The organism is Streptomyces sp. NPDC001903 (assembly GCF_042891345.1).
In the GTDB taxonomy this organism is placed as follows: Bacteria; Actinomycetota; Actinomycetes; order Streptomycetales; family Streptomycetaceae; genus Streptomyces.
Map to the genome: position 1 here is coordinate 111,130 of NZ_JBIASZ010000006.1, position 54,236 is coordinate 165,365.

Sequence of the window (54,236 nt, forward strand, 5' to 3'; positions counted from 1 at the left end):
CGGCCACCGCGCACAGCGCCAGGAAGCGCCGTATCCCGCTCAGCGCGGCGACGAACCCCAGCACCAGCAGTGGGACGCTGTTCGACGCCACGTGGTCGAAGCCGAAGTGCAGGAACGGCGCCAGCGGGATCCCGGTCAGCCCGTCCGCGGTGCGCGGAACGATCCCGTACGCGTCCAGGGCGTGCCCCGTGGCCAGATCCACCACCTCGATCAGCCACAGCAGACCCACCCAGCCCAGCATCAGCTTCCCGGCCGCCTTGGCCCGGTCGGCCCGGCTCCAGTCGTCGATCCGTGCGTCCCCCGGTATTCCGGCCATGTCCTGATCCCCCCGCTTTCGGCGCTCGGGACACCTTACTCAGCGTCGTCCGCCGGTGGCCGGATAGTCTCGGAGCTATGACTGACGGCAAGCGCACCCCGTGGGTGGTCGGGGTTTCCGGGGCGTCCGGGACGCCGTACGCGGCGGCGGTGATCCGGGGGCTGCTGGCGGCGGGGGAGAGCGTGGACCTCGTGGTCAGCCGCGCCTCGCGGCTGACCCTGCTCGACGAGACCGGGATCGCGTTCCGCGACGCCCACTGGCGGGACGATCTCGCCGCCTGGCTGGAGCGCGGGGCGGACGGCAAGCCCGCGGCCTTCGCACGTCCGGAACTGGCCGACGTCCGCTACTGGGGCGCCGGCGATCTGGCCGCCGGGCCGAGCTCGGGCTCGTACCCCGCGAAGGGGATGCTGATCGTGCCGGCGTCCACGGCCTGTGTGGCGGGGGTGGCGCTCGGGCTCTCGAAGGACCTGCTCCAGCGCGTCGCGAGCGTGACGCTCAAGGAGCGGCGCCGACTGGTGGTCGCGGTGCGGGAGACCCCGCTGAACGGGCAGACGCTCAAGGCCCTGGTGGCGCTGGACGAGGCGGGCGCAGTGGTGCTGCCCGCCTCTCCGGCGTTCTACGCGGGTGCGACGCACATCCAGGACCTGGTGGATTTCGTCGCGGGGCGGGTGCTGGATGCGGCAGGGGTGCCGCACCGGCTGTACCGCCGGTGGGAGGGGGAGCTCGGTGGAGCGTCCCGCCCCCGGGAGGCAAGCGGTGACTAGCGCTTCTTCGCGGTGTTCGGCTTGCGGGTCCGGTCGACGCGGTGGGCCGCGGCGGGCTGGTCGGTGCGGGATCGGTTGGCCAGCTCCTGGAGCTGTCGCATGTGCGCGTAGGCCATCTCGATCGTGTACACGGTGAACCACTCCTGATGTCGTCAGATCAGCGAGATCATCGCCGATCTGTTGAAAGATTCACAGGGTGTTGACCCTGTGCGCCTTTGATTCTATACGTAAACTTGCGGGATCGCCGAATAATGGAAGGCTCCAGGTATATGGACGCGGTGGATAGGCAGCTCATCCAGGCACTTCGTGAGAACGGACGTGCCTCGTACGCGGAGCTGGGCCGGCTCGTAGGCCTCTCCGGCCCCAGCGTCACCGACCGGATCAACCGGCTCGAGTCGGCCGGCGTGATCACCGGCTACCGCGCGACCGTCAACGCGGCCTCGCTCGGCCTCGGCGTCACGGCGCTCATCGGCATCTCCCTCTCCGACGCCGCGGACCACGAGGACGTGGCCCGCCGCCTGCGGGACCTGGCGGAGATCGAGGACTGCTGGTTCATCGCCGGCGACGACTCGTACATGCTCAAGGTCCGGGCGGGCGACGTGGACGGGCTGGAGCGGATCATCCGCAAGCTGTCCAGCACCAAGGGCGTCTCCCGCACCCGTACCACCATCGTGCTCTCCACGAAGTGGGAGAACCGGGTCGGGGACCTGCCCGAAGAGCGCTAAGAGTACGGTGGGTGGCGGTTGCAGGCAGGACAGGACCCGTAGAGGAGACGACCGGAATGGACGCTGGGCTCAAGCGTGAGCTGGAGGACAAGGTTCGCTCCGGCGAGCGGCTGACCCGTGAGGACGGCATCGCCCTCTACGAGTCCGACGACCTGGCCTGGCTGGGCGGACTCGCCCACGAGGTGCGGACGCGCAAGAACGGCGACGTCGTCCACTTCAACGTCAACCGCCACCTCAACATGACGAACGTGTGCACCGCCTCGTGCGCCTACTGCTCGTTCCAGCGCAAGCCGGGCGAGAAGGACGCGTACACGATGCGCATCGAGGAGGCCGTCCGCCTGGCCAAGGCCATGGAGAACGACAACCTCACCGAGCTGCACATCGTCAACGGCCTGCACCCGAGCCTGCCGTGGCGGTACTACCCGCGCTCGCTCTCCGCGCTGAAGGAGGCGCTGCCGAACGTCTCGCTGAAGGCGTTCACGGCGACCGAGATCCACCACTTCGAGACGATCTCCGGCATGTCGGCCTCCGACATCCTGGACGAGCTGATCGAGGCCGGTCTGGAGTCGCTCACGGGCGGCGGCGCGGAGATCTTCGACTGGGAGGTCCGCCAGCACATCGTCGACCACAGGACCCACTGGGAGGACTGGTCGCGCATCCACCGGCTGGCGCACTCCAAGGGCCTCAAGACCCCGTCGACCATGCTCTACGGGCACATCGAGGAGCCGCGCCACCGCGTGGACCACGTACTGCGGCTGCGCGAGCTCCAGGACGAGACCGGCGGCTTCCAGGTCTTCATCCCGCTGCGCTACCAGCACGACTTCGTGGACATGCAGGACGGCAAGGTCCGCAACAAGCTCCAGGCCCGTACGACGATGGCGACGGGCGCGGAGGCCCTCAAGACCTTCGCCGTCTCCCGTCTCCTCTTCGACAACGTGCCGCACGTCAAGGTCTTCTGGGTCATGCACGGCGTGCAGACCGCCCAGCTGGCGCTCCAGCACGGCGCGGACGACATGGACGGCTCGGTCGTCGAGTACAAGATCACGCACGACGCGGACAACTACGGCACGCCGAACAAGCTCGGCCGTGACGATCTGCTGGAGCTGATCCGCGAGGCCGGCTTCCGCCCGGTCGAGCGCAACACGCGCTACGAGATCATCCGCGAGTACCCCGGCCCGGACGCGGCCCTGCGCGAGACCCCGCAGGCGATGCGCGTCTGACGCCGCCGACTCGGTGAAAGGCCCTGGTCCCACGAGGACCGGGGCCTTTTTCGTTGCCCACCAGGGCTGGTAATAGATATTCTCCGCTCATGACCCTTACCTTCACCTTCGAGCCGACGGTCGACCGGGCGCTGCGCGACGGCCTCGTACAGCTGTGGACCGACGTCTCCAACGCGGGTGGGGCGGTCGGCTTCGTCCCGCCGGTCACCGCGGACGACATCCGTCCCGAGCTGGTCAAGCACCTCGTGGCCATGGCCGAGGAGCGCAACCGGCTCGTCGTCGGGCAGGACGCGCAGGGGCGGGTGCGGGCGGCCGCGTTCCTCGCGCACAACGGCCACGCGCTGCAGCGGCACTGGGCCTGGGTCTACACCGTCATGGTCAGCCCCGAGCTCCAGGGGCGCGGCGCGGGGCGGGCGCTGATGGAGGCCGTCGCCGACGCGGCGCGCTCCCTGGGCGGCCTCGACGCGCTGCGGCTCGGCTGCCGCGGGGGCCACGGGCTGGAGCACTTCTACGCGGCCTGCGGCTACAAGGAGGTCGGCCGCGTCCCGGGCGCCATCCGGGTGGCCCCGGGCGACGACCGCGACGACATCACGATGCTCCTGCCGCTGCACTGACCCCGGCGGGTTTGTCCGGAGTCGCGTCGTGCTTCACTGGACGGGCACGCAGTCGACCGAGTGCGCCGTACCGACGAGAGAGAAGGGGTCACCGTGTCCCTCAAGCCGAGCGCGACGATCCGCTACACCGCGATGCGGCTTGGCATCTTCGTCGGATGCCTCGTCCTGGTCGCCGTCCTGGTCAATGTGGGCTGGGTGCCCGCCGGCCTCGGCGACGCCAACCCCGCCTGGGTGGTGCTGCTCGCCCTCGTGATCTCCGCGCCGCTCTCCTTCGTACTGCTGCGCAAGCAGCGCGACGAGATGTCCGCGCAGATCTCCGGACGCGTCGCGGGCGCCAAGGAGAAGCTCGCCGCGAACCGCTCCCAGGAGGACGCGGCCGACGACGCCGCCCGCGCCTGAGTTAGCTTCCTCACACACCGAACCGCCCCAGCGCACGGGAGTCTCCCGTGTGCTGGGGCGGTTCGGCGTTTCCGGGGGGTGGTGCTCCCTCTGACTCAAAGTGCACCTTTGAGATCCTCAAAGGGAAAGTGTTAGCGTGTTAAACATGTTGACCACAGTTGCGCACGAAATGACCGCGAGCGTCCCGCTCGTGGCGCGCCTGCACGTCGACCTCTGCCGCCGCGTGTCCGCGGCCTGTTGTGGCTGTCGCTGAGCCCACGCCGTTCTTCATCTCTTCCCCCCCTTCTTTGCGCATCACCCCCGGAGTGTGTCCGTGTCCGCGACCCCGCAGGCCCCCGCCAAGGCCTCTTTCAAGTTCCCGTTCTGGGCCCAGATCGTCACCGGTCTCGTGCTCGGCGTCCTGTTCGGCTGGCTCGCCCGCAGCCAGGACGTCAGTTGGCTCGCCAAGACCCTCGAGCAGGTCGGCGACATCTTCGTCCAGCTGCTGAAGCTGGCCGTGGCCCCGCTCGTCTTCTTCGCGATCCTGGTGTCGATCACCAACCTGCGGAAGGTGAACAACGCCGCCCGCCTCGCCTCGCGCACGCTGCTCTGGTTCATGATCACCTCGCTGATAGCCGTCGGCATCGGCCTCGCGATCGGCCTGCTGACCAACCCGGGCGCCGGCACCGGCCTCACCCCGCAGGACGGCAAGCTGCCCAAGCGCACCGGCTCCTGGCTCGACTTCCTGACCGGCATCGTGCCGACGGACGTCATCACGCCGTTCACCGAGCTGAACGTGCTCCAGATCGTCTTCATGGCCGCCGTCGCCGGTATCGCCGCCCTCCAGCTCGGTGACAAGGCCCAGCCGCTGCTCACCGTCGCCGAGTCCGTCCTGGAGCTCCTCCAGAAGGCCCTGTGGTGGGTCATCCGCCTCGCCCCGATCGGCACCGTCGGCCTCATCGGCACCGCGATCGCCTCGTACGGCTGGGAACTCATCGGCAAGTACGCGACCTTCACCGCGGACGTGTACGTCGGCTCCGCGCTCGTGATGTTCGGCGTCTACCCGCTGCTGCTGGCGACCGTCGCCAAGGTCAACCCGATCCAGTTCTTCAAGGGCGCCTGGCCCGCGATCCAGCTGGCCTTCGTCTCCCGCTCCTCGGTCGGCACGATGCCGGTCACCCAGAAGGTCACCGAGCGCCTCGGCGTCCCGAAGGAGTACGCCTCCTTCGCCGTCCCGTTCGGCGCGACGACGAAGATGGACGGCTGCGCCGCGATCTACCCGGCGCTCGCCGCGATCTTCATCGCCCAGATCTTCGACGTGCAGCTGACGATCACCGACTACCTGCTGATCGCCTTCGTCTCGGTGGTCGGCTCGGCCGCCACGGCCGGCCTGACGGGCGCCACGGTCATGCTGACCCTGACCCTCTCCACCCTGGGCCTGCCCCTGGAGGGCGTCGGCCTGCTGATGGCGATCGACCCGATCCTCGACATGATGCGCACCGCCACCAACGTCGCCGGCCAGGCGCTGGTCCCGGTCGTGGTCGCGGCCCGCGAGGGAATCCTGGACAAGAAGGCCTACGAGAGCGCCTCGTCCTCCCCGCTGGACGAGCGCACCCCGGTTCCCGTGGCCGCCTGACAGGCCCGGCCCCCGCAGCCCCCGCCCCCGTCCGGGCGGGGGCTGCGGTGCGTTCAGCCCAGGGTCTCGGCGCGGATGAAGGCCGTGAGGCCGAGGATCAGCGGCGGGGCCAGCCACCAGGGGCCCATCGTGCGGCGGACGGCCGGGATGACGGTGATGAGCAGGCCCAGCACGCTCAGGGACATCGCGATCAGGCACATCGCTCCGACACCCGCATAGCCCTGGTCGTCCCACTCGCCCTGCGGGCCCGCGTACAGAGCTGCGAACACGGCGATGGCGTTCAGGAGGTGGATCAGCCCGAGCGGTACGCCCAGGACCCACTGGAGGCAGCCCCGGTCCTCGGGCAGGTCGATGCTCTCGCGCCCGTACGTCATTGCATCGCCTTCTTCACGTTGCCGAGGTTGTTCCGGAAATCATCGCCGTAGTCCTGGGCCTTCTTCGACTCCCAGTACGGGCCGCCGTTGTACCGGGCGGCGATCTCCTGCATCTGCGCCTCGGTCAGCTGGTCCGCCGGTACGTTCGCGTACCCCGTCTCCTCCTTGATCTGCGCCAGGAACCCCGCAGCGATGAACGCGTTCTGCTTCGGGTCTTGGAGCGCGGACTTCACCACGTTGCGCTGCTGGTCGGTGAGGTGCTCCGGGTCGTAGCCCAGCACCTCCGCCCCGCGACGCAGCTGCACCGCGATCGGGCCGAAGGAGGTCTCGTCCGGCTTGCCGCCCGCCCGGTCCGGCAGGTTCTCCGCCGTGACGGGGCTCAGCCCCCACGGGGCGTCGGCGGCCTGCCGGAAGAAGTCCACGCCGTCGTCGAAGATGCCCGGTTGGCCGCCGACCTCCTTCCACGCGATGCCGGCCACCATCTCCTCCGGCAGCCCCGCCCGCTGCGCCGCCGCCCGCAGGATCTCCTTGTTGTTGCGGATCCACTCCGCCCGCCCCTCGTCCGACTGCGGCGGGTCCCAGTAGTTGTCGTCCGCCTCCGGCAGCCCCGCCACCCGCATCCGGATGTCGCGCAGCTCGGGGGAGACCGGCTCGCTCCCCACCGGCCCCGTCATGTCCTTCTTCGGGCCGCTGCCCGGCAGGTGCGTCAGGGGGTTCGCACGGGCCTCCGCCGCCTCGCGCCGGATGTCGGCCATCGCCGCGTACACGTCGACCCCGCCCGCGCCGCCGCCCTTGACCTTGAACTCCGGCAGCAGCTCGTACGCCTGCTTCAGCGCGTGCACGCACACGCCGCGCGCCTCCGCCTCGGCCGTCTTGGCCAGGTGGAAACTGCCGCCCGCGTCGTCGTGCAGCCGGTCCGCCTCCTCCCGGATGTCGTCCACGTCCATCGTCAGCTCGGCGAAGAAGTCCATGACCCCGGTGGTGGCCCGCATGTCCTCCCACTGGCACATCGGCTCCGCCTCCTGCGCCGTGCGCGTGATCGCGGTGCCCTTCGTACCGATCAGCGCCGCGAGCGCCCGCTCCGAGCGCTTGCCGTTCCCGTAGTGCGACTTGGCGGTCGTCAGGGCCGCCGCGTACGCGTGCAGCGCGCTCGCCGCCTTGTCGTACCCCTCGGCCATGTGCAGGACGAGCTGGCGCGCCTCCGAGAGCCGCGAGGTGTACGTGTGGCTGCCGTCGCTCTGCCACTGCGTACCGGTCTCGGCGCGCCGCGCGGGCTCCTCGACCTGCACCAGCAGATCGCGCAGCCGCTTGAACTCGGCGGCGTTGCGCTCCACCAGCGCCGGGTTGCACTCCTCCAGGAACTGGACGTCCTTGCGGTGGCTCAGACTCACTTCGACTCCGGCTTCACGTACTGGCCCCCGTCGAGGATGCCGTCGAGGAAGCTGCGGGCGGTGCCGTCGTCCACCTGCGCGAAGCTGGTCCCGGTGGTCTTGAGCTTGGTGGCCAGGGCGGCGAACAGGTTGATCGTGTCCTTGAACTGGTCGTCTGCGAAGCGGGCGAAGCGCAGGGCCTCCGCCGAGACGTCGGCGTGGGCGCGCGGGGCGCGCGCCATGGTGCTCGCGTCCCCGTCGGGCCGCCCCTCGTGGAGGAGCGCCGCGATCTCGATCAGCAGGTTGGCGTTGCCGTTGATGGACTGCGCCCCGGCGACGAGGCTGCCGGCGGGGCTCCCCGCCTCTGCGGGTACGTGGTTGAGGCGCATGGCGGGCGACGGCTGCTGCGCGAGGGCGGCGGCCTTGTGCTGGGCCCATTCCGCGTCGAACGACATGTGTCCCCTGGGTAGTTGATAACCGGACATGACCAGAATTGGCTGATCATGTTCATGAGAGACGTGGAAGAGGATCATACGGTTCCAGGCCTGCGGTTATAGTCGGCCGCTGTTGAGCAACCGACCTTGTACGGGGGCATGGTGACGGTACGGGAGATGCGCGGCGGGGCAGATGATCGGGCGGCGCAACGTGCTGCGCTACCTGGCGATCGGCGTCGGGGCCTCACTGGTCGCGGCGTGCGGGGGCAAGGCCCAGGACAGGAGCCCGGCCGCGGCCGGGCCGGGCGGGACTCCGACGGCCGGGAGCCCGACGGCCGCGGCCGGGACGGCCGCAGGCGCGACCTCGCCGACCCCGTCGGCGGCCTCCTCGGGCGTCGTCGCCCGGGCCTTCGACGCGTTCATCAAGGGCGACTGGAACCTGGAGTCGACCACGCCGAACGGCGAGACCGTGAAGGGGAAGGCCACCGTCAACGCGGACGGCGGCGGAAACTCCGGCTGGACCATCACCTGGACCAGCGGCCCCGCCCCGGTCACCTGGAACGGAGGCTGGCTGCTGCGCGGCGGCCACCTGGTCCTCGACGTGTACGAGGCCCCGAAGGGCGCGAGCCGGCTGACCGGAGGCGAAGCCCTCACCGTCCCCAAGGAGGTCGCCGAGAACGCCTCGTTCACGTTCCCCTGGAAGCCCCCGGGCCACAAGGACACCAGCGACGGACAGGTGCTGAAGGTGACCTACAAGAACAACGTCGTACGGATCGTCCACAGCGAGGGCGGGCACAGCGAATCGGTGCACGTCTGCACCCGCGCCTGAAGTCCGCCGTCAGACACCGGACGCGTGGGCGACGAACCCGGCCCACGCGTCGGGCCCGACCGTCAGGTGGGCACGCTGGACGTCCTTGGAGTCCCGCACGAGGACGGCGTCGGGGGTGTTGGCCACCTCGACGCAGTCGTTGATGTCACTGCTGTCGCTGTAGCTGCTCTTGAACCACTCCAGCTCGGCCATGTGGATCACGTCTCTCCCAGCAGTTTCTCGATGAAGGCTCGTGACTCCCGGGGCGAGAGAGCCTGGGCCCGGATCATGCCATAGCGCAGATCAAGGATCTGCAACTGCTTGTGTTCAGAGACCGGACGGCCGTTGAAGATTCCCTCGGAGCGCCCCACTGCCGTTCCGTCGCCGAACTTCAGCACCTGGATGCGGCCTCCCATTCCAGCGTGGTCCTCGCAGATGGTCGGCATCACCTGGATCGTGACGTTCCGCAAGCCGGCCAACTCCAACAGCCGTTCGAGTTGGCCGCGCAAAACCATTGTGCCCCCGATGGTGCGTCGCAGGGTCACCTCTTCCTGGACGAAACTGAGGGCGGGCCCAGGCGACCGCTCGAAGATCGACTGTCGGGCCAGCCGTGCGGCTACTCCACTCTCCACCTGCTCTGGCGTCTGTGGGGGCTGAGCCATCTCGAAGAGCGCCCGGGCGTAGTCCTCGGTCTGCAACAGGCCATGGATGTTGTGGTTGTTGTAGGTGGCGATCTCGACGGCCTTGGCCTCTCGCTGCTTCAGGTCGCGAATCCTCTTCGGGTAGCGGACCTGCTCCAGATCGACCTTCATGGCGGCGATCTTGCCTCCGGCCCGCAGGACCTCATCGGCCCTGTCGAGGTACTCGGGGCGCGGGATCCGCTTTCCGGCCTCGACCTTGCGGACCTGGTCCTCGCCGTACCGGATGGCCGCTCCGAACTCGGCGGCCCGCATTCCGGCCTCCTCCCGCCAGACCTTGAGCTGGCGGCCCAGCGCGGCCACCACCGCCACGCCCTGTTCGTCCTCCGGGTCGACGTCCCAGCCGGGTTCTTCCGTACCGTCACTGCTGTCCACGCCCATGCGCGCCCACCTCCGACGAGCCGATGTCCTCAGCGCCCCGTACCCGCCACCCCGGTCCGGACAGCCATGACAGCACTGGACAAGCGCCGGACAAACGCGGGACGTACAAGCGATGTCGCTTCCCACGGTACGCACGCGCGGCCACGCTGAGTGACGTGATTCCTCAACTCGTCGACTTCCACGTCCAGCTGTCCGCGACCCCGCGCGGTGCACGGCTCGGACGCATGCTCGCCATCGAACAACTCCGCGCCTGGGGGCTTCCTTTGGAGGGTCCGGGTCAGATCATCGCCGAGCTCTCCGCCAACGCGATCACCCACGGGCGCGTCCCCGGAAGGGACTTCAAACTCACCCTCACCGTCACCCCCGAGGTGCTGCTGATCGAGGTGACGGACACCCGGGGCGACCGCATCCCGGAGATCCGCGACACGGGGCGGGGCCTGGTCCTCGTCGAAGCGCTGGCGGCGCGTTGGGGCGTAAGGGAAGGGCCGGTCCCGTCGAAGGTGGTGTGGGCGGAGGTCCCGCTCGATGCCGCGTCGCGATTCGCCGCGATCCGGCGTGCTTAGACGCATAAAGAGCCAAAGAACCGGGGGAAAGAACCAACCGACCCAACCCCACCCGCCCGCGTCGCTCGGTCGGGTGAACCGTGCCAACTGAGCTGGATTTAGGGTCGGTTGACGGGCATATGCTCGCCCCGACAACCGCAGACATGAGACGGCCCCCGACGGGACTGGCATCCCGGCCGAGGGCCTGACCAACCAGGAAGTAAGCGGCTTCCCAATGGCTCTTGAGCACCCTAGCGCGCCCACGCGCACCTCGCCGGAACTTCACCCGGGGACCCCCCGATCCGGTGTCATCCACGTCAACACGCCGCACGCGGGTCGCTTCACCGTGGTCGGCAACCACCTCCTCCAGCACCGCGAGCTGTCGGCGACGGCGATCGGGGTGGCGGCGTACATCCAGTCGCTCCCGGCCGGCGCCCCGGTCGGCATCAGGGCCCTGGTCGCCCGCTTCCCGGAGGGCGAGATGCGCATGAGCGCCGCCCTCCGCGAGCTGGAACGCCACGGCTACCTGGAGCGGCGGCGCGAGCGGCTGGAGACCGGGCGGGTGGTGACCCGGACGTACTCGTACAACAAGCCGCTGAGCGGCCCGGACGAGCCTCCGCCCCCGGACCGAGAGCCCGTACCGGACCGCGAGCCCGTGCCGGCCCCGGACCCGCAGCCCGAGCCGCAGGGGAGCGCCGACCCCGCGCCGTCGCCGGCACCCGATCCCGCGCCGCGCCCCGTACACCCCGGCGCGACCGATCTGCTCGCCGGCCTGCGCCGCCGCGACCCCCGCCTCCTCCTGGCCGAACGCGACGTACAGCGCCTCGCACCCGCCGTATCGGCCTGGCTGGACCGGGGCGCGGACCCCGAGGCGGTCGCACTGGCCCTGACCACGAACCTCCCGGAACCCCTGCGCAGCCCCGCCTCCGTACTCGCGTACCGCCTGAAGGCGCTCCTCCCACCCCGCCTGCCACAGCCCCCGGCCCCGAGGCCGATCAACCGCCCGGACCCCTTCCAGACCTGCGACGGCTGCGACCGAGCCTTCCGCTCCCCCCACCCCGGCCGCTGCCGCGACTGCCCGCTCCCTCCCCTCGCGGGCGTGGCGGCCTAGGTGGTGTGGACGCGGAGGCCCTTCGCGCCTCCCTGGACAAGGAGTTGGCCCGCTTCGGCGAGCACGGCATCGAGGCGGCCATGGCCCTGGTCGTGTTCGACGCCTCCGGCCGATCCGGCGCTCGCGGCGACTCCGAACCCGCCCCGCCCGCTCACCTCCGTACGGCGGTCACGACCGGTTCCCTGATCCGCCGGACGTGTCCGGGTCCTCGTCGTGGGTGAGGTGTGCCGTCAGGACGGTGGGGTTCGGCGGGACGGCGAAGTAGGAGGCGTTCGTGACGTAGACGGTCTTGTCGTGCAGGGCCACGGCGGTGGGGTTGGAGAGTCCGTCCGGTGCGGTGAGGGCGGTGTCGTGGGTGCCGTCCGGGCGAATGTGGGCGATCGTGCTGTCCGTGATCAGTGCGGCGAGGACCGTGTCGTCCTTCCCGGTGAAGGCGAAGTCGTCGATCCCGTCGAGTCCGGTCGCCCTGGTCTCGATCGAGCCGGCGGTGCCGTCGCGGCGGACGGGGATGCGCAGCAGCGTCCAGCGGTCGGTGTTGGACACCCACACGGCGTCGCCGTGGAGCTTGATGCCGTTGGCGCCTGCCTCGTAGCCCACGCTCTCGCCGAGCGGCTGGAGCACGGACCCCGCGGCCCAGATCGTGGCCGTGCCGCCCTTCAAGGGGACGCGCCAGACGAGTCCGCGTGCCGAGTCGGCCACGTAGAACACGCCGCGCTTCTCGTCGAGGGCGAGGCCGTTGGGGAGCGAGTCGGCCGGGAGCTGCGCGATCTGGACGGCCGTGCCGCCGTGGGGTCCGATGCGCCAGATGCCGGTCTCGCTCGTTCCGGTGGCGTAGTTGACGTAGAGGGTGCCGTCCTTGGCGCGCACGATCCCCGTCACCACGGCCGCGCCGATGCCCGGGGTGTTCGGGTCCGGTACGGAGGGCAGGACCGAGAGGAGCCGGTGGGTCCCGTGTCCGTCGACGCGGACGACCTGCCGGGCGTGGGCGAGGGTCACGTTCGCGGAGCCGTCCGGTTCGAGGGCGATGTTCTCCGGGGTCTCACCGGCGTCGAAGTTGAAGTTCGCGAGGGCGCGCGGATCGGACAGGGTCGGCTCTCCGGCCGACGCGGCGGCGGGGACGAGCAGGGTGAAGGCGGCGGCGACGACCGTGGCGGTGGTGGCCAGGCGTGAGAGTCGGAACATGGGCCTCTCCTTGGGCGGCGCTGGGTGCCGGGGAACGCGGCACAAGGAAGAGGTGATGCTGCGTCGGTGCGAAGTGGCGGCAGCCACGGCCGGGGGATCGCCTGCACGGGCCACGAGGTGGGGCCGGTCGGCCGCCTCCGCCGAGGCGGTCTCAGCCGGGGCCGAGGGTGAGCGGGTGGTCGGGCGCGAGCTCCTTCGCGATCCGTTCGGCCACCGTGGAGGCGGAGTTGCCCTCGGGGGAGGAGGGGCCCTTGGTCACGGATACCGCGATGGACAGGTCCTGCGCCGGGAGGTACGCCGAGACGGCCGCGTAGCCGGAGAAGGAAGGATTCGTCGCGATCCAGTCGTGCAGGACCAGGACGCCGAAGCCGAAGTGGAGCGCCTCGGTGTTCTTGCGGCAGTACGGGGCCGGGCACTGCTTGGTCGGGGTGCCCAGGCCGACCGTGCCGGGGTTCAGCTGGGTGCGGAAGGCCTCCTTCGACAGCAGGGCTCCCGTACCGATGCCGCGGGCCGAGGTGGCCAGGTCGCAGATGTCCCCGGTGAGGACCGCGCCCGGGGCGGTGGTCCAGGAGGGGTTCCAGTAGCTCGACTCCTCGTACGTACCGCGCTCCGAGGTGAAGGCGTGCAGGGCCGGGACCGGGATCTCGGGGGTCGCGGAGTTCCTCGTCTCGCGCAGGCCGAGCGGGCCGATCACGAGGTCCTGGAGCACCTGGTCGAGCGGCTTTCCGGTGATCTTCGCGAGGGCGGCGCCGAGCAGCTGGAAGTTCTCGTGGGAGTAGCTGAAGCTCGTGCCCGGCTCGTACCAGAGCGGGTGGCGGCTGGTGATGGCGAGGGTTTGCGCGGGGGTCCACTCGCGGAACGGCTTGGCCTCGATCTCCTTGAGGAACACCGGGTCGGTGACGTAGTCGTGGATGCCCGAGGTGGAACTGCCCAGCATGCGCAGGGTGATCTCGTCGGCGTGGGGGACGTCCGGCAGCCACTTCGAGATGGGGTCGTCGAGGCCGACCTGGCCCTCGTCGACGAGGGTGAGCAGGGCCGTGGCCATGTAGACGATGCCGACCGAGCCGGTGCGCAAGTGCATGGCGGGGTCGGCGGGGACTCCGGTCATCGAGGTGCCGAGCGCTCCGGTGACGACGTCCGTCTTGCCCGAGGTCACGCGGAGGAGGACCGACTTCAGCCCGAACTCCCGCTGTGCGGTGCGCGCGATGTCGAGGACGCGGGCCGCCGGGCCCGAAGCGGCTTCGGGCTTGGGGGAAACGACACACGTGCGCGCGGGCTCCGCGGCGGCCGCGGCCGGAGCGCTCCCCGGCCCGAGCGGCAGGATCGCGGCGACCAGAGCGGCAGCGCAGACGCACGCCGTTCGAGTACGCGTCACGTTCCTCAGTATGAGTGCGGTACGCGCATCCGGCGCGACGGCGACCAGGTCGGCCGGCCGACAGCCCGGCCGGGCCGGCTGACCGGGCCGGCCCGGTCAGCCGGCCCGGTCAGCGGGTCCGGTCAGCGGGTCCGGTCAGCGGGTCCGGTCAGCGGGTCCGCTGGACGCGGCGTTCGTCCCAGACCGGTTCCGCGGTCTCCCGCACGACCCCGTCCGAGCCGAAGACCAGGTAGCGGTCGAAGGAGCGGGCGAACCAGCGGTCGTGCGTCACCGCCAGCACCGTGCCCTCGTACGCCTCCAGCCCCTCCTGCAGTGCCTCCGCGGACTCCAGGTCGAGGTTGTCCGTCGGCTCGTCGAGGAGCAGCGCGGTGGTGCCGGCCAGCTCCAGCAGCAGGATCTGGAAACGTGCCTGCTGGCCGCCCGACAGCTTGTCGAAGGGCTGGTCCCCCTGGCGTTCCAGCTCGTACCGCCGCAGCGCCGACATCGCCCCGCCCCGGTCCCTGGCGTGCTCCGTCCACAGGATGTCGACCAGGGGGCGCCCCATGAGCTCGGGGTGCGCGTGCGTCTGCGCGAAGTGGCCGGGAACGACCCGCGCGCCCAGCTTCCACGTGCCGCTGTGGGCGACGGGCTCGCCCGCCAGCAGCCGGAGGAAGTGGGACTTGCCCGAGCCGTTCGAGCCGAGGACCGCGACCCGCTCCCCGTAGAAGACCTCCAGGGAGAAGGGCTTCATCAGGCCCGTGAGCTCCAGGTCCTCGCAGACCACCGCCCGCACGCCCGTCCTGCCGCCCTGCAGCCGCATCCGGATGTCCTGCTTGCGCGGCGGCTCCGGGGGCGGGCCGATCTCCTCGAACTTGCGCAGCCGGGTCTTGGCCGCCTGGTAGCGCGAGGCCATCTCGTCACTGCGCGCCGCGTACTGCTGCATGTCCTGCACGAGCCGCTTCAGCTGCGCGCGCTTCTCGTCCCAGCGCCGGCGCAGCTCGTCGAAGCGCGCGAACCGCTCCTCCCGTGCCGCGGGGAAGGTCGCGAAGCCGCCGCCGTGCACCCACACGTCGGATCCGGCCGGGCCGGGCTCCACGGCGACGATCCGCTGCGCGGCCCGCGCCAGCAGCTCCCGGTCGTGGGAGATGAACAGGACCGTCTTGCGGGTCTCGCGCAGCCGCTCCTCCAGCCACCGCTTTCCCGGCACGTCGAGGTAGTTGTCCGGTTCGTCCAGCAGGAGGACCTCGTCCGGCCCGCGCAGCAGCGCCTCCAGTACGAGCCGCTTCTGCTCGCCGCCGGACAGTGTGCGCACCTCGCGGAACTGCGCGCGGTCGTACGGCACGCCGAGGGCCGCCATCGTGCACATGTCCCAGACGGTCTCGGCCTCGTACCCGCGCGCCTCGGCCCAATCGCTCAGCGCCTGCGCGTACTTCAGCTGCGCGGCCTCGTCGTCCACCGTCATGATCAGGTGCTCGGCCGCGTCCACGGCCGCCGCGGCGGCCCGGATCCGCGGCTGCGACACCGATACCAGCAGGTCGCGGACCGTGCGGTCGTCCCGTACCGAGCCGACGAACTGGTGCATGACGCCGACGCCGCCGCTGGAGGTGATGGTTCCGCCGTGCGGTTGGAGCTCGCCCGAGATCAGCCGCAGCAGCGTCGTCTTGCCCGCGCCGTTGGCGCCGACGAGGGCCGCCACCGAACCTTCACCGACTCTGAACGAGGCATCGCCGAGCAGCACCCGCCCATCGGGCAGGAAGTACTCCAGGTGCGAGGCTTCGAGATGTCCCATGCTCCGGAACCCTGCCCGTCGCGCGGCGGCGGCACAACGCGTTTTCGGCGCGTGGGGCGGGAGGGGTGCGGGGGGTGTGGAGGAGTCGGGTGGGTTCGTCCAAGGGGTGCGCGGGGGCTGGTCAGCGGGGTTACCCGTGCGTAGATTACCGGCGGTAACTCCGGAGTCGAGTCGAGGAGACCGCCGTGGAAGCCGTACCCCAGCCGGTACCGCCCGTGTTGACCGTCGTCGACGGCGTGGTGCGCGAGGCGGCGGTGCCCGCGCTGGTCGGGGCGCCGGGGAGCGGATCGCTCGGGGACATCCCCTTCCAGAACGCCCGGGAGGCCCCGGGCGAGGTGGTGCTCGCCCGCAAGGAGCGGGACGGCAGCTGGCGCGACGTCACCGCCGCCGAGTTCGCGGCCGAGGTGACGGCCGTCGCCAAGGGTCTGATCGCGGAGGGGCTGCGCGAGGGGGACCGGCTGGCGATCATGGCGCGGACCACCTACGAATGGACCCTGCTGGACTTCGCGGGGTGGGCCGCCGGGCTGGTCACCGTACCGATCTACCCGACGTCCTCCGCACTCCAGGCCCGCTGGATCATCCAGGACTCCGGGGCCGTGGCCTGCGCCGTCGAGGACACCGCCCAGGCCCGCATCATCAGCGCCGAGCGGGCCAACCTGCCCTGGCTGGCGCACCTGTGGGAGTTCGACACGGGCGCGATCGCGCGGCTGGTCAAGGCGGGCGAGGATCTGCCCGACGCCGTCGTGCACGCGCGCCGGTCCGTCCGTACGCCGGACTCCGTGGCCACGCTCATCTACACGTCCGGTACGACCGGCCGGCCCAAGGGCTGCGTGATCACGCACGCCAACTTCTTCGCCGAGGCCGACAACGCGGTCGAGCTCCTGCACCCCGTCTTCAAGTCCGCGACCACGGAAGCGGCCTCGACGCTGCTCTTCCTGCCGCTCTCCCACGTCTTCGGGCGGATGGTGGCCGTGGGGTGCATGCGGGCGCGGGTCAAGCTCGGGCACGCGCCGAGCATCCAGACCGAGGAGCTGCTCGCCGACCTCGCCGGGTTCCGCCCGACGTTCCTGCTGGCCATCCCGTACGTACTGGAGAAGGTCTACAACACCGCGCGCGCGACCGCCGAACGGATGGGACGGGCCTCGTCCTTCGACCGCGCGGCGCGCATCGCGCAGCGGTACGGGGAGATCGTCGAGGGCCGGACCCCGGGGGCGGGCCTGCGGGCGGCACGGGCGCTGTACGACCCGCTCGTGTACCGGCGGATCCGGGCGGCGCTGGGCGGGCGCGTCCGGTACGTCCTGAGCGGCGGCTCCCCGCTGGGCCGCCGGCTCGCGGCGTTCTACACCGGGGCCGGGATCGAGGTCTTCGAGGGGTACGGACTCACGGAGACGACCGGCGCCAGCACGGTGACCCCGCCGCTGAAACCGCGGCTCGGGACGGTGGGGTGGCCGCTGCCGGGCACGGCGGTGCGGATCGCGGAGGACGGGGAGGTGCTGCTGTGGGGGCGGCACGTGTTCGCGGGGTACTGGAATTCGGGGGAGGGGGTCGCAGGCTGGCTCGCGACGGGGGACATCGGGGAGCTGGACGCCGAGGGCTACCTGACCATCACCGGCCGGAAGAAGGACCTGATCATCACCTCCGGCGGCAAGAACGTGGCCCCGGCCCCGCTGGAGGACTGGCTGCGGGCCCACCCGCTGGTCGGCCAGTGCATGGTGGTCGGCGACAACCGCCCGTACATCACCGCGCTGGTCACGCTGGAGCCGGAGGGGCTGGCGCACTGGCGGCAGATGCACAAGAAGACGGGCGTGCCGCTGCGCGAGCTCGTACGGGACGAGGACCTGCGGGCGGACCTGCAGCGCGCGGTGGACGAGGCGAACCGCCTGGTCTCGCGGGCGGAGTCGATACGCCGCTTCGCGGTGCTGCCGGTGGAGTTCACGGAGGCGGGAGGCCACCTGACCCCGTCCCTGAAGCTGAAGCGGGCCGTGATCGCCCGCGACTTCGAGCAGGAGGTCGAGGCCCTCTACCGCCGCGCGTGACGGGCGGGGCGGGGCCGGGCGGGCCGGGCACGGTCGGCGGGCCGGGCAGGCCGGCGGGCCGGCGGGTCGGCGGACCGGCGGGGCGGGCGTGGCCGACGGGCCGGCCTACCGAGTGCCGTGGGCAGGCTCCTCGATCGGCCAGGCGATCTCGGACCGGTTGCCGGGGTCGTCCGGCGTCCCCGTCCACCGGTGGTGGACCAGGCGGACCGGGCCGGCGAAGGCGAAGCCGTGCGCGCCGATCCAGTCGGCGACGGCATCGTACGCGGTGAGGATCGCGGGGAACCCGGCCGCCGGACCGGACACTTCCGTGCAGGCGAAGGTGTTCTCCGGGAGGTCGAGGACGGACATCCCCTCCGGCAGGTCGGTCGGCTGCGCGCCGTCCGTCCAGAAGGGGAGGCAGGCCTCGACCAGCGTCTCGTTCTCCTCGTCGCACACCCCGTGGTAACGGACGAACGCCGGGCCGTTGAAGGTCAGCGGGCCGCGGCCCGCGACGGCGTACATCTCCTGGAAGGCGGTGCGGAGGAACCCGTCGAGGCCGGAGTTCTTCAGGGTGGCGCCGCGCATGAGGACGCGTTCGGCGCCGCCCTCGCGGATGGTGACGCGGTGGTTCATCTCTGCTCCTTCGGACAGCCGGGTCAACAGGTCGTGGACGAGGCCGCGTTGGACGGTCAGGCGGTCCTCCGCGGCCTTCAGGTGTGCGGCCAGTGCGGGGGCCAGGTCGGCCCCCGCCTCGGCGTGCGCGAGCATGCCGCGTACCTGCTCGATCGGGATGTCGAGTTGCCGCAGGACCCGGATCAGCCGGGCCGTCCCGACCTGGTCGCGCCGGAAGTAGCGGTAGCCGCTCTCCGGGTCGACACGGGCGGGCGGCAGCACGCCACTGGCGTCGTAGTGCCGCAGGGCGGTGACCGTGAGGCCGCTGGCCTGCGCGAACTGCCCGATCGGCAGCAGGTTCGTCATGTCCACGAGGAAGACTGTGCTGTCTCGGGTGACCCGAGAGTCAAGCGTGGTCCCTACGCGGGGATGGCGGCGAGGCCCGCCTCGGCGATCTTGACGTCGTCCGACCAGTGGCCGCCCGAGACGCCGATTCCGCCCACGAGGTGGCCGTCCACGACGATGGGCAGGCCGCCGCCGAAGGTGACCAGGCGGTCGATGCCGGTCCGGGCGCCGGGCGCGAGCTGCGGGTCGTTCTCGACGAACTCGTGCCAGTCGGTGGTGCTCAGGCCGAAGGCGGCGGCCGTGTAGGCCTTGTCCTGGGCGATCTGGATGGTCATCAGGCCCGAGCCGTCCATCCGCGCGAAGGCGCTGAGGTGGCCGGACTCGTCGACCACGGCGACGGCGAAGCGGAGGTCGGTCTGCCGGGCGGCGGCCAGGGCGGCGTCGACGATGGCGCGCGCGAGGTCGTTGCCGAGGGCCGGACGGGTGCGGACAGCGGTCATGGCGGTATCCCCTTGATGAGACGTGCAGGAGTTCGTGTGCTTCTAGCTAACAGCATGCTTATAGCTATCTGCAAGCTTGCTGATTGATTGCTGGTTACTGGCACCCGACCGGCACCCGCTCTTACACTCGCCCCATGCACTACTCCGAGCGGCTGCTGATCCACATCAAGCAGGCCGAACGCATCACGCAGGCCGCCAAGGAGGCCGCGGTGCGCGAGGCCGGGATCACCGCTGCTCAGCAGGCCGCGCTGGCCGTGCTCAGCGACAACCCCGGGATCAATGCCGCCGAGCTCGCGCGCAAGCTCTCGGTGACTCCGCAGACGATGAACAGCCTGCTCGGCCGGCTGGAGACCCGCGGCCTCGTCGCGCGCACCCCGCACCCGGTCCACGGCACGCTCATCGAGATCCGGATGACCGAGCGCGGCGCGGAGGTGTTCGCCGCCGCCGACGCGCTCGTCGCGAAGCTCGACGCCCGGCTGGCCGAGGGCCTCTCCGAGTCCGAGACGGCCGCCGTACGGGACCTGCTCGCCCGCATCGTCCGAAACGCCGAGTCCGCCGGCCGCTAGAGCGCCGGTCGCTCAGGTGGCCGGGCACGTGGCCCGGGCCGTGTCCTGGGCCGTCCTGCCCTTCGAGGGGCCGGTCAGGATCTCCACCGTCGTGGTCACCGACACCACGGCACCGGGGGCCGGGCAGGCGGTCGCGAAGCCGGTGGAACTCCGCTGCCTCTCACCCGCCTTGGTGAAGACGAACGTGTCCGTACCGCTCTGGACGTCGCGCGATTCCCTGGTCATCCGGTACTCGTACCGGACCGTTCCCGGCCCCGAGACCCTCATCGTCACCATGGGGTCGAAGCCTGCGGTGGTGACCAGGTCCTTGGAGATCTCGACCTTGGTGCCGACGCTCAGGCTCGTCACGGCGGGCTCCCTGCCCTGCCGCCCGGCGGCGGGCACCTTGGCGCACTTGATCGCCTTCCCGCCGCCCTCGGCCGCCCGGTAGCTGCCGTACGGCACGCCCTCGAAGGTGATGGACCCGCTCTTCGAGGTCGTACCGCTCGGGTTGTACTTCTTGTCCGCGGAGGCGGCCTGCACGTCCTTCTCGGGCGTGAACCCCGACAGCACCAGCCTGTACGTGGGCTTCCCCGCCGGGTCGTCCTGCCCCGGAACCAGCTCACAGCTCGGCCCCGCGGCCGCGGCCATGGCCGGAGCCGGAGCGGTGCCCGGGGCCGCCACCGCCGGCGCGGCGAGGCCGACCGGGGAGGCGAGCAGGGCGGGGAGGAGCGGGAGGAGCGGGAGGAGGGCTGCGAAACGGCCGTGCCGGTTCATCCTTCTTCCTTTCGCCGGGCCCCTGTTCCGATGCTCCTCCCCCCGGACGGACGTGTCGACCGGACGGCGCCGGCGGCCGGACCGCCTCAGCAGTCGCCGTGCGTCGGGCGGTCCGCGAAGCGGTCGGCGAGCCAGTTCGCCGCCGCCGGCGAGTGGGTGATCACGCCGCTGACGTGCTCACCGACCCAGATCGTCTGCCACTGCACGTCCGCGCCCTTCGCGCACCACTCCGAGCGCAGCTGCCGCCCGACCGCGTACGGGATCAGCTCGTCGCCGAGCGCGTGGTACTGGTACACCGGCGCGGCCGGGGCCGTCCGCCCGAGCCTGCTCTGGTTCAACCGGGCCTGCCAGTCCGGCTGTTCGAGGGGGTTGCGGGTGGTGAGGTCGGAGATCCGCTTGAAGGATCCGGCGATGGCGTCGATGGCGACGCAGCCGTCCTTCATCCCCGCCACCAGGGCCTTGCCCGCCGGGTTGAGGTACGAGTCGAGGCGCAGCTCGGGGAAGGCCGCGTCCTGGCCGGCCGCCGCCATGAAGATGAGCCCGGAGCCGTACGAGCCGTTGTTGAAGTCGGCCACCTTCAGCAGGTCCGCCGGGACCCCGCCCGTCGCCGTGCCCTTCACCTTCAGCTCGGGGGCGTACGAACCCTGCAGCTCGGCGGCCCAGCTGCCGGCCTGGCCGCCCTGGGAGTAGCCCATGATCCCGACCGGGGTGTCCGCCGGCAGCCCCGCCTCGGGGAGCCGGGTGGCCGCGCGGGCGGCGTCGAGCACGGCCCGGCCGGCCGACGGGCCCACGGTGTAGGTGTGCACCCCCGGAGTGCCGAGCCCCTCGTAGTCGGTGACGACCACGGCCCAGCCGCGCAGGGTGAGCTGCTGGATGAGGTTGGCCTCCATGGCGGTGCCGTACGGGAGGTTGTTGCTCGGCGCGCAGGAGTCGCCCATGCCGACGGTGCCGACGGCGTAGGTGACGAGCGGTCGCGGGCCGGTCCGGCCGTCCTGGGGGACGATCACGGTGCCGGAGACGGTGTTCGGGGCGCCGTCGGCCGTGGTGGACCGGTAGTGGATCTTCCACGCCTTGGTGCCGGTCGGCTGCCCGGGCAGCGGGTGGAAGGCGGACGGCGCGACAGAGACGATGTCGCCGGCCCGGCCGGTCTCGGGTGCGGCGGCGGAGGCGGAGGTGGACGCGGCGGCGGGGCTCGCGACCGACACGGCCAGCGAGGCCACGATCGCGGCCACGGCTGCGGGGGTTCGCAAACGCATGGGCGGCTCTCCCAACGGTTCGTTCCGTGCGGGGGGTGGGTGAGGAGAACGTAGTGACCGACCGGTCGGAACGTCGCTGACCGCGCAGCTCACCTTTCCTGACCCGCCCTCACACCCCACCCGCCGCCCGCCACCCGTACGAGGGACAAGACGCGGCAGCAGGAGCAGCTCCCGCTTGCGGGGTGGGAGCGGGTGGGACAGGTGCTGCGATGCCGCTGCTGACCATCGTCGGAGGACTCCCATGGCTCGCCCCATCGTCACGGCCGGTGTCGTCACCGCCGCGCTGTTCGCCCTCGGCATGCCGGCCGCCGGGGCCGCCGCCGCCCCCGTGACCTGCTTCGGTGTCCCGGCCACCATCACCGGCAGCGGCACGATCACCGGCACGCCCGGCAACGACGTGATCGTCGGCTCCGCGGGGGCCGACACCGTCGACGGGCTCGGGGGCAACGACCTCCTGTGCGGGCTCGGCGGCAACGACCAGCTCGTCGGCGGGGCCGGGAACGACCGGCTCGACGGCGGCTCCGGCGACGACGTCCTGCGCGGCGACGCGGCCGTCGCCTCCGGCAACGCCACCGGCGGCGGAAACGACGAACTGCGCGGGGGCGACGGCGACGACGACATGGTCGGTGATTCGTTCACCGCCTCCGGCAACGCCACCGGCGGCGGCCACGACCTCCTCGACGGCGGCCCGGGCATCGACGCCATGGTCGGCGACTCCGAGAGCGCCGACGGCGGGACCGCCGCCGGCGGCGGCAACGACCGCATGTTCGGCGGCGACGGCGACGACGAGCACATCACCGGCGACAGCGTGGCCCTCGGCGGCGACGCCACGGGCGGCGGCAACGACCTCCTGGACGGCGGCGCCGGCGACGACGGCCTGGTCGGCGACTCCGCGGCCCCCTTCCAGGGGACGGGCACCGGCGCCGGGAGCGACGTCCTGCGCGGCGGCGCCGGAACGGGCGACAACATCATCGGCGACAGCGAGGGCATCACGGCGGCCGTCGGCAGCGGCGGCAACGACCTGCTGGACCTGGGAGCGGACGGCGGCATCTTCGCCGTGGGCGACCACAACATCGGCGACCCGGCCGGCGGCCAGGCCAGGGGCGCCGGCAACGACCGGATCGTCGGCGGCGCCGCGGCCGAGATCCTCATCGGCGACAGCTCGGTCGGCGACGCGTCCGTCACCACGGCAGGCAACGACACGATCGACGCCGGGAGCGGCGACGACGCCGTCTTCGGGGACAACTCCAACTTCGACGGGGACGCGACCGCCGGCACCGCCGGCGGCCGGGACCAGCTCCGCGGCCAGGCCGGCGACGACTCGATCTTCGCCGGCCCGGCCGACGACCTCCTCGACGGCGGGGCGAACACCGACTTCTGCGACGGCCAGGGCGGCACCGCCGACGTGGCCGTCCGCTGCGAGACGACCGTCAACATCCCCTAGGGGGTGTCCGCAAAGTCCCGCCTGCCCCGCGGCGCCCGGCACGCGCTCTCGGCGCACCGGGCGAAATCCCGAGTACGTCCAGTACACGGGCTTCCGCCCGGCACACCGAGAGCACGCACCGAACGCCGCGAGACCGCCCTTCGGGCGCACGGCGCTACTTTGCGGACACCCCCTAGGGGGTGGTCAAGGGGCGCCCGACGCGATCCTGTACGCCCCCGGGGTCGTGCCCGTCCAGCGGCGGAACGCGCGGTGGAAGGCCGTGTCCTGCGAGAAGCCGAGGCGGGCCGCCAGTTCCGCTATCGGCTCGCCGCTCTCCGCCAGCCCCGCGATCGCCGCGTCCCGCCGTACGTGGTCCTTCAGCTGCTGGAACGACGTGCCCTCCTGCTGAAGCCGCCGCCGCAGCGTCGCCGGCGACACCGCCAGCCGCGCCGCCACCTCCCCCAGCTCCGGCAGCCGCGGGCAGGTCCGCAGCTGCCCCGCCAGGGCCCGGCGGACCTGCTCCGCGACCGTCGTCCCGTACTCCGGCCGCGACAGCAGGTCGAAGGGGGCCCGCCGCAGCATCGCGTCCAGCTCCGCCTCGTCCCGTACGAGCGGCGCGGCCAGCCAGTGGGCCTCGAACGCGGCCCCCGTACCGTCCGCCCCGAAGCGGACCGGGCAGTCGAACAGGATCTCGTACTCCGCCACGTGCGGCGGCGCGGGATAGGCGAACGACGCGTACGCGAGCGGGATGCGCCGCCCGATCAGCCAGCTGCTCAGCCGGTGCCAGATGGCGAGCACGCACTCGGTCAGGAACCGCTCCTCGTCCCGGGCGAAGTCGTTGCGGACGGTGAAACGCGCCTCGGCGCCCGTCACGTCCAGCGCGAGCTCCGGGCCGCCCGGGAACAGGCCGTAGAAGGTCGCGGCGCGCTCCACCGCCGCACCGAGGTCGCGGCAGCCCAGCGAGGCGTGGCACATCATCGCGAAGGTGCCGGGGCGGCTCGGCGCCGCCGACAGGCCGAGGAACTCGTCCTGCGTGGTCCGGTACAGCGCCCGGAACAGCCGGGCGAACTGCGCCGGCGTGATCCGCGCCCGGTCGTCGCCGAGCAGCAGCGGCGGGATCTGCGCCTCCTGGAGCAGCGGCACCGTGTCGATGCCGCCGCGCGCCGCCCCCGCGAGCAGGGCACGCACGTGGTGCACGGTGATCGTCCGCCTCCCCATGGCTCCGACGGTAGCCCGGATGAGCGCTGCGGTCAGGGGGCGTGACGCTTCCGGTCATGTCGCGCGCAGGAGTTGGCGCTCTAGCGTCGGTCCGACGCACGTCGTGTCGTACGTACCCCAGGGAGGCGAACGCGATGGACGCTGTGCGACCGGAGACGCTGGCGGTGTTCACGGAGTGGACGGGGGAGCGGTACGGCGGCGAGAGCGCGCTGCGCCACCGCGCCCCGGACGGCGGGTGGGCCACCGTCACCTACGCCGAACTGCGCGAGCGCGTACGGCGGACCGGCCGGGCGCTGATCGGGCTGGGGGTCGGGCCCGGCGAGCGGGTGGCGGTCCTGGCCGAGACCCGGCCGGCGTGGACGTACACCCACTTCGGGGTCCTGGCGGCGGGCGCCGTCCTCGTACCGGTCTACCCGACGGCCGGGGAGGAGGAGCTGGCCTGGGTCCTCGCCGACGCGGAGGCGGTGGCCGTCGTCTGCGACGACGCGGCGCAGGCGGAGCGCGTCGAGGCGCTGCGGGCGAAGCTGCCGGCGCTGCGCGCGGTCGTACGGATGGACGCGCTGCCGGGCCTCGAAGCGGCCCCGGAGCCGGAACTCCTGGAGCGGGCCCGGCGGGTGACCCCGGCCGACGACGCGTCGATCATCTACACCTCGGGGACCACGGGCCTGCCGAAGGGCTGCCGCCTCACGCACGGCAACATGGGCGCCATCCAGGACGCGACGCGCCCGCTGATCCACGGGGGACCGGGCGACTCCACGTACCTGTACCTGCCGTTGGCGCACGTTCTGGCCCAGCTGATCCAGTTCACGACCCTGCTGGAGGGCGGGGAGCTGTGCTACTTCGGCGGCCGGATCGAGGACGTGCTGTCCGAGCTGGCCGAGGCGCGGCCCACCCATCTCCCGTCCGTACCCCGGCTGTTCGAGAAGGTGCACTCGGTGGTGCTGTCGATGGCCGAATCCCAGGAGGGCGGCGCGCAGCGCTTCCGGGAGGCGGTGCGGATCGGGGTGCTCGCGTCGGAAGGGCGGCTGCCCGACTCCGACCGGCCGGCCTGGGAGGAGGCGGAGAAGAACCTGTACTCGCTGGTCAGGGGCGCCTTCGGGGGCCGGCTGAACCAGGCGGTGACCGGCGCGGCGCCGATCGCCCCGGCGACCATGGACTTCCTGCGGGCCTGCGGGATCACCGTCTACGAGGGCTACGGCATGACCGAGACCGCCGGGCTGATCAGCATGAACCACGCGGAAGCCACCCGCCACGGCACGGTCGGCAAGCCCATCGCGGGCTGCGAGGTCCGCATCGCCGAGGACGGCGAGATCCTGGTCCGCGGGCCGATGGTCTTCCCCGGCTACCACGCGAACCCGGCCGCCACGGCGCAGGTGCTGGACGCGCAGGGCTGGCTGCGCACCGGGGACCTGGGGGAGCTGGACGACGACGGATTCCTGTCGATCACCGGGCGCAAGAAGGAGCTGATCATCACTTCGGCGGGCAAGAACATCACGCCGACGGAGGTCGAATTCGCCGTCCAGCGCTCCCGGTACGTCTCGCGGGCGGTCCTGATCGGTGACCGCCGGCCCCACCCGGTCGCCCTGATCACCCTGGACGCGGAGGAGATCGCGGCCTGGGCGCGGCGCGAGGGCCTCGATCCGGCCCTGCCGGCGGCGGCCGCCCACCCCGCGGTCCGCGCCCTGGTCGAGGAGGCGGTCGCGGCGGCCAACGCCACGGTCTCCCGCCCGGCGCGCATCCGCGCCTTCCACGTCCTGCCCGAGGACTTCACGGTCGAGGCGGGCACCTTGACCCCGACCCTGAAGCTGCGCCGCACGGCGGTGGCGCAGCGCTACGCGGCGGAGATCGGCGCGTTGTACGGGGACTAGCCCGGCCTGATCCAAAAGACACGGCCTGGACCGGGGGCGTTGTCAGTGGGGCGGGCTACGGTGCCGCCATGGCGAACTTCGTGCTGGTGGCAGGCGCATGGCTCGGCTCCTGGGCGTGGGAGGAGGTGGCCGCGCCGCTGCGCGCGGCGGGGCACGACGTCCACCCCCTGACCCTGTCCGGCCTGGCCGAGCGCAGCGGCGTACCGGCCGGACAGCAGACGCACGTCCGGGACATCGTGGCCGAGGTCGAGCGCCTCGACCTGCGTGACGTGGTGCTCGTCGGACACAGCTACTCGGGCATCCCGGTCGGCCAGGCGGCCGAGCGGATCGGCGACCGGCTGACGCGGGTGGTGTTCGTGGACGCCAACGTCCCCGTGGACGGACGGTCGTTCTCCGACAGCTGGCCGGTGGAGGCCGAGATCGCCGCCCACGGCGGCTTCTGGCCGCCGCTGACCGCCGCCGACTTCGAGGGGCAGGGCCTGGACGAGGAGCAGATCACCCGCATCGTCACGGGCGCGACCCCCCACCCGGGCGCAACCCTGACGGAACCGGCGGAGCTGAAGGCCCCGCTCTCCGAGCTCCCCGCGCTGTACGTGAAGTGCCTGCTGGACGGCGAGGACCCCGGCCCGGTGATCTCCGAGCTGCTCGAGAGCGAGGGCTGGACCCTGGTCCGCATGGACACCGGCCACTGGCCGATGTTCTCGCAGCCGGCGGAACTGGCGCGGATCCTGGCGGGGGCGGCGGGAGGGGGGCTCGGTCAGTCGCGGGCGTACGAGCCGAGGCCGACGAGGCAGTAGACGTACTCGTTGATGGTGATGCCGCCCCGGCTGTAGCGGTACGAGAACGCGTACTGGGTGTCCGGATTGTCGTTGCAGCGGTTCAGGTCGGACGTCACCGGGATCCGCTCGATCACCTTGTAGTGCGCGTCGGAGGCGGAGCAGGAGACCTCCTTCACCCCGTCGACCCGCTGCGCGGTCGTCGAGTCGGGGAGCTGCCCGTTGAGGCAGGTCCCCTGGTCGAACGGACTGGGCGCCGGCTCCTCGGAGGGAAGGGCCGGGGCCGCGGTCTCCCGGCTCACGGGCGGCGGGACGGGGACCGGCGACCTGGTGGGGGAGCCGTACGACGGGACGGGCGCGGGCGAGGCCGCGCCGTCGCCGTCATCGCCCCCGCTGTTCAGCAGCACCACGCCCACCACGACGGCGATGGCGACACCCAGCGCCACCAGGCATCCCCGCCCGTTCGACACGGGCGGGGGCGCCTGGGGCGCCGGCGCACCGGCGACCCGGATCCGCACGAGCACCTCGCCCTGCCCGACCCGGGCCCGTACGAGGTCCCCGTCCCGGGAGGGCGGAATCCGCAGCCGCGCGTTGCCGGTCGGCAGCGGCACGCTCAGGATCACCCCGTGGGCGGCCTGCTGCGGGGTGATCGTGATCGGTATTTCCGAAGACTCCACGGCTGCTCCACGGGGTGAGGGAATCGGCACGACGGACCCTCGTCAAGTGTGCGGTGCAGGGGAGTCGGGACGCAGCGGTTCCGCCGGGGATCAGCCGAACTGGCCCGGCTGGTAGCCGCCGGCCGGCTGCCGGACCATCACGTTCATCCGGTTGTAGGTGTTGATCAGGGCGACGAGGGAGACCAGGGCGGCCAGCTGGTCCTCGTCGTAGTGCTTGGAGGCCTCGGCCCAGGCCTCGTCCGTGACGCCGCCGGCCGCGTCGGCGATGCGCGTGCCCTGCTCCGCCAGCTCCAGGGCCGCCCGCTCGGCGTCGGTGAACATCGTGGCCTCACGCCAGGCGGCGACCAGATTGAGCCGCACCGGGTCCTCCCCGGCGTGCACGGCGTCCTTGTAGTGCATGTCGGTACAGAAGCCGCACCCGTTGATCTGGCTCGCCCGCAGCTTCACCAGCTCCTGCGTGGCGTGCGGCAGTGCCGAGTCGGCGATGACCTTGTTCGCCGAGTTGATGTACCGCCCGAACTTGGCGGCGAGGGCGTTGCCGAAGAAGTCGAGCCGAGCGTCCACCGTGATCTCCTTGCCGTGTCGACCATGACCGGCTCCGACGCAACAGCTCCGACGCACAGGACGGCCCGCCGACACGGCCGGACGACGCACGGGTCCCACCCGATCGGCGGCACGGCCCGCACCCGACTCGATCGGGCACAGGATGTCGGGTCCGCCAGGGTGGGCGCTGCCTAGCGTGGTGATCGCAAAGAGGAAGGACACCAGGGATGCTGGAGCGGCTGAACCAGGCCATGGAGCACATCGAGCGCCATCTCGACCAGGCGATCGAGGCGGAAGAGCTGGCACGCATCGCGGCCACCTCGGAGTACCACCTGCGCCGCATGTTCTCGGCACTGGCGGGCATGCCGCTGTCGCAGTACATACGGCGTCGCCGGCTCACCCTCGCGGGCGCCGAAGTGCTCGCGGGGCGCGAGACCTTGCTGGACATCGCCGTGCGCTACGGCTACGGCTCCGGCGAGGCGTTCGCGCGGGCGTTCCGTGCCATGCACGGCATCGGTCCCGGCGAGGCCCGCCGTACCGGCGCCGCGCTCAGCTCCCAGTCCCGGATGGCCTTCCGTCTCACCATCGAAGGGAGCAGCAGCATGCGCTACCGCATTGTGGACAAGCAGGCCTTCACGGTCGCCGGGCCCAAGGCCCGGGTACCCCTGGTCCATGCCGGACCGAATCACGCGATCATGAACTTCGTCCGCGGGATCGACCCGCGGACGCTGGAGCGCCTGGAGAAGCTCTCGGACCAGGAGCCGCACGGCATCGTCGCGGTCTGCGACGACCTGGACCCCAGCCGGGCCGAGGGCACCGAACTCGACTATTACCACGGCGTGGTCACCACCACGGCCCCGGAGGACGAGACCGCCTTGGCCGTCCCGGCCGGTACCTGGGCGGTCTTCACCACCTCCGGGCCGATGCCGCTGGCCATCCAGGAGCTGTGGCGCGACGTCTTCACCGAGTGGTTCCCCTCGAACCCGTACCGAGGCCGCCCGGGCCCGGAGATCCTCCGCGTCCGGCCCGCGCCGGACACCACCACGGCCGACGCCGAACTCTGGCTGCCCGTGGAGCCCGAGAACGGCTGAGCCCCGTCCCGGCCGGGCCCGTCCCGGCCGGCGCCGCGGCCCGCAACCTCACTCCTCCCCGGTCAGCGCCTCGTCCTGCTGGTCCAGGACCTGTTCCCAGGCCGCCGCGTGCCGGTCCCGGGCCGCCTCGTCGTGGAAGCCGGCGTGCGTCAGCCGGACGTGCGTGCCGATCGGGTGCGGGAGGAGTTCCACGGTGACCACCGTCTCGGCGCCCTCCGTACCGCCCCGGCCCGTCACCCAGGTCAGCTCGACCAGCCGGTTCGGGACCAGGCGCAGGAAGCGCCCGTAGTGCGGGTGCCTGGTCCGCGGGCCCTCCGGCTCCGGCGCGGACTCCGTCTCGAAGAAGTACGGCGCGTTCACCTCGGCCCGCATCAGGACGGAGCCGGGGGCCGCGAACCAGCGGTCGAACTCCTCGGTCCACCCCGCGTACAGGGTGTGCTCTGTGGCGATCATCGACCGCTCGACGGTCAACTGATGGGGGCGGTCCGACAGGTCGGGGACGCGGACCGGCTCGATGGTGGTCATGGCATCTCACCGTAGGACGGGCCGGGCCGGATCCGTCCGTGGCGCACCGCCCGCCGGGCCGTCAAGACTTCCGATTGTCGGCGACCAGCTTCCTGAACGCCTCGGGGGTGACGGACTCGATCCCCTTGCCCGAATTGAGCGTGAGCTGCTTCCCGTCGATGGACACGTCCGGCGTGCCCTTCTTGTCCTGGTCGTAGAAGGCCTGCCCGACCTTCTCCGCCCACGGCATGTACGTGAGCTCCTTGACCGCCTTGTTGAAGGCGGGCGTACGCAGCCCCGGTACCCGGTCCGCGAGTTCCAGCAGGGTCGCCGTCGAGCCGAACGTGTCGTCCGACTCCTTCTTGGGGTGGTTCGCGTACAGGACCCGGAGGTACTCCATGAACTTCTCGGGGCTCTCGTTCACCGCCGCGCCCAGCGCGTTCAGCGCCCGCTTCGAGCCCTTCCCGCCCAGGGCGCCGTCCAGGAAGGTGGCGAAGTGGTACTCGACGCGACGCCCAGTACCGCCGCGACGGCCCCGCCCGCCATCAGCCGGCCGCGCAGCCTCGCGCGGCGGGCCGCCTCCTCCCGCTGGGCGCGGAGCCGTTCGCGGGCCTCGCGCCGCCGGTCGTTCTTGGTACTGGTCGCCATGAAACCACCCTAAGAAGGCAATAGGGTTCAAGCGGTGGGTCTTTGGGTCCTTTCGCCCACGGACCAAGGTCCTCTGTGCGAACGGGCGTGAGGACCCGGTGAAGCCGAGACGAATGGTGTGTCATATCTGCCGGGGCACCGGTGAGTCGTGTCCGAATACCTGATAGACAGTGGATATCCACGGCTCGACCCGCCGTATACCTTGTCGGCCGCCTTGGGGGGATCGCCGCACTGTGAAGCCGCTTCACCGTCACCTCGTCAACACCTCGCGCAAGGTCCTGTGCACGGCCGCGCTCGCGGCCAGCCTGACGACCGCCGCGGTGGTGACCAACACGTCCACCGCCGATGCGGGCGAGTCCGAGCCCACTCCGGACAGTCCCCAGGCCACCGACCGCGGCGATGCCCGCCTCGACCTGCCCGACCCGCTCGCCGACCCGGCCGTACCGCCCACCGGGGGTACGGGCGCCGGCGAGGGGGCCAGCGGGATACCCGCGACCGCCCTCGACGCGTACAAGCGCGCCGAGATCTCCGTGGCCGCCGCGCTGCCCGGCTGCAAGCTGCCCTGGCAGCTGCTCGCCGGCATCGGCCGCGTCGAGTCCGTCCACGCCTCCGGCTACGGGCTCAAGAACGACGGCTACACCGAGAAGCCCATCCGCGGCCCGCGCCTCGACGGCAACGGCTTCGCCGAGGTCAAGGACACCGACAAGGGCGAGTTCGACGGGGACGCGGTCTACGACCGCGCCGTCGGCCCGATGCAGTTCATCCCGTCCACCTGGGCCACCTGGGGCGCCGACGGCAACGGCGACTCCAAGCGCGACCCGAACAACATCTACGACGCGGCGCTGGGCGCGGGCCTCTACCTGTGCGCGGGCGACCGGAACCTCTCGGACCAGGCGCAGCTCGACCGGGCGATCCTCAGCTACAACAACTCGCGCGAGTACGTGAACACCGTGGTCGGGTACATGCACCAGTACCAGAACGGTGTCGCCGGGGTGCCGAACCCGCCGGCCGGGAACTTCCCGACGCCGCCCACGACGACGCTTCCCACGCCGAAGCCGACTCCGACCCCGACTCCCACGCCGAAGCCCACCCCGACTCCGACGCCGACCCCGACGCCGAAGCCCACCCCGACTCCCACGCCCACCCCGACGCCCACGCCGACCCTGGCCAAGCTGGAGCTGCTCGGCAGCGCGGAGCTCAAGGCCGAGGCCGGGTCCGCGTTCACGGCGGTCCCGCGGATCAAGGCGGTGCTCAGCGACGGCAAGCCGGCCGCCGCGAAGCCCATCCTGTTCGAGCTCAAGGACGACAGCACGGGCTCCTTCATCGGCTCCGAGGGCAAGACCTTCCTCGTGGTCGAGACCGACTCCGAGGGCATCGCCGCCCTGCCCGGCCTGAAGGCCGGCGCCAAGGCGGGCGGTTTCACCCTGCGGGTGGCGGCGTACAACACCGAGGCGCAGCTGACGGTGAACTTCACCGGCACGGTCACGGCGAAGCCGGCCCCGGTCGCGGACAAGCTGGCCCGCACCGATGCCGGTGCGGACAAGCCGTTGGAGGTCGAGGCGGGCAAGAGCCTCAAGGGCCTGGAGTTCACCGCCACGGCGCAGGGCAAGGCCGCCGAGGGTACGCAGGTCACCGCCGGTCTCGTCGAGAGGAACGTCGAGGATGGCGGGGCGTGGGTCCCGGTGGACCCGGCCAAGTCCAAGGGCCCGTGGTTCAAGGACAAGGACGGCGCCAAGGTCACGAGCCTGCTGCTGGCCCCGGCCGGCGCCGACGGCAAGATCGCGCTGCCGGAGCTCTTCACCACGGACGTCGCCCCCGGCACGTACCACCTGCGCCTGATCACGAAGGACAACGTGGTCCTGGTCCTGGACCTGAAGATCACGGCGGCCCCGGCGCCGGCCTCGTAGGCGGTCCGGTCCGCACACGCACGCAGACCGCCCCCGGTCACCGTCTCGACGGTGACCGGGGGCGGTTCGCGTTTCGCCCGTCCCCCCGCCCGGGGGAAAAGGCAGGAGCCCCGCGACCTCCGCGCGAACGGAGGAGGCAGGGCTCCTTGGGTACTGCTTATCCAACCGCGATTAGGTTGGCCCAGGCGACTAGGCCGGGGTGACGTTCTCCGCCTGCGGGCCCTTCGGACCCTGCGTGACGTCGAAGTTCACCGTCTGGTTCTCCTCGAGGGAGCGGAAGCCAGAGGCGTTGATCGCGGAGTAGTGGACGAAGACATCCGGGCCGCCGCCGTCCTGGGCGATGAAGCCGAAGCCCTTTTCAGCGTTGAACCACTTCACGGTTCCGGTAGCCATGAGCCCTCCTATGGGCCAAAGGGTCGCCCTGCTCCAGAACCTGCTAAGAAGTCTGAAAACTACAAAAGCCTGCGGGTCACATTCTCCGCAGGCCTCGTACTGCAAGGGAAACCAAACTGCAACTTGCGACGAGCCTAGCACGCACCCTGTGGCGGAGACCAGAGGGAAAGATCACGTCACTCGGACGTTTGAGGCCCGCCCGAAGGCTGACGCAGACCCGGGGGCTAGTCTCGCGATGTGGACGTCTATCGCAGCCGGCCCCGCGTCGGCCACATTCAGTTCCTGAACTGCCTTCCGCTCTACTGGGGACTGGCCAGAACCGGCACGCTGCTGGACCTGGAGCTGACCAAGGACACCCCCGAGAAGCTCAGCGAGCGGCTCGTCCAGGGGGAGCTCGACATGGGTCCGATCACCCTTGTGGAGTTCCTCCGCAACGCCGACCAGCTCGTCGCGTTCCCCGATCTGGCGGTCGGCTGCGACGGCCCGGTCATGTCCTGCGTGATCGTCTCGCAGGTGCCGCTGGAGCAGCTGGACGGGGCGCGCGTCGCCCTCGGTTCGACCTCCCGCACGTCCGTACGCCTCGCCCAGCTGCTGCTTTCCGAGCGGTACGGGGTCCAGCCGGACTACTACACCTGCCCGCCCGACCTGGGCCTGATGATGCAGGAGGCCGAGGCGGCGGTGCTGATCGGGGACGCCGCGCTGCGCGCCTCGCTGCACGACGCGCCCCGGCTCGGCCTCCACGTGCACGACCTGGGGCTGATGTGGAAGGAGTGGACCGGGCTGCCGTTCGTCTTCGCCGTCTGGGCCGCCCGCAAGGACTACCTCGCCCGCGAGCCGGTCGTCGTACAGAAGGTGCACGAGGCCTTCCTCGACTCCCGTGACCTCTCCCTGGAGGAGGTCGCCAAGGTCGCCGAGCAGGCGGCCCGGTGGGAGGCCTTCGACGCGGATCTCCTGGAGCGGTACTTCACGACGCTCGACTTCCGCTTCGGGCCCGAACAGTTGGCCGGTGTAAGGGAATTCGCGCGTCGTACGGGATCGAGCACGGGCTATGCCGCGGATGTCGCGGTGGAGCTGCTGAACGTGGACGGCGCACGCTGCTGATCATTTCCGGCCGGCGTTCGGGTTCCGGTTCGACTGGGGGTTCCGGTTCCGGTTCCGGTTCGGGTCGGCGGAAATGCCGTTTCCCGGGAATTCCCCCTCTTTTCACATTCCCGCCCGCGGGCGGGAATGCCTCGCCCCGGTGAGGCGGCGACCCCTAAGGTTCTGTTGGCCGGTCCGAGACCGGCGAGGGGCGTCAGGCTCACGGACCGACGGGGGAGGGGGACGCGATGCAGCCGCTCGAAGCCGGCGAACCGCGGACCATCGGCGCGTACCGGCTGCTCGGCCGGCTCGGCTCGGGCGGCATGGGGCGGGTCTACCTCGGCCGCAGTGCCGGCGGCCGGACCGTCGCCGTCAAGATCGTGCACCCGCACTTCGCCTCCGACGAGGAGTTCCGCGCCCGCTTCCGCCGCGAGGTCGAGGCCGCGCGCCGGGTCGGCGGCGAGTGGACGGCCCCCGTACTGGACGCCGACCCGGAGGCAGCCGTTCCGTGGGTGGCCACCGGGTACGTGGCGGGCCCCTCGCTCGGCGGCGCCGTCGCCGCTCACGGGCCCCTTCCGGAAGCCTCCGTACGGGCCGTCGGCGAAGGCCTGGCGCGCGCCTTGGTGGCCGTGCATGGGCTCGGCCTCGTCCACCGGGACGTGAAGCCGTCGAACGTGATGCTGACCCTCGACGGCCCCCGGCTCATCGACTTCGGGATCGCCCGGGCCACCGACGGGACGGCCTCGCTGACCTCCACCGGCGTCTCCATCGGCTCCCCCGGCTACATGTCCCCCGAGCAGATCCTCGGCAAGGGGATCACCGGGGCGGCCGACGTCTTCTCGCTCGGCGCCGTGCTCGCCTTCGCGGCCACCGGGCAGCCGCCGTTCACCGGGGACAACTCGGCGACCCTCCTCTACAAGGTGGTCCACGAGCCGCCGGACCTCGACGCGGTCCCCGCCGGCCCGCTGCGCGAGCTGATCGCGGCATGCCTGGCCAAGGCGGCCGCCGACCGGCCCGCCCCGGCGGCGATCGCGCAGGCGCTCGACGGCGCCCTGCGCGCCCCCGGCTGGCTCCCCGCGCCGGTGGTGGAGGACGCCAGCCGCGCCGCCACGGCCCTGCTGGACCTGGAGGCCGCGCCGGTGGGCCCCGCGGAGGGCGCCGCGGCGCCGGCCACCGAATCCGCGTCCGGGCCGCTGCCGTTCACGGCCTCCTCGTACGGGGGACCCGCAGTCGGCTTCGGCGCGCCGGACCCCTCGTACGGGAGCGCCGCCGTCTCCGGCGCCGGCGGGGCGGGCCCCTCGTACGGGCCCTACGGGCCGCCGCCGACCACGGGCGCCGCGTACAGCCACAGCCACGGCCACAGCCCCACCGAGACCGCCGGGGGCGGGGTGCCGCAGCCGCGGACCGCCCCCGACCGGGCACACCAGGTCACCTTCAACGCGGCCGGGCGGCGCTTCAGCTGCTCCCTGGTCCTCGCGGCGGCGGCCGTCCTGGCCGTGCTGTCCGGCGGCGGCCTGTACGGGCTGGGACTGCTCCCCGGCACCGGCGGCGACGCCGACCAGCACGCGTCCGGCGACACCGCCGCCAGGCCCCCGGCGTCGGCGCAGTCCGCCACCCCGGCCCCGAAGGAATCCGCGACCCCCTCCGCCACTCCCTCGACGGCCAAGCCCTCGACGGGGGCTCCGGCCGGCACCCGGGGCGACGTCCCCAAGGAGCTCACCGGCACCTGGAAGGGGACGGTCACCACCGCCCGCGCGGGGGTCTCCAGCGAGTTCGAGATCACCATCAAGGCCGGCAAGGTCGGCGAGGTCGTGGCCCGGGACAAGTCGATCCTCCCGCTCTTCGGCACCGACTGCAGCGGTGACTGGAAGCTCTCCTCCGCCACCGACCGCTCCCTCGTCCTCGACACGGCGGGCGGCCCCAACCCGGCCCCCGGCATCTGCTCCAACGGGTCCGCCGACGAGCGCTTCACCCTCAACGCCGACGGGACGCTCCACTACAAGTCGGGCGACGGTCCGGCCGGAAACCCCGAAGGCGACCTGACCCGCATCCCCTGAGAACCGCCGACGGGCCCTGGCGTAGGCTGGATCGGTCCGTACCTCTTGACACCGCCGAAAGGTGACGCACCGGTGACCGACCAGGCCGCTCTCCAGTCTGTCCTCGACCGCGCCGCCGCAGGGGGCCGGATCACCAAGGAAGAGGCGCTCGACCTCTACCGGCACGCCCCGCTGCACGCGCTCGGCCAGGCGGCCGACGCGGTGCGCCGCCGCCGCTACGCCGGCACCGAGCACATCGCGACGTACATCATCGAGCGCAACATCAACTACACGAACGTGTGCGTCACGGCGTGCAAGTTCTGTGCCTTCTACGCGGCCCCGAAGGACACCAAGAAGGGCTGGTCCCGCGACCTCGACGACATCCTGCGCCGCTGCGCGGAGACCGTGGAGCTCGGCGGCACGCAGATCATGTTCCAGGGCGGACACCACCCGGACTACGGCGTGGAGTACTACGAGGAGCACTTCTCCGCGATCAAGAAGGCGTTCCCGCAGCTGGTCATCCACTCCCTCGGCGCCTCCGAGGTCGACCACATGGCCCGCATCTCCGGCGTCTCGGCGGAGGAGGCCATCAAGCGGATCCACGCCGCCGGCCTCGACTCCTTCGCGGGCGCCGGCGCCGAACTCCTGCCGGAGCGGCCGCGCAAGGCGATCGCCCCGCTGAAGGAGTCCGGCGAGCGCTGGCTGGAGATCATGGAGATCGCCCACAAGCTGGGCGTGGAGTCCACCTCCACCATGCTGATGGGCACCGGCGAGACCAATGCCGAGCGCATCGAGCACATCGCGATGATCCGGGACACGCAGGACCGGACGGGCGGCTTCCGCGCCTTCATCCCGTACACGTACCAGCCCGAGAACAACCACCTCAAGGGCCGGACCCAGGCGACGGTCTTCGAGTACCTGCGCATGATCGCGATCGCGCGGCTCTTCCTCGACAACATCGCCCACATCCAGGGCTCCTGGCTGACCGTGGGCAAGGAGGCGGGCCAGCTCTCGCTGCACTACGGCGCGGACGACCTCGGCTCGATCATGCTGGAGGAGAACGTGGTCTCCTCGGCGGGCGCGAAGCACCGCTCGAACCGCCAGGAGATCATCGACCTGATCCGCAAGGCGGGCCGCGTCCCCGCGCAGCGCGCGACGACGTACGAGCACCTGCTGGTGCACGACGACCCGGCGAACGACCCGGTCGACGACCGCGTGGTCTCGCACATCTCGTCCACGGCGATCGAGGGCGGTACGGCGCACCCCGAGCTGAAGCTCATCTCCACGAACTGACGCGGCCGTGCTGACGCTTCACACCGCCGACGTCCTGCTGTCGGGGCCCGGCCGCGCGCCGCTGCCCGCCGGGGCGGTCCTGGTCGAGGGCGACCGGATCGCCCGGGTGGGCCCGTACGAGGAGCTCGCCGCGGCCTGGCCGCACGCGCGGGTCCGGCGCTGGCCCGGGGTGCTGACCCCGGGGCTGCTGGTGCGCGGGGCGGACGTGCTGCTGGAGCGGACGTACTACCCCGACGACCCGTACGAGACCCCCGAGCTGGGGGCCGACCCGATCAGCGGGGCCGAGGCGCTCGACGCCCTCGAACTGACCGACGCCCGCCGGGGCAACAGCGCCCGGCGGGCCACGCAGAAGCTGCTGGCCCGCGGGGTGGTGGCGGTCGCCGGGAAGCTCACGGTCCCGGCGGTACGGACGGCGGTGGTCCGCTCCGGCCTGACGCTCCTGCCCCCGGCCGCGGTCGCGGCCCCCTCGCTGGACCCCTTCGCCGGCTGCGAGTCGCCCGAGGAGGCCTTCCACGGCACGCTCGACGCGGACGCCCCGGCCCGCTTCGCGGTGTTCGCGGTGGCCGACCCGGCGGAGCTCCTCGCGCAGGGCGCGACCACCTGCGTGGCCACGGTCATAGCCGGCCGCCTGCTCCACCGGCGCCGCTGACCGGCCTGGGTCTCGCGGATTCCCGGGCCAGGGCGGCCAGGAGGCAGGCCTGGAGGCGGCTGATGCCGCCGAGCTTGGCTCTTATGTTGTGCACGTGGAACTTGACCGTGCTGACGGAGAGTTGGAGCTCGCTCGCCAGCTCCGCGTTGGACGCGCCGGTGGCCAGGCACAGGAACACGGCCGACTCCTGCTCGGTGAGCTGGACTTCGTCCCGCCGGGCCTTCTCCCGCGTACGGGGTGGGAACCACACAGGGACGCTGAAGTTCACGACGCGCACGGTTTCCGCTCCTCGTCCCTGGCCGGCGGCCGGCGGCCGCTCTCTCTGCCCTATGGGACGGGTGGTCCTGACAGGTAGGTTCCATTTCCGTCGAACGGCCAGGCATTGGCCTTGCAGCCGAGCAGCCCCTTGATCTGCTGCATCATCGCCGGAGCGGGCTTTCCGGGGCCCGGGCAGGTCTCGTGGTCGTGGCCCAGCTCGTGGCCCACCTCGTGGTTGACGATCAGTGCCCGGTACTCCTCCACGGCCCCCTTGAACTGCGGAGATCCTTCCAGCCAGCGCTTGAGGTTCACCACGACCGTGTGCCCGGCCCGGCAGTTCGTCTCGCCGATCAGCTCGGGGGTGACCACCTCGCACAGCCGGTCGGTGGTCGTGGGTGTGGCGATCTTCACGGTGAAGTCCACCGGCTGGCCGGCCCCGACGAGCTGGAAGCCGTACGCCGGGTCCTTGATCCAGCCGCGCGGGTCGCCCAGGATCTTCTCCACGGACTGCGCGGCGGCGTTCGCGTCGATCCCGCTTCCCTCCTCGACCTCGATCCGCCACTTGCGGGCGGGCCCCTTTCCCTGCGGCTGCCCCGTGTGGGAGGAGGCCGCGAAGGTGCCCGGGCCGGACTGGGGGGTCTTGCCGGCGGTCGCGCCGCCGCCGGCGCCGCCGCTCGGCTTCGAGGCCTCCGCGGAGGGCGCCCCGGACGCGGCGGACCCGGCCGAGGCCGAGGGGGACGCGGCCGCGGCGGCGGGATCGCGGCCGGGCTCACCGGAGGCGGCACCGGGGGTGCCGGACGGCGACGCGGCCACGGAGTCGGAGGCGGAGGAGGCGTCGTCCAGCGGCACGACCGCGTACGCGGTCGCCGCGACGGCGACCACCGCGGCCGTTCCGAGGAGCGTGCGGCGGAGCCGCTTGCGCCGCTCGGCCCGCCGCTGCGCGCGGGGGCCGAGGGGGGAACGTCGACCGTGACCGGTGGAATGGCCTGCCGGCATCGTGGAGCCCTTTGTTCGTGAATATTGTGTTTCGGTAGGCCTTGTTCAAGCCGTACCCGCCAGTCAACGCGGACGCGCGGGCTCCGCGTAACTGTCCATCGGGCCAGTTGTGCCCCCGGCGGCGGGGCCCGGTGCCGCCTGCGAGAATGGCCCGGTATCCGCCCACCCGTACCGCACCGCACCTGAGGGGCCAACGCCAGTGACCCGCGCTTCCCTGGACAAGCAGCCGCACGAAGTCGCCTCCATGTTCGACGGTGTGGCGGCGAACTACGATCTCACCAACGACGTCCTCTCCCTCGGGCAGGCCCGCCTGTGGCGCAAGGAGGTCGCCAAGGCGGTCGGCGCTCGCCCCGGGCACAAGGTGCTGGACCTGGCCGCCGGAACCGCGACCTCCTCGCTGCCCTTCGCCGCGACGGGCGCCTACGTCGTCCCCTGCGACTTCTCGCTCGGGATGCTCCGCGAGGGCAAGAAGCGGCACGCCTGGCTGCCGCTGACCGCGGGCGACGCGACGAGGCTGCCGTTCAAGGACGACGTCTTCGACACGGTGACGATCTCCTTCGGGCTGCGCAACGTACAGGACACGGACGCGGCGCTGCGCGAGCTGTACCGGGTGACCAAGCCGGGCGGGCAGGTCGTGATCTGCGAGTTCTCGCAGCCCACGTGGGCGCCGTTCCGCACGGTGTACACGGAGTACCTGATGCGGGCCCTGCCGCCGGTGGCCCGCGCGGTCTCCTCCAACCCCGACGCGTACGTGTACCTCGCCGAGTCGATCCGCGAGTGGCCGGACCAGCCGGCGCTGGCCGGACTGCTGCAGAAGGCCGGCTGGTCGAAGGTGGCCTGGCGGAACCTGAGTGGCGGCATCGTCGCGCTGCACCGCGGCGTCAAGACGGCGTAGCGGGCAGTGGACTACCGGCCCCTCCTGGAGCAGATAGCGGCGGACGTCGCCCCCTTGGTGGGCAGCGGCACGCCCGCCGAGTACATCCCGGCGCTCGCGTCCGTGGATCCGGGGCAGTTCGGGATGGCCGTCGCCGATCTCGACGGGAACGTGTACGGGGTGGGGGACTGGCAGGTTCCGTTCTCGGCCCAGTCGATCACGAAGGCCTTCGCGCTGGCCCTGGCACTCGCCGAGGGCGGCGACAGCCTGTGGGAGCGGGTCGGCCGGGAGCCGTCGGGCAACCCGTTCAACTCCCTGGTGCAGCTGGAGTACGAGAACGGCATTCCGCGCAATCCGTTCATCAACGCGGGCGCGCTGGTGGTCACGGACCGGCTGCAGACGCTGACGGGCGACGCGAGCAGCGAGCTCCTGAAGTTCCTCCAGGAGGAGAGCGGCAACCCGGAGCTCGGCTTCGACGCGGAGGTGGCGGCCTCGGAGCAGGAGCACGGCGACCGCAACGCCGCGCTGGCGCACTTCATGGCCTCGTACGGGAACATCGACAACCCCGTGCCGGCGCTGCTGGACCACTACTTCTGGCAGTGCTCGATCGAGATGAGCTGCGCCGATCTGGCACGGGCGGCGCGCTTCATGGCCCGGCACGGGCTGCGGGCGGACGGTTCGCGGCTGCTGACGCGGAGCGAGGCCAAGCAGGTCAACGCCGTGATGATGACCTGCGGGACGTACGACGCGGCGGGCGAGTTCGCGTACCGCGTCGGGCTCCCCGGCAAGAGCGGCGTGGGCGGCGGGATCGTGGCGGTGGTGCCGGGCGTGTGCACGCTGGCCGTCTGGTCACCGGGGCTGGACCCGCAGGGCAACTCCGTCGCGGGCGTGGCCGCCCTCGACCGCTTCACGACCCTGACCGGCCTGTCCGTTTTTTGACGCGCCGCTCGCACGGCTCGGCCCTGGCGGGCCTCACCGGCTTCGCGGCGCTGCGCCGGACCCCTTCCGCCGAGGGCTACTCGGGAGCGAGCACCAGTTCGTAGCGGCGCCCGTAGGTGCGGCCGTTCGGCAGGAGGAAGCGCTCCGCCAGGGTCATGCCGAGGCGTTCCGCGACCGCGATCGAGCGGCGGTTCTCGTCGTTGATCATCGCCACGACCTGCCCGAGCCCGGCCGCGCGCACGCGCTCCAGCGTCGCCAGGGCCGCGGCGTAGGCGTAGCCCTTGCCCCACGCGGAGCGGGCCAGGCGCCAGCCGATCTCGATCTCGCCGACCGGCCCCCACGCCTTCTCCTGCGGCCACGGCTGTGCCCCGGTGAAACCGATCACCGCGCCGTCCGCGTCCAGCAGCGTCCACAGGCAGAAGCCGAGCTGCGCGTCGTGCATCCGCTGGCGCGCCGTGAACTCCTCGTACAGGGACAGCTCGGCGGGGCCGCCGAGGAACTCCATGACGTCGGGGTCGTCGAAGACCCCGTGCCAGGCCCGGGCGTCCTCGTCGGTCGGCACGCGCAGCCGGACGGTGGGGAGCGAGGCGGGCGAGGTGGGCGAAGCGGTCATCGGGGCAGCCCTTCGGTTCGTGATCTCTCTCGCTGCATAGACTGCACATGTCCCGTGCCGTTGGGCACCCCTTATCGAGCCTTCGGGAGACCCCGCAGTGACCGAGCCCCTCTCCGAACACTCCGCGGATGTGATCGTCGTCGGGGCCGGGCCCGCCGGCTCGACCACCGCCTACTACCTCGCCAAGGCCGGACTCGACGTCCTGCTGCTGGAGAAGACGGCGTTCCCGCGCGAGAAGGTCTGCGGTGACGGTCTGACCCCGCGCGCCACGAAGCAGCTGGTGGCCATGGGCATCGACGTCTCCGAAGAGGCCGGCTGGCTCCGCAACAAGGGCCTGCGGATCATCGGCGGCGGCCAGCGCCTCCAGCTGGACTGGCCGGATCTCGCCTCCTTCCCGGACTACGGACTCGTCCGCAAGCGGGACGACTTCGACGAGACCCTGGCCCGCCAGGCCCAGAAGGCCGGCGCCCGCCTGTACGAGCGCTGCAACGTCGGCGAGCCCGTCCGCGACCCCCGCACCGGTCACATCACCGGTGTGCAGGCGAAGCTGGGCGAGGAGAAGACCCCGGTCACCTTCAGCGCCCCGCTCGTCGTCGCCGCCGACGGCAACTCCTCGCGCCTGTCCCTCGCGATGGGCCTGCACCGGCGCGAGGACCGCCCGATGGGCGTCGCCGTCCGTACGTACTTCACCTCGCCCCGGCACGACGACGACTACCTGGAGTCCTGGCTGGAGCTGTGGGACCGGCGCGGTGCGCAGGACCGGCTGCTGCCCGGCTACGGCTGGATCTTCGGCATGGGCGACGGCACGTCCAACGTCGGCCTCGGCATCCTCAACTCCTCCTCCGCGTTCCGGGAGCTGGACTGGCGCGAGGTCCTCAAGGCCTGGTGCGCGTCCATGCCGGAGGACTGGGGCTACACCCCCGAGAACATGACGCAGCCGATCCGCGGCGCGGCCCTGCCGATGGCCTTCAACCGGCAGCCGCACTACACCAAGGGCCTGCTGCTGGTCGGCGACGCGGGCGGGCTCGTCAACCCGTTCAACGGCGAGGGCATCGCGTATGCGATGGAATCGGGGCAGATCGCGGCCGACGTCATCGTGCAGGCGCACGCCCGGGCCACTCCGGCCCAGCGCGAGCTGGCGCTGCACAGCTACCCGAAGGTGCTCAAGGAGACGTACGGCGGCTACTACTCGCTGGGCCGCGCCTTCGTGAAGCTGATCGGCAACCCGAAGGTCATGAAGATCGCGGCGCAGCGGGGCCTGACGCACCCGGTGCTGATGCGGTTCACGTTGAAGATGCTGGCCAACCTGACCGACCCGGCGGGCGGCGACGCGATGGACCGCATCATCAACGGCCTCTCGAAGGTGGCCCCCAAGGCCTGAGGCCGGGAGCTCCTAGGGAGCGTCGTCAAAGTAGCGTCGGCCGCCCGAAGGGCGGTGGTCGGTGGGGTCTGGTGCGTGCGATCGCAAGGCGGAGGAGGGAACCGACGCGGAGCGTCGGTGACCGACGACAACGCGGCGAGCGTGCGTGCCAGACCCCACCGACCAGACGGGACTTTGACGACACGACCTAGGGAGCGGGCCGGGCCGGGGTTCCACCGGTTCGGCCCGCTTCGTCGTTTCCGTCCCCGTGCGCCGGCCGCTGCCGCGGGGCGTGGACCGTCCGTACGCAGCGGGCCACCAGCACCGTGCCCCAGAGCAGCAGCGCGAAGGCAACGGCCCAGCCGAGCCCCAGGATGACGGGATGTCCGGGTTTGTGCCAGGGGCGGGTGGTGTTGAGCAGCCAGCCGCCGATGGCGAGCAGGAAGAGCCCGGCGGCGGCGGGCACGGGGGTGGGGTCGGCGGTGTCGCCCTGTCCCTCGTACGCGTCGGTCATCGCGGTCCGCCACCTCCTGGCCTGAATCGGGCGCTCGTACCGCCATCCTCTCAGGGCGCCGGCGAACACGGAAAGGGCCGGCACTCCGCCCCCGAGCGGGGGAGTGCCGGCCCTCGGGCCGTGCTGAAGCGTGCGGAGACGCCCTGAGAGGGGCTCAGGAGCCCCTGGGGAACCTCGGGGGACCCGAAGGGGCCTCAGAGGATGCGGACGGCGCCCGTCGGCTTGTCGTAGCTCAGCGAGCGCTCGACGATGCCCGTGCTGGGGTTCTGCGCGCCCACGAACTTGCCGCCGCCGACGTAGATGGCGACGTGGTAGGCGCTGCCGCGGGAGCCCCAGTACAGGACGTCGCCCGGCTGGAGGGCGCTCAGGGAGACCGAGGTGCCCCGCGCGGACTGGTCCTGCGACATGCGCGGCAGGGTGACGCCGGCCTGGCGGTAGGCGGCCTGGACGAGGCCGGAGCAGTCGTACGAGGACGGGCCGGTGCCGCCGCTGATGTACGCCTTGCCGACCTGCGCGCGGGCGAAGTTGACGATCGCGGCGGCGGAGCCGGTCGCGGGGGCGGTGACGGTGCCCGAGCCCAGCTCGGAGCCCGAGTCGGACGCGGAGGCGTTCTGCAGGCTGTTGCGGGAAGAGCTGCGGGTGGCGCGCTCGGCCTCGGCCTTGCGGTCCGCCTCCTCCTTCGCCTTCTTCTCGGCGTCGGCCTTCTGGGCCTCCTCCTTGGCCTTCTTGGCCTCGGCGGCGGCACCGGTGCGGGCCTGCTCCTCCTGCGTGCGCAGCTCACCGGTGACGGCGGCGGCGGCCGTGTTCTCGGCGGCGGTGGTGACGGCGGAGGAGACGTCGGCGGCCAGATCCAGGTTCAGGACCGGCATTTCGAGCGTCGTCTCGGTCACGGGCTCGGACGGGGACGCGCTCGCCGTGCCGGCCATCGCCAGGGTGCTGAGGACGCCACCGGCAACTCCGGCGCGGACCGCGAGCTTCGAGGCGCTGCGGCGGGGCTTCCGGTGGCTGGGTATGTGAGCGGTGTGGGACATGAGGACAACCGCTATCAGGGGGTCCGGGTTCCCTTCAAGAAACGTGGTCTGCGCCACAGTTGCGCGCGAACCGGGCTAACCGGGCGCGCCGCGCGTCTTATTGACGCCGTAACGGACGTATCGGACACGCTGTCACAAGGCTGTGATCAAGGGGTTTCCGCAATAAGTCCGAATTGATCCACGACCTACCATCACTGCGCACAGATGGCCAAGCCCTGTTTCGGAACCGAGAATTCGGTGTGGCGCAGGTCACAGGATCGTCTCACTGTGAGGGCCCTGTGGTCCGTCCGTGACCTGTCCGTGAACTTCCCGTGAGCCGGCCGCCGGGGCTCGTGAACGCGCGCACGCGCCCGGCGCCCGTCCACTCCCGTCCCCGGGGCTCCCCCGGCCGGGCGACGGCGATTTCCTTTACCGTGCAAGGCTTGATCCCGCAAATTTGCCTGCACTCGACATCATTTGATAGGGACATCGGCCTTCTACCTGCGGTAACGCGTCCGGATGTCACCTTTGGTGATCATGTGGATGCTTCGCGTATGAAGATCACCACCTATCGGCCTTGATGATCGTTCGTCAGGTGGTGGAGATCACAAACTCGGTGTTGTTACCCGTGTCGCAGATCACAGAGGAGCGGGCATAAGATGCGCACCAGTCCGGCTTGTGAACTGCCTCACATGAGATCTCGTCGAGTTGGGCGATCTTCGCGAGGCGGCCGGCACGGCGGTCCAACGGTCAAGGACGACTGGAAGGAGCGAGGAGCGTGAATGCGTACGCGCCCATCCTCGTGCTCGGCGCCCTCGGCGCAGGGTTTGCGATCTTCTCCGTGGTCATGGCCACGCTGATCGGCCCAAAACGGTACAACCGGGCGAAGCTCGAGGCGTACGAGTGCGGCATCGAGCCGACGCCCACGCCGGCCGGCGGCGGCCGCTTCCCCATCAAGTACTACCTGACGGCGATGCTCTTCATCGTCTTCGACATCGAAGTTGTCTTCCTCTACCCCTGGGCCGTCACCTTCGACTCCCTGGGGATCTTCGGGCTCGTCGAGATGCTGCTCTTCGTGCTCACCGTCTTCGTCGCCTACGCCTACGTGTGGCGCCGCGGCGGCCTGGAATGGGACTGAGGGGCTGAATTTCCCATGGGACTGGAAGAGAAGCTGCCGAGCGGCTTTCTGCTGACCACCGTCGAACAGGCCGCGGGCTGGGTGCGCAAGTCATCCGTGTTCCCCGCGACCTTCGGCCTCGCCTGCTGCGCCATCGAGATGATGACCACCGGAGCGGGCCGGTACGACCTGGCCCGCTTCGGCATGGAGGTCTTCCGCGGATCCCCGCGCCAGGCCGACCTGATGATCGTGGCCGGGCGGGTCAGCCAGAAGATGGCGCCGGTGCTGCGGCAGGTGTACGACCAGATGCCCGCTCCCAAATGGGTCATCTCCATGGGGGTTTGTGCATCTTCGGGCGGAATGTTCAACAACTACGCGATTGTCCAGGGCGTCGACCACATCGTCCCGGTGGACATCTATCTCCCCGGCTGCCCGCCGCGCCCCGAGATGCTGATGGACGCGATCCTCAAGCTCCACCAGAAGATCCAGGGCGGGAAGCTCGGCGTGAACCGGGAAGAGGCGGCGCGCGAGGCGGAGGCGGCGGCCCTCAAGGCCCTCCCCACGATCGAGATGAAGGGGCTGCTCCGGTGAGCGAGACCCAAGAGCCGGAGAACGGCAGCAACGTCCCTGCGCCGCGCGGCCAGGGCCCCGAGGTGATCGGCGTCCGCAAGGGCATGTTCGGCGCCCGCGGCGGCGGCGACACCAGCGGCTACGGCGGCCTCGTCCGCACCGTGGCGATGCCCGGCGCGAGCCACCGCCCGTACGGCTCCTACTTCGACGAGGTCGTCGACGAGCTCGAAGGGGCGCTGGAAGAGCAGGACCTGCTCCCGGAGAACGCGATCGAGAAGGTCGTCGTCGACCGGGGCGAGCTGACGCTCCACATCGCCCGCGAGCACCTCGTCCGCGTCGCGAAGACCCTGCGCGACGATCCGGCCCTGCGCTTCGAGCTCTGCACCGGGGTCTCGGGGGTCCACTTCCCCGACGACAAGAGCCGCGAGCTGCACGCCCTCTACCACCTGCGCTCGATCACCCACGGCCGGGTGGTGCGCCTGGAGGTCACGGCCCCGGACGCCGACCCGCACGTCCCGTCGCTGGTCTCCGTCTACCCGACGAACGACTGGCACGAGCGCGAGACGTACGACTTCTTCGGCCTGGTCTTCGACGGGCACCCGGCGCTCACGCGGATCATGATGCCGGACGACTGGCAGGGCTTCCCGCAGCGCAAGGACTACCCGCTCGGCGGCATCCCCATCGAGTACAAGGGCGCCCAGATCCCGGCTCCCGACCAGCGGAGGTCGTACAGCTGATGAACGCCCAGAACGCATCGAACAACGCCTCCTCGAACCCCGCGGCCGCCCGGGAGACCACCGAAGGCACCGTCTACACCGTCACCGGCGGGGACTGGGACGAGATCGTCCAGTCCGCGGCGAAGGCCGACGACGAGCGGATCGTCGTCAACATGGGCCCGCAGCACCCGTCCACCCACGGCGTGCTCCGGCTGATCCTGGAGATCGACGGCGAGACCGTCACCGAGGCCCGCTGCGGCATCGGCTACCTGCACACCGGCATCGAGAAGAACCTCGAATTCCGGAACTGGACGCAGGGCACCACCTTCGTGACGCGCATGGACTACCTGACGCCGTTCTTCAACGAGACGGCGTACTGCCTCGGCGTCGAGAAGCTCCTCGGCATCACCGACCAGATCCCGGACCGCGCCACCGTCATCCGCGTGCTGCTGATGGAGCTCAACCGGCTCTCCTCCCACCTGGTGTGCATCGCCACCGGCGGCATGGAGCTGGGCGCGACCACGATCATGATCTACGGCTTCCGGGACCGCGAGCTGATCCTCGACATCTTCGAGCTGATCACCGGCCTGCGCATGAACCACGCGTTCGTCCGCCCCGGCGGCCTCGCCCAGGACCTGCCCCCGGGCGCCGTGGACCAGCTGCGCGACTTCCTCAAGACCATGAAGAAGAACCTGCCGGAGTACGACAAGCTCGCCACCGGCAACCCCATCTTCAAGGCCCGCATGCAGGACGTCGGCTACCTCGACCTCACCGGCTGCATGGCGCTCGGCGCCACCGGCCCGATCCTGCGCTCCGCCGGCCTGCCGCACGACCTGCGCAAGGCGGACCCGTACTGCGGGTACGAGACGTACGAGTTCGACGTGCCGACCACCGAGAGCTGCGACTCCTACGGGCGGTTCCTGATCCGCCTGGAGGAGATGCGCCAGTCCCTGCGGATCGTCGAGCAGTGCCTGGAACGGCTGGAGCCGGGCCCGGTCATGGTCGCCGACAAGAAGATCGCCTGGCCCGCGCAGCTCGCGATGGGCCCGGACGGCCTCGGCAACTCGCTCGACCACATCAAGAACATCATGGGCACCTCCATGGAGGCCCTCATCCACCACTTCAAGCTGGTGACCGAGGGCTTCCGGGTACCGGCCGGCCAGGCGTACGCGGCCGTCGAGTCGCCCAAGGGCGAGCTCGGGGTCCACGTCGTCTCCGACGGCGGCACCCGCCCCTACCGGGTCCACTTCCGCGACCCGTCCTTCACCAACCTGCAGGCCATGGCCGCGATGTGCGAGGGCGGCCAGGTCGCCGACGTCATCGTCGCCGTCGCCTCCATCGACCCCGTGATGGGAGGCGTCGACCGATGACGGACGTCAGCCTGGGTATGCCCCGGCTTCCGGCCCCCGATTTCCCGGCCGAGGTACGCGCCCGGCTCGAAGCGGACGCGAAGGAGGTCATCGCCCGCTACCCCGACAGCCGGTCCGCGCTGCTGCCGCTGCTGCACCTGACCCAGGCCGAGGAGGGCTTCGTCTCGCGCACCGGAGTCCGGTTCTGCGCCGAGGTGCTGGGCCTGACCACCGCGGAGGTCACGGCCGTGGCCACCTTCTACACGATGTACCGCCGCAAGGCCTCGGGCGACTACCAGGTCGGCGTCTGCACGAACACCCTGTGCGCGGTCATGGGCGGCGACGCGATCTTCGACGAGCTCAAGGAGCACCTCGGGGTCGGCAACAACGAGACCACCCCCGACGGCAAGGTCACGCTGGAGCACATCGAGTGCAACGCGGCCTGCGACTACGCCCCCGTGGTGATGGTCAACTGGGAGTTCTTCGACAACCAGACCCCCGAGTCCGCCAAGGCCATGGTCGACGACCTGATCGCCGGCCGGCCCGTCGCGCCGACCCGGGGCGCGCCGCTGTGCACGTACAAGGAGACCGCCCGGATCCTGGCCGGCTTCCCGGACGAGCGCGAGGGCGCGGTCGAGGCGAGCGGCGGCGCCGGCCCCGCCTCCCTGATCGGGCTGCGCATCGCGCGCGGCGAGACCCCGCAGCTCGGCAAGGTCGTGCACCCGCGTGGTGAGGCCTCCGCTGCCACCGAGGAGGGGGAGTGATGACGGTGACTGCCGAAATGCATGAGAACGGCGCCCCGGAGAAGCTGCTGGCGCCCGTGCTCTCGGCCTTCTGGGACGAGCCGCAGTCGTGGACGCTGGAGACCTACCGGCGGCACGAGGGGTACGAGGGCCTGCGCAAGGCGCTCGCGATGACCCCGGACGACCTCATCGCATACGTGAAGGACTCCGGTCTGCGCGGCCGCGGCGGCGCGGGCTTCCCCACCGGAATGAAGTGGCAGTTCATCCCGCAGGGCGACGGGAAGCCGCACTACCTCGTCGTGAACGCGGACGAGTCGGAGCCGGGAACCTGCAAGGACATCCCCCTCCTCTTCGCCAACCCGCACTCCCTCATCGAGGGAATGATCATCGCCTGCTACGCGATCCGGTCGGAGCACGCCTTCATCTACCTGCGCGGCGAGGTCGTGCCGGTGCTGCGGCGCCTGCACGAGGCGGTGCGCGAGGCGTACGAGGCCGGCTACCTCGGGGAGGACATCCTCGGGAGCGGACTGAAGCTCGACATCACCGTGCACGCGGGCGCGGGCGCCTACATCTGCGGCGAGGAGACGGCACTCCTCGACTCCCTCGAAGGCCGGCGCGGTCAGCCCCGGCTGCGTCCCCCCTTCCCCGCCGTCGAGGGGCTCTACGCCTGCCCCACTGTCGTCAACAACGTCGAGTCCATCGCCTCGGTTCCCGCGATCCTGAACCGGGGCAAGGACTGGTTCAAGTCGATGGGCACCGAGAAGTCCCCCGGCTTCACCCTGTACTCGCTGTCCGGGCACGTCGCCGGCCCCGGCCAGTACGAGGCCCCGCTCGGCATCACCCTGCGCCAGCTGCTCGACATGAGCGGCGGGATGCGCCCCGGACACCGGCTGAAGTTCTGGACCCCGGGCGGCTCCTCCACCCCGATGTTCACGGCCGAGCACCTGGACGTGCCGCTGGACTACGAGGGCGTCGGCGCGGCCGGCTCGATGCTCGGCACCAAGGCGCTGCAGTGCTTCGACGAGACGACCTGCGTGGTGCGGGCCGTCACCCGCTGGACCGAGTTCTACGCCCACGAGTCCTGCGGCAAGTGCACCCCCTGCCGCGAAGGCACCTACTGGCTGGTCCAGTTGCTGCGCGACATCGAGGCCGGCAAGGGCGTCATGTCGGACCTCGACAAGCTGAACGACATCGCCGACAACATCAACGGCAAGTCGTTCTGCGCGCTCGGCGACGGCGCCGCCAGCCCGATCTTCTCCTCGCTCAAGTACTTCCGCGAGGAGTACGAGCAGCACATCACGGGCAAGGGCTGCCCCTTCGACCCCAAGAAGTCGACCCTCTGGGCTGACACGGAGGTGAACGCATGACCGTCACCACGAATGCTCCGACCGGTGGCGGAGAGGCCGCCGTGCCGCCCGAAGACCTGATCTCCCTGACCATCGACGGCGTCGAACTGTCGGTGCCCAAGGGGACCCTGGTCATCCGGGCCGCCGAGCAGATCGGCATCGAGATCCCCCGGTTCTGCGACCACCCCCTCCTCGACCCGGTCGGCGCCTGCCGCCAGTGCATCGTCGAGGTCGAGGGCCAGCGCAAGCCGATGGCCTCCTGCACCATCACCTGCACCGACGGCATGGTCGTCAAGACGCAGCTGACCTCCCCGGTCGCCGAGAAGTCCCAGCGCGGCGTGATGGAGCTGCTGCTCATCAACCACCCGCTGGACTGCCCGGTCTGCGACAAGGGCGGCGAGTGCCCGCTGCAGAACCAGGCGATGTCCCACGGGCAGAGCGACTCGCGTTTCGAGGGCAAGAAGCGCACGTACGAGAAGCCGGTCCCGATCTCCACCCAGGTGCTGCTGGACCGCGAGCGGTGCGTGCTGTGCGCGCGCTGCACCCGCTTCTCCACGCAGGTCGCGGGCGACCCGATGATCGAGCTCCTGGAGCGCGGCGCGCTCCAGCAGGTCGGCATCGGCGAGGGCGACCCCTTCGAGTCGTACTTCTCCGGCAACACCATTCAGATCTGCCCCGTCGGCGCCCTCACCTCGGCCGCCTACCGGTTCCGCTCCCGCCCGTTCGACCTCGTCTCCTCCCCGAGCGTGTGCGAGCACTGCGCGGGCGGCTGCGCGACCCGGACCGACCACCGCCGCGGCAAGGTGCTGCGCCGGATGGCCGCCGAGGACCCCGAGGTCAACGAGGAGTGGATCTGCGACAAGGGCCGCTTCGGGTTCCGCTACGCGCAGCGCCCCGACCGCCTCACCACCCCGCTGGTGCGCGGCTCGGACGGGGTCCTCGCCCCGGCGAGCTGGCCCGAGGCCCTGGAGGCCGCGGCCGCCGGGCTCGCCGCCGCGCGCGGCCGGGCCGGGGTCCTGACCGGCGGGCGGCTCACCGTCGAGGACGCGTACGCGTACGCCAAGTTCGCCCGTGTCGTCCTGGACACCAACGACATCGACTTCCGGGCCCGGATCCACAGCGCGGAGGAGGCCGAGTTCCTGGCCGCCACCGTGGCCGGCACCGGCAAGGACCTCGACGGCACCGGGGTGACGTACGCGAAGCTGGAGGCGGCCCCCGCCGTCCTGCTCGCCGGCATCGAGTCCGAGGAGGAGGCCCCCGGGGTCTTCCTGCGGCTGCGCAAGGCCCACCGCAAACACAAGCAGCGGACCTTCGCCCTCGCCCCGTTCGCCACCCGCGGCCTGGAGAAGGCGGGCGGCACCCTGCTGGCCGCCGCCCCGGGCACCGAGCCCGAATGGCTCGACGCGCTGGCGTCCCGTACCGGCCTGGAGGCCGGCGGGGCCGAGGCCGCCGAGGCGCTGCGCCGCTCCGGCGCGGTCATCGTCGTCGGCGAGCGCCTCGCCGGTGTGCCGGGCGCGCTGACCGCCGCCGTACGGGCCGCCGCCGCGACCGGCGCGCAGCTGGTGTGGATCCCGCGCCGGGCCGGGGAGCGGGCCGCCGTCGAGGCGGGCGCGCTGCCCTCGCTGCTGCCGGGTGCCCGGCCGGCCACCGACCCGCGGGCCCGCGACGAGGTCGCCACGGCCTGGGGGCTGGACGAACTCCCGCACCGCTACGGGCGCGACACCGGCCAGATCGTCGAGGCCGCCGCCGGGGGCGAGCTCTCCGCCCTGCTGGTCGCGGGCGTCGAGATCGCCGACCTGCCGGATCCGGCCCGGGCGCTGGTCGCCCTCCAGGAGGCCTTCGTGGTCTCGCTGGAACTGCGGCCCGGCCAGGTCACCGACCACGCGGACGTGGTCTTCCCGGTCGCGGCCGTCGCCGAGAAGGCCGGCGCGTTCATCAACTGGGAGGGCAGGGTCCGGCCGTTCGAGGCCGCGCTCAAGCCCGACCAGATGACCCGCCGCCTCGCCCCCGCCGACGCCCGCGTGCTGCACATGCTGGCCGACGCGGCCGACCGGCCGATCGCGCTGCCCGACGTACACGCCGTACGCCGCGAGCTCGACGCGCTCGGTCCGTGGGCCGGGGAGCGCGCCGCCGGGCAGTCCGCGGACACCGCGCCGCTGCCCCGCCCGGCCGCCGGAGAGGCGGTCCTCGCGGGCCACCGGCTCCTGCTCGACCTGGGCCGGCTCCAGGAGGGCGACGACGCCCTGGCCGGCACCCGGCACGAGGCGAGCGCCCGGCTGTCGGCCGTCACGGCCGCCGAGACCGGCGTCAAGGACGGCGACGTCCTCGCGGTGACCGGCCCGGCCGGCTCCGTGGAACTGCCCCTGAGGATCACCGAGATGCCCGACCGGGTGGTCTGGCTCCCGCTGAACTCCACCGGGCACGGCGTCCTCGCCGACACCGGGGCCCACCCGGGCACCCTCGTACGGATCGGCCCGGCGACCCCGGCCGACGGCAGCGGCACCCCTGCGGAGGTGGGCGCGTGAACGCGGTACAGCTCGCGGCCGAGGACCTCTCCCTGTTCGGCAGGGACGTCTGGTGGCTGGTCGTCGTCAAGGCGGTGTTCTGCTTCGCCTTCCTGATGGTGACCGTGCTCTTCTCCATCGTGTGGGAGCGCAAGGTCGTCGCCTGGATGCAGCTGCGCATCGGCCCCAACCGGCACGGTCCCTGGGGCATGCTCCAGTCGCTCGCCGACGGCGTGAAGCTGATGCTCAAGGAAGACATCATCGTCAAGCGGGCCGACAAGGTGGTGTACGTCCTGGCCCCGATCATCGCGGCGATCCCGGCCTTCATGGCCATCGCGGTGATCCCCTTCGGCCCGCCCGGCGACGAGGTCTCGATCTTCGGCCAGCGCACCACGATGCAGCTCACCGACCTGCCGATCGCGATGCTCTACATCCTCGCGGTCGCCTCGGTCGGCATCTACGGCATCGTCCTGGCCGGCTGGTCCTCGGGCTCCACGTACCCGCTCCTCGGCGGCCTGCGCTCCTGCGCGCAGATGATCTCGTACGAGATCGCGATGGGCGCGGCCTTCGCCTCCGTCTTCCTCTACTCCGGGTCGATGTCGACCTCGGCGATCGTGGAGGCGCAGGCGGACCGCTGGTACATCGTGCTGCTGCCGGTCTCCTTCATCATCTACGTCATCACGATGGTCGGGGAGACGAACCGGGCGCCGTTCGACATGCCGGAGTCCGAGGGCGACCTCGTCGGCGGCTTCAACACCGAGTACTCCTCCATCAAGTTCGCGCTGTTCATGCTGGCCGAGTACGTCAACATGGTCACCGTCTCGGCGGTCTCGGTCACCCTCTTCCTGGGCGGCTGGCGGGCCCCGTACCCGATCAGCCACTTCTGGGAGGGCGCGAACCACGGCTGGTGGCCGATGCTCTGGTTCGTCATCAAGGTCCAGCTGCTGCTGTTCTTCTTCATCTGGCTGCGCGGCACGCTGCCCCGCGTGCGCTACGACCAGCTGATGAAGCTCGGCTGGAAGGTCCTGATCCCGGTCTCCGTGGTCTGGCTGATGCTGGTCGCGACCGTCCGCGCGCTGCGCAACGAGAGCTACGACTTCTCGGAGATCGTCCTCTACGTCGGCGGGGCGGTCGTCGCGATCCTGCTGCTGTCCTTCGTCGCGGACCTCTTCCGCGACCGGAAGGAGAAGGCTTCCGCCGGGCGGGCCGGCGAGGCCGCCGGGGCCGAGCCCTTCGACCCGCTCGCGGGCGGGTTCCCCGTACCTCCCAAGCCCGGCCAGCACCTGGCACCCGTACCGCGCAGGCGGCCTCGCAGTGAGCGGGAGCTGATTGTCAGTGGCGGGACGAATACTGACAGTGACCGAGAGGAGGGTGCTGAGAATGTCTGACAAGTCTGATGCCGAGCAGGGCGAGAAGTGGCAGAACCCGGTGGCCGGCTTCGGCGTGACCTTCAAGGCCATGTTCAAGAAGCGCCT

At 71.4% G+C, this 54,236-nt stretch carries 58 protein-coding genes (2 of these 58 only partly in view); 32 read left to right on the top strand and 26 right to left on the bottom strand.

What is annotated here, in order from left to right:
• Positions 1 to 316 carry the start of a rhomboid family intramembrane serine protease gene (locus ACFYZS_RS15820; protein ID WP_389011956.1) on the bottom strand. It extends 320 nt beyond the left edge of the window, so 316 of the gene's 636 nt are visible here — the first part of the coding sequence; it begins with the start codon at positions 314 to 316; its stop codon lies off the left edge, out of view.
• A 77-nt stretch (positions 317 to 393) separates the two neighbouring features.
• On the opposite strand from ACFYZS_RS15820, the gene ACFYZS_RS15825 reads away from it, so the two are divergent.
• The gene (locus ACFYZS_RS15825; protein WP_389011958.1) at positions 394 to 1,080 is read left to right on the top strand and encodes a UbiX family flavin prenyltransferase; all 687 of its coding nucleotides are present in this window, start codon (positions 394 to 396) and stop codon (positions 1,078 to 1,080) included.
• Here the strand turns inward: ACFYZS_RS15825 and ACFYZS_RS15830 are convergent.
• The gene (locus ACFYZS_RS15830) at positions 1,077 to 1,211 is read right to left on the bottom strand and encodes a hypothetical protein (protein WP_389011961.1); all 135 of its coding nucleotides are present in this window, start codon (positions 1,209 to 1,211) and stop codon (positions 1,077 to 1,079) included. The two genes, ACFYZS_RS15825 and ACFYZS_RS15830, sit on opposite strands and share 4 nt — an antisense overlap.
• A 138-nt stretch (positions 1,212 to 1,349) precedes the next feature.
• Here ACFYZS_RS15830 and ACFYZS_RS15835 point away from each other — a divergent pair, with 138 nt between their 5' ends.
• The 5 genes from ACFYZS_RS15835 to ACFYZS_RS15855 all read left to right on the top strand — a co-directional run bounded on the left by ACFYZS_RS15835 (position 1,350) and on the right by ACFYZS_RS15855 (position 5,653).
• On the top strand, positions 1,350 to 1,805 hold the full coding sequence (locus ACFYZS_RS15835; RefSeq protein ID WP_389011964.1) for an Lrp/AsnC family transcriptional regulator: 456 nt from the start codon (positions 1,350 to 1,352) through the stop codon (positions 1,803 to 1,805).
• 56 nt (positions 1,806 to 1,861) lie between these two features.
• On the top strand, positions 1,862 to 3,025 hold the full coding sequence (gene mqnE, locus ACFYZS_RS15840) for an aminofutalosine synthase MqnE (protein ID WP_134072213.1): 1,164 nt from the start codon (positions 1,862 to 1,864) through the stop codon (positions 3,023 to 3,025).
• Positions 3,026 to 3,114: 89 nt separating this feature from the next.
• Entirely contained in the window at positions 3,115 to 3,639 is a 525-nt protein-coding gene (locus tag ACFYZS_RS15845) for a GNAT family N-acetyltransferase (protein ID WP_389011968.1), read from the top strand.
• Between the two features lie 132 nt (positions 3,640 to 3,771).
• Positions 3,772 to 4,038, top strand: coding sequence for a DUF4229 domain-containing protein (locus tag ACFYZS_RS15850; protein ID WP_051696588.1), 267 nt, complete (start codon positions 3,772 to 3,774; stop codon positions 4,036 to 4,038).
• Positions 4,039 to 4,345: 307 nt separating this feature from the next.
• Positions 4,346 to 5,653: a dicarboxylate/amino acid:cation symporter gene (locus tag ACFYZS_RS15855; protein ID WP_389011970.1), complete on the top strand. Its 1,308-nt coding sequence runs from the start codon at positions 4,346 to 4,348 to the stop codon at positions 5,651 to 5,653.
• A gap of 53 nt (positions 5,654 to 5,706) precedes the next feature.
• Here ACFYZS_RS15855 and ACFYZS_RS15860 read toward each other — a convergent pair whose 3' ends face one another.
• Genes ACFYZS_RS15860 through ACFYZS_RS15870 form a run of 3 tightly spaced genes read right to left on the bottom strand, consistent with a single transcriptional unit; the run spans position 5,707 to position 7,852 of the window.
• Positions 5,707 to 6,027, bottom strand: coding sequence for a hypothetical protein (locus ACFYZS_RS15860; RefSeq protein ID WP_389011973.1), 321 nt, complete (start codon positions 6,025 to 6,027; stop codon positions 5,707 to 5,709).
• On the bottom strand, positions 6,024 to 7,418 hold the full coding sequence (locus tag ACFYZS_RS15865; RefSeq protein WP_389011976.1) for a hypothetical protein: 1,395 nt from the start codon (positions 7,416 to 7,418) through the stop codon (positions 6,024 to 6,026). Before ACFYZS_RS15865 ends, ACFYZS_RS15860 begins: the two co-directional genes overlap by 4 nt.
• On the bottom strand, positions 7,415 to 7,852 hold the full coding sequence (locus ACFYZS_RS15870) for a hypothetical protein (protein WP_389011984.1): 438 nt from the start codon (positions 7,850 to 7,852) through the stop codon (positions 7,415 to 7,417). Before ACFYZS_RS15870 ends, ACFYZS_RS15865 begins: the two co-directional genes overlap by 4 nt.
• 172 nt (positions 7,853 to 8,024) lie before the next feature.
• Between ACFYZS_RS15870 and ACFYZS_RS15875 the strand changes: the two genes are divergently transcribed.
• Positions 8,025 to 8,660 carry a hypothetical protein gene (locus ACFYZS_RS15875; protein ID WP_389011987.1) on the top strand — a complete coding sequence of 212 codons (636 nt, stop codon included), beginning with the start codon at positions 8,025 to 8,027 and terminating at the stop codon, positions 8,658 to 8,660.
• Between the two features lie 9 nt (positions 8,661 to 8,669).
• On the opposite strand, the gene ACFYZS_RS15880 is transcribed toward ACFYZS_RS15875, so the two are convergent.
• Together ACFYZS_RS15880 and ACFYZS_RS15885 are read right to left on the bottom strand one after the other, a co-directional pair.
• On the bottom strand, positions 8,670 to 8,852 hold the full coding sequence (locus ACFYZS_RS15880) for a DUF397 domain-containing protein (RefSeq protein ID WP_389012665.1): 183 nt from the start codon (positions 8,850 to 8,852) through the stop codon (positions 8,670 to 8,672).
• 5 nt (positions 8,853 to 8,857) lie between these two features.
• Positions 8,858 to 9,718 (bottom strand): helix-turn-helix domain-containing protein, encoded by an 861-nt coding sequence (locus ACFYZS_RS15885; protein ID WP_389011990.1) that lies wholly within the window; start codon positions 9,716 to 9,718, stop codon positions 8,858 to 8,860.
• A 146-nt stretch (positions 9,719 to 9,864) separates the two neighbouring features.
• Here ACFYZS_RS15885 and ACFYZS_RS15890 point away from each other — a divergent pair, with 146 nt between their 5' ends.
• The gene (locus ACFYZS_RS15890) at positions 9,865 to 10,281 is read left to right on the top strand and encodes an ATP-binding protein (protein ID WP_389012668.1); all 417 of its coding nucleotides are present in this window, start codon (positions 9,865 to 9,867) and stop codon (positions 10,279 to 10,281) included.
• Positions 10,282 to 10,606: 325 nt separating this feature from the next.
• Entirely contained in the window at positions 10,607 to 11,371 is a 765-nt protein-coding gene (locus tag ACFYZS_RS15895) for a helix-turn-helix domain-containing protein (RefSeq protein WP_389011993.1), read from the top strand.
• A gap of 168 nt (positions 11,372 to 11,539) precedes the next feature.
• On the opposite strand, the gene ACFYZS_RS15900 is transcribed toward ACFYZS_RS15895, so the two are convergent.
• The 3 genes from ACFYZS_RS15900 to ACFYZS_RS15910 form a co-directional block, all read right to left on the bottom strand.
• Positions 11,540 to 12,553 (bottom strand): SMP-30/gluconolactonase/LRE family protein, encoded by a 1,014-nt coding sequence (locus tag ACFYZS_RS15900; protein ID WP_389011995.1) that lies wholly within the window; start codon positions 12,551 to 12,553, stop codon positions 11,540 to 11,542.
• A 151-nt stretch (positions 12,554 to 12,704) separates the two neighbouring features.
• Complete coding sequence (locus ACFYZS_RS15905) at positions 12,705 to 13,928, bottom strand: serine hydrolase domain-containing protein (protein WP_389011998.1); 1,224 nt, start codon at positions 13,926 to 13,928, stop codon at positions 12,705 to 12,707.
• A gap of 148 nt (positions 13,929 to 14,076) precedes the next feature.
• The gene (locus ACFYZS_RS15910) at positions 14,077 to 15,696 is read right to left on the bottom strand and encodes an ABC-F family ATP-binding cassette domain-containing protein (protein WP_389012001.1); all 1,620 of its coding nucleotides are present in this window, start codon (positions 15,694 to 15,696) and stop codon (positions 14,077 to 14,079) included.
• A gap of 185 nt (positions 15,697 to 15,881) precedes the next feature.
• Between ACFYZS_RS15910 and ACFYZS_RS15915 the strand changes: the two genes are divergently transcribed.
• Positions 15,882 to 17,732: an AMP-dependent synthetase/ligase gene (locus ACFYZS_RS15915; protein ID WP_389012004.1), complete on the top strand. Its 1,851-nt coding sequence runs from the start codon at positions 15,882 to 15,884 to the stop codon at positions 17,730 to 17,732.
• A gap of 105 nt (positions 17,733 to 17,837) precedes the next feature.
• Here the strand turns inward: ACFYZS_RS15915 and ACFYZS_RS15920 are convergent, their stop codons facing one another.
• A complete protein-coding gene (locus tag ACFYZS_RS15920) occupies positions 17,838 to 18,689 on the bottom strand; it encodes a MerR family transcriptional regulator (RefSeq protein ID WP_389012671.1) in 852 nt (283 codons plus the stop codon).
• 53 nt (positions 18,690 to 18,742) lie between these two features.
• Positions 18,743 to 19,168 (bottom strand): heme-binding protein, encoded by a 426-nt coding sequence (locus tag ACFYZS_RS15925; protein WP_389012007.1) that lies wholly within the window; start codon positions 19,166 to 19,168, stop codon positions 18,743 to 18,745.
• Between the two features lie 134 nt (positions 19,169 to 19,302).
• Here ACFYZS_RS15925 and ACFYZS_RS15930 point away from each other — a divergent pair, with 134 nt between their 5' ends.
• A complete protein-coding gene (locus ACFYZS_RS15930) occupies positions 19,303 to 19,734 on the top strand; it encodes a MarR family winged helix-turn-helix transcriptional regulator (RefSeq protein ID WP_389012010.1) in 432 nt (143 codons plus the stop codon).
• A 12-nt stretch (positions 19,735 to 19,746) separates the two neighbouring features.
• Here the strand turns inward: ACFYZS_RS15930 and ACFYZS_RS15935 are convergent, their stop codons facing one another.
• Both ACFYZS_RS15935 and ACFYZS_RS15940 read right to left on the bottom strand, forming a co-directional pair.
• The gene (locus ACFYZS_RS15935) at positions 19,747 to 20,490 is read right to left on the bottom strand and encodes a hypothetical protein (RefSeq protein ID WP_389012012.1); all 744 of its coding nucleotides are present in this window, start codon (positions 20,488 to 20,490) and stop codon (positions 19,747 to 19,749) included.
• A gap of 86 nt (positions 20,491 to 20,576) precedes the next feature.
• Positions 20,577 to 21,746: a lipase family protein gene (locus ACFYZS_RS15940; RefSeq protein WP_389012015.1), complete on the bottom strand. Its 1,170-nt coding sequence runs from the start codon at positions 21,744 to 21,746 to the stop codon at positions 20,577 to 20,579.
• Between the two features lie 241 nt (positions 21,747 to 21,987).
• Between ACFYZS_RS15940 and ACFYZS_RS15945 the strand changes: the two genes are divergently transcribed.
• A complete protein-coding gene (locus ACFYZS_RS15945) occupies positions 21,988 to 23,190 on the top strand; it encodes a calcium-binding protein (protein WP_389012018.1) in 1,203 nt (400 codons plus the stop codon).
• 183 nt (positions 23,191 to 23,373) lie between these two features.
• Here the strand turns inward: ACFYZS_RS15945 and ACFYZS_RS15950 are convergent, their stop codons facing one another.
• Complete coding sequence (locus ACFYZS_RS15950; RefSeq protein ID WP_389012021.1) at positions 23,374 to 24,387, bottom strand: AraC family transcriptional regulator; 1,014 nt, start codon at positions 24,385 to 24,387, stop codon at positions 23,374 to 23,376.
• 134 nt (positions 24,388 to 24,521) lie between these two features.
• On the opposite strand from ACFYZS_RS15950, the gene ACFYZS_RS15955 reads away from it, so the two are divergent.
• Together ACFYZS_RS15955 and ACFYZS_RS15960 are read left to right on the top strand one after the other, a co-directional pair.
• Positions 24,522 to 26,255 (top strand): AMP-dependent synthetase/ligase, encoded by a 1,734-nt coding sequence (locus tag ACFYZS_RS15955; RefSeq protein WP_389012024.1) that lies wholly within the window; start codon positions 24,522 to 24,524, stop codon positions 26,253 to 26,255.
• A 68-nt stretch (positions 26,256 to 26,323) separates the two neighbouring features.
• Complete coding sequence (locus tag ACFYZS_RS15960; RefSeq protein ID WP_389012027.1) at positions 26,324 to 27,052, top strand: alpha/beta fold hydrolase; 729 nt, start codon at positions 26,324 to 26,326, stop codon at positions 27,050 to 27,052.
• On the opposite strand, the gene ACFYZS_RS15965 is transcribed toward ACFYZS_RS15960, so the two are convergent.
• Together ACFYZS_RS15965 and ACFYZS_RS15970 are read right to left on the bottom strand one after the other, a co-directional pair.
• A complete protein-coding gene (locus tag ACFYZS_RS15965) occupies positions 27,013 to 27,708 on the bottom strand; it encodes a hypothetical protein (RefSeq protein ID WP_389012030.1) in 696 nt (231 codons plus the stop codon). The genes ACFYZS_RS15960 and ACFYZS_RS15965 overlap by 40 nt on opposite strands.
• Positions 27,709 to 27,798: 90 nt before the next feature.
• A complete protein-coding gene (locus ACFYZS_RS15970; RefSeq protein WP_389012033.1) occupies positions 27,799 to 28,272 on the bottom strand; it encodes a carboxymuconolactone decarboxylase family protein in 474 nt (157 codons plus the stop codon).
• Positions 28,273 to 28,478: 206 nt separating this feature from the next.
• On the opposite strand from ACFYZS_RS15970, the gene ACFYZS_RS15975 reads away from it, so the two are divergent.
• Positions 28,479 to 29,342: a GyrI-like domain-containing protein gene (locus ACFYZS_RS15975; protein WP_389012035.1), complete on the top strand. Its 864-nt coding sequence runs from the start codon at positions 28,479 to 28,481 to the stop codon at positions 29,340 to 29,342.
• Between the two features lie 48 nt (positions 29,343 to 29,390).
• Here the strand turns inward: ACFYZS_RS15975 and ACFYZS_RS15980 are convergent, their stop codons facing one another.
• The 3 genes from ACFYZS_RS15980 to ACFYZS_RS15990 form a co-directional block, all read right to left on the bottom strand.
• Complete coding sequence (locus ACFYZS_RS15980; protein WP_389012038.1) at positions 29,391 to 29,867, bottom strand: SRPBCC domain-containing protein; 477 nt, start codon at positions 29,865 to 29,867, stop codon at positions 29,391 to 29,393.
• Positions 29,868 to 29,928: 61 nt separating this feature from the next.
• Complete coding sequence (locus ACFYZS_RS15985; protein WP_389012674.1) at positions 29,929 to 30,330, bottom strand: thioredoxin domain-containing protein; 402 nt, start codon at positions 30,328 to 30,330, stop codon at positions 29,929 to 29,931.
• Complete coding sequence (locus tag ACFYZS_RS15990) at positions 30,288 to 30,494, bottom strand: hypothetical protein (RefSeq protein WP_389012713.1); 207 nt, start codon at positions 30,492 to 30,494, stop codon at positions 30,288 to 30,290. The genes ACFYZS_RS15985 and ACFYZS_RS15990 overlap by 43 nt, the downstream gene beginning before the upstream one ends.
• Positions 30,495 to 30,727: 233 nt before the next feature.
• Between ACFYZS_RS15990 and ACFYZS_RS15995 the strand changes: the two genes are divergently transcribed.
• Positions 30,728 to 32,401: a lytic transglycosylase domain-containing protein gene (locus ACFYZS_RS15995; protein ID WP_389012041.1), complete on the top strand. Its 1,674-nt coding sequence runs from the start codon at positions 30,728 to 30,730 to the stop codon at positions 32,399 to 32,401.
• Positions 32,402 to 32,590: 189 nt separating this feature from the next.
• Here the strand turns inward: ACFYZS_RS15995 and ACFYZS_RS16000 are convergent, their stop codons facing one another.
• Positions 32,591 to 32,794, bottom strand: coding sequence for a cold-shock protein (locus ACFYZS_RS16000; RefSeq protein ID WP_030012116.1), 204 nt, complete (start codon positions 32,792 to 32,794; stop codon positions 32,591 to 32,593).
• Positions 32,795 to 33,031: 237 nt separating this feature from the next.
• On the opposite strand from ACFYZS_RS16000, the gene ACFYZS_RS16005 reads away from it, so the two are divergent.
• The 4 genes from ACFYZS_RS16005 to ACFYZS_RS16020 all read left to right on the top strand — a co-directional run bounded on the left by ACFYZS_RS16005 (position 33,032) and on the right by ACFYZS_RS16020 (position 37,852).
• Positions 33,032 to 33,895, top strand: coding sequence for a menaquinone biosynthetic enzyme MqnA/MqnD family protein (locus tag ACFYZS_RS16005; protein WP_389012043.1), 864 nt, complete (start codon positions 33,032 to 33,034; stop codon positions 33,893 to 33,895).
• 227 nt (positions 33,896 to 34,122) lie between these two features.
• Positions 34,123 to 35,931 (top strand): protein kinase, encoded by a 1,809-nt coding sequence (locus ACFYZS_RS16010; protein ID WP_389012046.1) that lies wholly within the window; start codon positions 34,123 to 34,125, stop codon positions 35,929 to 35,931.
• 72 nt (positions 35,932 to 36,003) lie between these two features.
• Positions 36,004 to 37,203 carry a cyclic dehypoxanthinyl futalosine synthase gene (gene mqnC / locus ACFYZS_RS16015; RefSeq protein WP_389012049.1) on the top strand — a complete coding sequence of 400 codons (1,200 nt, stop codon included), beginning with the start codon at positions 36,004 to 36,006 and terminating at the stop codon, positions 37,201 to 37,203.
• Between the two features lie 7 nt (positions 37,204 to 37,210).
• Entirely contained in the window at positions 37,211 to 37,852 is a 642-nt protein-coding gene (locus ACFYZS_RS16020; protein WP_389012051.1) for a hypothetical protein, read from the top strand.
• Here the strand turns inward: ACFYZS_RS16020 and ACFYZS_RS16025 are convergent.
• Both ACFYZS_RS16025 and ACFYZS_RS16030 read right to left on the bottom strand, forming a co-directional pair.
• Positions 37,818 to 38,129, bottom strand: a complete 312-nt coding sequence (locus tag ACFYZS_RS16025; protein WP_389012054.1) for a response regulator transcription factor — start codon at positions 38,127 to 38,129, stop codon at positions 37,818 to 37,820. The genes ACFYZS_RS16020 and ACFYZS_RS16025 overlap by 35 nt on opposite strands.
• Before the next feature lie 50 nt (positions 38,130 to 38,179).
• Positions 38,180 to 39,106, bottom strand: a complete 927-nt coding sequence (locus ACFYZS_RS16030) for a DUF3152 domain-containing protein (protein ID WP_389012058.1) — start codon at positions 39,104 to 39,106, stop codon at positions 38,180 to 38,182.
• A 199-nt stretch (positions 39,107 to 39,305) separates the two neighbouring features.
• Here ACFYZS_RS16030 and ACFYZS_RS16035 point away from each other — a divergent pair, with 199 nt between their 5' ends.
• Both ACFYZS_RS16035 and ACFYZS_RS16040 read left to right on the top strand, forming a co-directional pair.
• Positions 39,306 to 40,001, top strand: a complete 696-nt coding sequence (locus ACFYZS_RS16035) for a demethylmenaquinone methyltransferase (RefSeq protein WP_389012061.1) — start codon at positions 39,306 to 39,308, stop codon at positions 39,999 to 40,001.
• Positions 40,002 to 40,007: 6 nt separating this feature from the next.
• Complete coding sequence (locus tag ACFYZS_RS16040; RefSeq protein ID WP_389012064.1) at positions 40,008 to 40,919, top strand: glutaminase; 912 nt, start codon at positions 40,008 to 40,010, stop codon at positions 40,917 to 40,919.
• 76 nt (positions 40,920 to 40,995) lie between these two features.
• Here the strand turns inward: ACFYZS_RS16040 and ACFYZS_RS16045 are convergent, their stop codons facing one another.
• Positions 40,996 to 41,532, bottom strand: a complete 537-nt coding sequence (locus ACFYZS_RS16045) for a GNAT family N-acetyltransferase (RefSeq protein ID WP_389012066.1) — start codon at positions 41,530 to 41,532, stop codon at positions 40,996 to 40,998.
• A 97-nt stretch (positions 41,533 to 41,629) separates the two neighbouring features.
• Here ACFYZS_RS16045 and ACFYZS_RS16050 point away from each other — a divergent pair, with 97 nt between their 5' ends.
• Positions 41,630 to 42,913, top strand: a complete 1,284-nt coding sequence (locus ACFYZS_RS16050) for a geranylgeranyl reductase family protein (protein ID WP_389012069.1) — start codon at positions 41,630 to 41,632, stop codon at positions 42,911 to 42,913.
• A 187-nt stretch (positions 42,914 to 43,100) separates the two neighbouring features.
• On the opposite strand, the gene ACFYZS_RS16055 is transcribed toward ACFYZS_RS16050, so the two are convergent.
• On the bottom strand, positions 43,101 to 43,406 hold the full coding sequence (locus ACFYZS_RS16055; protein WP_389012071.1) for a hypothetical protein: 306 nt from the start codon (positions 43,404 to 43,406) through the stop codon (positions 43,101 to 43,103).
• Between the two features lie 194 nt (positions 43,407 to 43,600).
• Positions 43,601 to 44,437, bottom strand: a complete 837-nt coding sequence (locus ACFYZS_RS16060) for a C40 family peptidase (protein ID WP_389012074.1) — start codon at positions 44,435 to 44,437, stop codon at positions 43,601 to 43,603.
• 757 nt (positions 44,438 to 45,194) lie between these two features.
• On the opposite strand from ACFYZS_RS16060, the gene ACFYZS_RS16065 reads away from it, so the two are divergent.
• The 9 genes in view from ACFYZS_RS16065 to nuoI are tightly spaced (at most 15 nt apart) and all read left to right on the top strand, a layout consistent with a single transcriptional unit that may run on beyond the window.
• Positions 45,195 to 45,554, top strand: a complete 360-nt coding sequence (locus ACFYZS_RS16065) for an NADH-quinone oxidoreductase subunit A (RefSeq protein WP_030028256.1) — start codon at positions 45,195 to 45,197, stop codon at positions 45,552 to 45,554.
• A gap of 15 nt (positions 45,555 to 45,569) precedes the next feature.
• Entirely contained in the window at positions 45,570 to 46,124 is a 555-nt protein-coding gene (locus tag ACFYZS_RS16070) for an NADH-quinone oxidoreductase subunit B family protein (RefSeq protein WP_030028258.1), read from the top strand.
• Positions 46,121 to 46,840, top strand: coding sequence for an NADH-quinone oxidoreductase subunit C (locus ACFYZS_RS16075; RefSeq protein WP_389012077.1), 720 nt, complete (start codon positions 46,121 to 46,123; stop codon positions 46,838 to 46,840). Before ACFYZS_RS16070 ends, ACFYZS_RS16075 begins: the two co-directional genes overlap by 4 nt.
• Entirely contained in the window at positions 46,840 to 48,189 is a 1,350-nt protein-coding gene (locus ACFYZS_RS16080) for an NADH-quinone oxidoreductase subunit D (RefSeq protein ID WP_389012080.1), read from the top strand. Before ACFYZS_RS16075 ends, ACFYZS_RS16080 begins: the two co-directional genes overlap by 1 nt.
• Complete coding sequence (gene nuoE / locus ACFYZS_RS16085) at positions 48,186 to 48,932, top strand: NADH-quinone oxidoreductase subunit NuoE (RefSeq protein WP_389012083.1); 747 nt, start codon at positions 48,186 to 48,188, stop codon at positions 48,930 to 48,932. The genes ACFYZS_RS16080 and nuoE overlap by 4 nt, the downstream gene beginning before the upstream one ends.
• A complete protein-coding gene (nuoF, locus tag ACFYZS_RS16090; RefSeq protein WP_387282881.1) occupies positions 48,932 to 50,278 on the top strand; it encodes an NADH-quinone oxidoreductase subunit NuoF in 1,347 nt (448 codons plus the stop codon). Before nuoE ends, nuoF begins: the two co-directional genes overlap by 1 nt.
• Positions 50,275 to 52,782, top strand: coding sequence for an NADH-quinone oxidoreductase subunit G (locus ACFYZS_RS16095; protein ID WP_389012087.1), 2,508 nt, complete (start codon positions 50,275 to 50,277; stop codon positions 52,780 to 52,782). The genes nuoF and ACFYZS_RS16095 overlap by 4 nt, the downstream gene beginning before the upstream one ends.
• On the top strand, positions 52,779 to 54,149 hold the full coding sequence (nuoH, locus tag ACFYZS_RS16100) for an NADH-quinone oxidoreductase subunit NuoH (protein WP_389012090.1): 1,371 nt from the start codon (positions 52,779 to 52,781) through the stop codon (positions 54,147 to 54,149). Before ACFYZS_RS16095 ends, nuoH begins: the two co-directional genes overlap by 4 nt.
• Positions 54,142 to 54,236, top strand: the 5' end (the start) of a protein-coding gene (nuoI, locus tag ACFYZS_RS16105; RefSeq protein ID WP_099889996.1) for an NADH-quinone oxidoreductase subunit NuoI. Its footprint extends 514 nt past the window's final position; 95 of the gene's 609 nt are visible here — the first part of the coding sequence; its start codon is at positions 54,142 to 54,144; its stop codon lies off the right edge, out of view. The genes nuoH and nuoI overlap by 8 nt, the downstream gene beginning before the upstream one ends.

Excerpts from the sequence above, each read along its gene's own strand:
- ACFYZS_RS15825 (WP_389011958.1), top strand. The coding sequence starts at position 394 with ATGACTGACGGCAAGCGCACCCCGTGGGTGGTCGGGGTTTCCGGGGCG.
- ACFYZS_RS15835 (WP_389011964.1), top strand. The coding sequence starts at position 1,350 with ATGGACGCGGTGGATAGGCAGCTCATCCAGGCACTTCGTGAGAACGGA.
- mqnE (WP_134072213.1), top strand. The coding sequence starts at position 1,862 with ATGGACGCTGGGCTCAAGCGTGAGCTGGAGGACAAGGTTCGCTCCGGC.
- ACFYZS_RS15845 (WP_389011968.1), top strand. The coding sequence starts at position 3,115 with ATGACCCTTACCTTCACCTTCGAGCCGACGGTCGACCGGGCGCTGCGC.
- ACFYZS_RS15850 (WP_051696588.1), top strand. The coding sequence starts at position 3,772 with ATGCGGCTTGGCATCTTCGTCGGATGCCTCGTCCTGGTCGCCGTCCTG.
- ACFYZS_RS15860 (WP_389011973.1), bottom strand. The coding sequence starts at position 6,027 with ATGACGTACGGGCGCGAGAGCATCGACCTGCCCGAGGACCGGGGCTGC.
- ACFYZS_RS15870 (WP_389011984.1), bottom strand. The coding sequence starts at position 7,852 with ATGTCGTTCGACGCGGAATGGGCCCAGCACAAGGCCGCCGCCCTCGCG.
- ACFYZS_RS15875 (WP_389011987.1), top strand. The coding sequence starts at position 8,025 with ATGATCGGGCGGCGCAACGTGCTGCGCTACCTGGCGATCGGCGTCGGG.
- ACFYZS_RS15880 (WP_389012665.1), bottom strand. The coding sequence starts at position 8,852 with ATGGCCGAGCTGGAGTGGTTCAAGAGCAGCTACAGCGACAGCAGTGAC.
- ACFYZS_RS15885 (WP_389011990.1), bottom strand. The coding sequence starts at position 9,718 with ATGGGCGTGGACAGCAGTGACGGTACGGAAGAACCCGGCTGGGACGTC.
- ACFYZS_RS15900 (WP_389011995.1), bottom strand. The coding sequence starts at position 12,553 with ATGTTCCGACTCTCACGCCTGGCCACCACCGCCACGGTCGTCGCCGCC.
- ACFYZS_RS15910 (WP_389012001.1), bottom strand. The coding sequence starts at position 15,696 with ATGGGACATCTCGAAGCCTCGCACCTGGAGTACTTCCTGCCCGATGGG.
- ACFYZS_RS15920 (WP_389012671.1), bottom strand. The coding sequence starts at position 18,689 with ATGACGAACCTGCTGCCGATCGGGCAGTTCGCGCAGGCCAGCGGCCTC.
- ACFYZS_RS15925 (WP_389012007.1), bottom strand. The coding sequence starts at position 19,168 with ATGACCGCTGTCCGCACCCGTCCGGCCCTCGGCAACGACCTCGCGCGC.
- ACFYZS_RS15930 (WP_389012010.1), top strand. The coding sequence starts at position 19,303 with ATGCACTACTCCGAGCGGCTGCTGATCCACATCAAGCAGGCCGAACGC.
- ACFYZS_RS15935 (WP_389012012.1), bottom strand. The coding sequence starts at position 20,490 with ATGAACCGGCACGGCCGTTTCGCAGCCCTCCTCCCGCTCCTCCCGCTC.
- ACFYZS_RS15940 (WP_389012015.1), bottom strand. The coding sequence starts at position 21,746 with ATGCGTTTGCGAACCCCCGCAGCCGTGGCCGCGATCGTGGCCTCGCTG.
- ACFYZS_RS15945 (WP_389012018.1), top strand. The coding sequence starts at position 21,988 with ATGGCTCGCCCCATCGTCACGGCCGGTGTCGTCACCGCCGCGCTGTTC.
- ACFYZS_RS15950 (WP_389012021.1), bottom strand. The coding sequence starts at position 24,387 with ATGGGGAGGCGGACGATCACCGTGCACCACGTGCGTGCCCTGCTCGCG.
- ACFYZS_RS15955 (WP_389012024.1), top strand. The coding sequence starts at position 24,522 with ATGGACGCTGTGCGACCGGAGACGCTGGCGGTGTTCACGGAGTGGACG.
- ACFYZS_RS15960 (WP_389012027.1), top strand. The coding sequence starts at position 26,324 with ATGGCGAACTTCGTGCTGGTGGCAGGCGCATGGCTCGGCTCCTGGGCG.
- ACFYZS_RS15975 (WP_389012035.1), top strand. The coding sequence starts at position 28,479 with ATGCTGGAGCGGCTGAACCAGGCCATGGAGCACATCGAGCGCCATCTC.
- ACFYZS_RS15980 (WP_389012038.1), bottom strand. The coding sequence starts at position 29,867 with ATGACCACCATCGAGCCGGTCCGCGTCCCCGACCTGTCGGACCGCCCC.
- ACFYZS_RS15990 (WP_389012713.1), bottom strand. The coding sequence starts at position 30,494 with ATGGCGACCAGTACCAAGAACGACCGGCGGCGCGAGGCCCGCGAACGG.
- ACFYZS_RS16000 (WP_030012116.1), bottom strand. The coding sequence starts at position 32,794 with ATGGCTACCGGAACCGTGAAGTGGTTCAACGCTGAAAAGGGCTTCGGC.
- ACFYZS_RS16010 (WP_389012046.1), top strand. The coding sequence starts at position 34,123 with ATGCAGCCGCTCGAAGCCGGCGAACCGCGGACCATCGGCGCGTACCGG.
- ACFYZS_RS16030 (WP_389012058.1), bottom strand. The coding sequence starts at position 39,106 with ATGCCGGCAGGCCATTCCACCGGTCACGGTCGACGTTCCCCCCTCGGC.
- ACFYZS_RS16045 (WP_389012066.1), bottom strand. The coding sequence starts at position 41,532 with ATGACCGCTTCGCCCACCTCGCCCGCCTCGCTCCCCACCGTCCGGCTG.
- ACFYZS_RS16055 (WP_389012071.1), bottom strand. The coding sequence starts at position 43,406 with ATGACCGACGCGTACGAGGGACAGGGCGACACCGCCGACCCCACCCCC.
- ACFYZS_RS16060 (WP_389012074.1), bottom strand. The coding sequence starts at position 44,437 with ATGTCCCACACCGCTCACATACCCAGCCACCGGAAGCCCCGCCGCAGC.
- ACFYZS_RS16070 (WP_030028258.1), top strand. The coding sequence starts at position 45,570 with ATGGGACTGGAAGAGAAGCTGCCGAGCGGCTTTCTGCTGACCACCGTC.
- ACFYZS_RS16080 (WP_389012080.1), top strand. The coding sequence starts at position 46,840 with ATGAACGCCCAGAACGCATCGAACAACGCCTCCTCGAACCCCGCGGCC.
- nuoE (WP_389012083.1), top strand. The coding sequence starts at position 48,186 with ATGACGGACGTCAGCCTGGGTATGCCCCGGCTTCCGGCCCCCGATTTC.
- nuoF (WP_387282881.1), top strand. The coding sequence starts at position 48,932 with ATGACGGTGACTGCCGAAATGCATGAGAACGGCGCCCCGGAGAAGCTG.
- ACFYZS_RS16095 (WP_389012087.1), top strand. The coding sequence starts at position 50,275 with ATGACCGTCACCACGAATGCTCCGACCGGTGGCGGAGAGGCCGCCGTG.